This window comes from Micromonospora sp. NPDC048898, from assembly GCF_043198035.1.
In the GTDB taxonomy this organism is placed as follows: Bacteria; Actinomycetota; Actinomycetes; order Mycobacteriales; family Micromonosporaceae; genus Micromonospora.
On sequence record NZ_JBICUF010000023.1, the window covers coordinates 1 to 56,975 of the forward strand.

At 69.6% G+C, this 56,975-nt stretch carries 53 protein-coding genes, 4 tRNA genes and 1 pseudogene (1 of these 58 running past the window's edge); 13 read left to right on the top strand and 45 right to left on the bottom strand.

All coding sequences use genetic code 11. The features are described 5' to 3' along the window. Nucleotides 1–126: 126 nt before the first annotated feature. The 21 genes from nusG to ACGFIQ_RS33450 all read right to left on the bottom strand — a co-directional run bounded on the left by nusG (nt 127) and on the right by ACGFIQ_RS33450 (nt 17,979). Complete coding sequence (gene nusG, locus ACGFIQ_RS33350; protein WP_393249855.1) at nt 127–849, bottom strand: transcription termination/antitermination protein NusG; 723 nt, start codon at nt 847–849, stop codon at nt 127–129. Nucleotides 850–888: 39 nt separating this feature from the next. Beyond that, nucleotides 889–1,281, bottom strand: a complete 393-nt coding sequence (secE, locus tag ACGFIQ_RS33355) for a preprotein translocase subunit SecE (RefSeq protein ID WP_357559036.1) — start codon at nt 1,279–1,281, stop codon at nt 889–891. 214 nt (nt 1,282–1,495) lie between these two features. Then, nucleotides 1,496–1,568 (bottom strand) — tRNA-Trp (locus tag ACGFIQ_RS33360). A 129-nt stretch (nt 1,569–1,697) separates the two neighbouring features. Then, entirely contained in the window at nt 1,698–2,090 is a 393-nt protein-coding gene (locus ACGFIQ_RS33365; protein WP_393249857.1) for a MaoC family dehydratase, read from the bottom strand. A gap of 1 nt (nt 2,091) precedes the next feature. Beyond that, the gene (locus ACGFIQ_RS33370) at nt 2,092–2,538 is read right to left on the bottom strand and encodes a MaoC family dehydratase N-terminal domain-containing protein (RefSeq protein WP_393249859.1); all 447 of its coding nucleotides are present in this window, start codon (nt 2,536–2,538) and stop codon (nt 2,092–2,094) included. A 125-nt stretch (nt 2,539–2,663) separates the two neighbouring features. Continuing rightward, entirely contained in the window at nt 2,664–2,831 is a 168-nt protein-coding gene (gene rpmG, locus ACGFIQ_RS33375) for a 50S ribosomal protein L33 (RefSeq protein ID WP_007073056.1), read from the bottom strand. A 134-nt stretch (nt 2,832–2,965) separates the two neighbouring features. Next, nucleotides 2,966–3,038: transfer RNA gene (locus ACGFIQ_RS33380), tRNA-Met, on the bottom strand. Between the two features lie 24 nt (nt 3,039–3,062). After that, nucleotides 3,063–3,135, bottom strand: a tRNA-Thr gene (locus ACGFIQ_RS33385). A gap of 93 nt (nt 3,136–3,228) precedes the next feature. Next, nucleotides 3,229–5,754, bottom strand: a complete 2,526-nt coding sequence (locus ACGFIQ_RS33390; RefSeq protein WP_393249861.1) for a putative bifunctional diguanylate cyclase/phosphodiesterase — start codon at nt 5,752–5,754, stop codon at nt 3,229–3,231. A gap of 637 nt (nt 5,755–6,391) precedes the next feature. Next, nucleotides 6,392–7,582 carry an epoxide hydrolase family protein gene (locus tag ACGFIQ_RS33395; protein WP_393249863.1) on the bottom strand — a complete coding sequence of 397 codons (1,191 nt, stop codon included), beginning with the start codon at nt 7,580–7,582 and terminating at the stop codon, nt 6,392–6,394. Between the two features lie 601 nt (nt 7,583–8,183). Beyond that, nucleotides 8,184–8,633 (bottom strand): hypothetical protein, encoded by a 450-nt coding sequence (locus tag ACGFIQ_RS33400; RefSeq protein ID WP_393249865.1) that lies wholly within the window; start codon nt 8,631–8,633, stop codon nt 8,184–8,186. Between the two features lie 959 nt (nt 8,634–9,592). Then, nucleotides 9,593–9,964: a hypothetical protein gene (locus ACGFIQ_RS33405; protein ID WP_393249867.1), complete on the bottom strand. Its 372-nt coding sequence runs from the start codon at nt 9,962–9,964 to the stop codon at nt 9,593–9,595. After that, a complete protein-coding gene (locus tag ACGFIQ_RS33410) occupies nt 9,951–11,345 on the bottom strand; it encodes a hypothetical protein (protein WP_393249869.1) in 1,395 nt (464 codons plus the stop codon). Before ACGFIQ_RS33410 ends, ACGFIQ_RS33405 begins: the two co-directional genes overlap by 14 nt. Before the next feature lie 113 nt (nt 11,346–11,458). Continuing rightward, nucleotides 11,459–12,895, bottom strand: coding sequence for a tyrosine-type recombinase/integrase (locus tag ACGFIQ_RS33415; RefSeq protein ID WP_393249871.1), 1,437 nt, complete (start codon nt 12,893–12,895; stop codon nt 11,459–11,461). Continuing rightward, nucleotides 12,892–13,077 carry an AlpA family transcriptional regulator gene (locus tag ACGFIQ_RS33420; protein ID WP_141911181.1) on the bottom strand — a complete coding sequence of 62 codons (186 nt, stop codon included), beginning with the start codon at nt 13,075–13,077 and terminating at the stop codon, nt 12,892–12,894. The genes ACGFIQ_RS33415 and ACGFIQ_RS33420 overlap by 4 nt, the downstream gene beginning before the upstream one ends. After that, nucleotides 13,074–14,828 carry a replication initiator gene (locus ACGFIQ_RS33425; protein WP_393249873.1) on the bottom strand — a complete coding sequence of 585 codons (1,755 nt, stop codon included), beginning with the start codon at nt 14,826–14,828 and terminating at the stop codon, nt 13,074–13,076. Before ACGFIQ_RS33425 ends, ACGFIQ_RS33420 begins: the two co-directional genes overlap by 4 nt. Beyond that, complete coding sequence (locus ACGFIQ_RS33430) at nt 14,825–15,361, bottom strand: DUF2637 domain-containing protein (RefSeq protein ID WP_393249875.1); 537 nt, start codon at nt 15,359–15,361, stop codon at nt 14,825–14,827. Before ACGFIQ_RS33430 ends, ACGFIQ_RS33425 begins: the two co-directional genes overlap by 4 nt. Beyond that, on the bottom strand, nt 15,358–15,546 hold the full coding sequence (locus tag ACGFIQ_RS33435; RefSeq protein WP_393249877.1) for a hypothetical protein: 189 nt from the start codon (nt 15,544–15,546) through the stop codon (nt 15,358–15,360). The genes ACGFIQ_RS33430 and ACGFIQ_RS33435 overlap by 4 nt, the downstream gene beginning before the upstream one ends. 3 nt (nt 15,547–15,549) lie before the next feature. Continuing rightward, on the bottom strand, nt 15,550–15,816 hold the full coding sequence (locus ACGFIQ_RS33440; RefSeq protein WP_393249879.1) for a hypothetical protein: 267 nt from the start codon (nt 15,814–15,816) through the stop codon (nt 15,550–15,552). Then, entirely contained in the window at nt 15,813–17,408 is a 1,596-nt protein-coding gene (locus ACGFIQ_RS33445) for an FtsK/SpoIIIE domain-containing protein (protein ID WP_393249881.1), read from the bottom strand. Before ACGFIQ_RS33445 ends, ACGFIQ_RS33440 begins: the two co-directional genes overlap by 4 nt. 175 nt (nt 17,409–17,583) lie before the next feature. Continuing rightward, the gene (locus ACGFIQ_RS33450) at nt 17,584–17,979 is read right to left on the bottom strand and encodes a transcriptional regulator (RefSeq protein ID WP_091402451.1); all 396 of its coding nucleotides are present in this window, start codon (nt 17,977–17,979) and stop codon (nt 17,584–17,586) included. Nucleotides 17,980–18,462: 483 nt separating this feature from the next. Here ACGFIQ_RS33450 and ACGFIQ_RS33455 point away from each other — a divergent pair, with 483 nt between their 5' ends. Continuing rightward, complete coding sequence (locus ACGFIQ_RS33455) at nt 18,463–18,906, top strand: hypothetical protein (protein WP_393249883.1); 444 nt, start codon at nt 18,463–18,465, stop codon at nt 18,904–18,906. On the opposite strand, the gene ACGFIQ_RS33460 is transcribed toward ACGFIQ_RS33455, so the two are convergent. From ACGFIQ_RS33460 to ACGFIQ_RS33475, 4 genes are all read right to left on the bottom strand, one after another. Next, nucleotides 18,896–19,672 carry a glycosyltransferase family 2 protein gene (locus ACGFIQ_RS33460; protein WP_393249885.1) on the bottom strand — a complete coding sequence of 259 codons (777 nt, stop codon included), beginning with the start codon at nt 19,670–19,672 and terminating at the stop codon, nt 18,896–18,898. The two genes, ACGFIQ_RS33455 and ACGFIQ_RS33460, sit on opposite strands and share 11 nt — an antisense overlap. Next, nucleotides 19,660–20,481, bottom strand: coding sequence for a GntR family transcriptional regulator (locus tag ACGFIQ_RS33465; protein WP_393249887.1), 822 nt, complete (start codon nt 20,479–20,481; stop codon nt 19,660–19,662). The genes ACGFIQ_RS33460 and ACGFIQ_RS33465 overlap by 13 nt, the downstream gene beginning before the upstream one ends. Before the next feature lie 149 nt (nt 20,482–20,630). After that, nucleotides 20,631–20,876, bottom strand: a complete 246-nt coding sequence (locus ACGFIQ_RS33470) for a precorrin-4 C11-methyltransferase (RefSeq protein ID WP_393249889.1) — start codon at nt 20,874–20,876, stop codon at nt 20,631–20,633. Nucleotides 20,877–20,967: 91 nt separating this feature from the next. Continuing rightward, nucleotides 20,968–21,312 carry a hypothetical protein gene (locus tag ACGFIQ_RS33475; protein WP_393249891.1) on the bottom strand — a complete coding sequence of 115 codons (345 nt, stop codon included), beginning with the start codon at nt 21,310–21,312 and terminating at the stop codon, nt 20,968–20,970. A gap of 543 nt (nt 21,313–21,855) precedes the next feature. Here ACGFIQ_RS33475 and ACGFIQ_RS33480 point away from each other — a divergent pair. Next, nucleotides 21,856–22,278: a GntR family transcriptional regulator gene (locus ACGFIQ_RS33480; protein ID WP_393249893.1), complete on the top strand. Its 423-nt coding sequence runs from the start codon at nt 21,856–21,858 to the stop codon at nt 22,276–22,278. A gap of 424 nt (nt 22,279–22,702) precedes the next feature. Here ACGFIQ_RS33480 and ACGFIQ_RS33485 read toward each other — a convergent pair whose 3' ends face one another. Then, nucleotides 22,703–24,640 (bottom strand): ATP-binding protein, encoded by a 1,938-nt coding sequence (locus tag ACGFIQ_RS33485; RefSeq protein WP_393249895.1) that lies wholly within the window; start codon nt 24,638–24,640, stop codon nt 22,703–22,705. Between the two features lie 415 nt (nt 24,641–25,055). Between ACGFIQ_RS33485 and ACGFIQ_RS33490 the strand changes: the two genes are divergently transcribed. Then, nucleotides 25,056–26,717, top strand: coding sequence for an integrase (locus tag ACGFIQ_RS33490; protein ID WP_393249897.1), 1,662 nt, complete (start codon nt 25,056–25,058; stop codon nt 26,715–26,717). A gap of 686 nt (nt 26,718–27,403) precedes the next feature. Here the strand turns inward: ACGFIQ_RS33490 and ACGFIQ_RS33495 are convergent. Next, a tRNA-Tyr gene (locus ACGFIQ_RS33495) sits at nt 27,404–27,487 on the bottom strand. Between the two features lie 147 nt (nt 27,488–27,634). Between ACGFIQ_RS33495 and ACGFIQ_RS33500 the strand changes: the two genes are divergently transcribed. Next, nucleotides 27,635–28,129, top strand: coding sequence for a YajQ family cyclic di-GMP-binding protein (locus ACGFIQ_RS33500; RefSeq protein ID WP_357559014.1), 495 nt, complete (start codon nt 27,635–27,637; stop codon nt 28,127–28,129). 180 nt (nt 28,130–28,309) lie between these two features. On the opposite strand, the gene ACGFIQ_RS33505 is transcribed toward ACGFIQ_RS33500, so the two are convergent. From ACGFIQ_RS33505 to ACGFIQ_RS33540, 8 genes are all read right to left on the bottom strand, one after another. After that, nucleotides 28,310–29,569, bottom strand: a complete 1,260-nt coding sequence (locus ACGFIQ_RS33505; protein WP_393249899.1) for an MFS transporter — start codon at nt 29,567–29,569, stop codon at nt 28,310–28,312. Nucleotides 29,570–29,688: 119 nt separating this feature from the next. Then, nucleotides 29,689–30,564: a zinc metalloprotease HtpX gene (gene htpX / locus ACGFIQ_RS33510; RefSeq protein WP_393249901.1), complete on the bottom strand. Its 876-nt coding sequence runs from the start codon at nt 30,562–30,564 to the stop codon at nt 29,689–29,691. 112 nt (nt 30,565–30,676) lie between these two features. Next, entirely contained in the window at nt 30,677–32,170 is a 1,494-nt protein-coding gene (locus tag ACGFIQ_RS33515) for an NADH-quinone oxidoreductase subunit N (protein ID WP_393249903.1), read from the bottom strand. After that, on the bottom strand, nt 32,167–33,675 hold the full coding sequence (locus tag ACGFIQ_RS33520; RefSeq protein ID WP_393249905.1) for a NuoM family protein: 1,509 nt from the start codon (nt 33,673–33,675) through the stop codon (nt 32,167–32,169). Before ACGFIQ_RS33520 ends, ACGFIQ_RS33515 begins: the two co-directional genes overlap by 4 nt. Nucleotides 33,676–33,789: 114 nt before the next feature. Further along, nucleotides 33,790–35,721, bottom strand: a complete 1,932-nt coding sequence (locus tag ACGFIQ_RS33525; RefSeq protein ID WP_393249907.1) for an NADH-quinone oxidoreductase subunit L — start codon at nt 35,719–35,721, stop codon at nt 33,790–33,792. Next, nucleotides 35,718–36,080, bottom strand: coding sequence for an NADH-quinone oxidoreductase subunit NuoK (gene nuoK, locus ACGFIQ_RS33530; protein ID WP_393249909.1), 363 nt, complete (start codon nt 36,078–36,080; stop codon nt 35,718–35,720). Before nuoK ends, ACGFIQ_RS33525 begins: the two co-directional genes overlap by 4 nt. Further along, on the bottom strand, nt 36,077–36,640 hold the full coding sequence (locus ACGFIQ_RS33535) for an NADH-quinone oxidoreductase subunit J (RefSeq protein ID WP_393249911.1): 564 nt from the start codon (nt 36,638–36,640) through the stop codon (nt 36,077–36,079). The genes nuoK and ACGFIQ_RS33535 overlap by 4 nt, the downstream gene beginning before the upstream one ends. Nucleotides 36,641–36,665: 25 nt before the next feature. Beyond that, a complete protein-coding gene (locus tag ACGFIQ_RS33540) occupies nt 36,666–37,274 on the bottom strand; it encodes a NuoI/complex I 23 kDa subunit family protein (protein WP_393249913.1) in 609 nt (202 codons plus the stop codon). 105 nt (nt 37,275–37,379) lie between these two features. Between ACGFIQ_RS33540 and ACGFIQ_RS33545 the strand changes: the two genes are divergently transcribed. Further along, nucleotides 37,380–37,955 carry a Uma2 family endonuclease gene (locus ACGFIQ_RS33545; protein WP_393249915.1) on the top strand — a complete coding sequence of 192 codons (576 nt, stop codon included), beginning with the start codon at nt 37,380–37,382 and terminating at the stop codon, nt 37,953–37,955. On the opposite strand, the gene ACGFIQ_RS33550 is transcribed toward ACGFIQ_RS33545, so the two are convergent. Beyond that, complete coding sequence (locus tag ACGFIQ_RS33550; protein WP_393249917.1) at nt 37,936–38,364, bottom strand: ester cyclase; 429 nt, start codon at nt 38,362–38,364, stop codon at nt 37,936–37,938. The genes ACGFIQ_RS33545 and ACGFIQ_RS33550 overlap by 20 nt on opposite strands. A 79-nt stretch (nt 38,365–38,443) precedes the next feature. Between ACGFIQ_RS33550 and ACGFIQ_RS33555 the strand changes: the two genes are divergently transcribed. Next, nucleotides 38,444–39,463 carry a glutathione S-transferase family protein gene (locus ACGFIQ_RS33555; RefSeq protein WP_393249919.1) on the top strand — a complete coding sequence of 340 codons (1,020 nt, stop codon included), beginning with the start codon at nt 38,444–38,446 and terminating at the stop codon, nt 39,461–39,463. Nucleotides 39,464–39,659: 196 nt separating this feature from the next. On the opposite strand, the gene ACGFIQ_RS33560 is transcribed toward ACGFIQ_RS33555, so the two are convergent. Continuing rightward, the gene (locus ACGFIQ_RS33560; RefSeq protein WP_393249921.1) at nt 39,660–40,622 is read right to left on the bottom strand and encodes an NADH-quinone oxidoreductase subunit H; all 963 of its coding nucleotides are present in this window, start codon (nt 40,620–40,622) and stop codon (nt 39,660–39,662) included. A gap of 215 nt (nt 40,623–40,837) precedes the next feature. Next, nucleotides 40,838–41,461, bottom strand: a pseudogene (locus tag ACGFIQ_RS33565) (NADH-quinone oxidoreductase subunit C); the annotation flags it as partial. 229 nt (nt 41,462–41,690) lie between these two features. Between ACGFIQ_RS33565 and ACGFIQ_RS33570 the strand changes: the two are divergent. Beyond that, nucleotides 41,691–42,737 (top strand): glucose 1-dehydrogenase, encoded by a 1,047-nt coding sequence (locus ACGFIQ_RS33570; protein WP_393249923.1) that lies wholly within the window; start codon nt 41,691–41,693, stop codon nt 42,735–42,737. Between the two features lie 16 nt (nt 42,738–42,753). Here the strand turns inward: ACGFIQ_RS33570 and ACGFIQ_RS33575 are convergent, their stop codons facing one another. Then, entirely contained in the window at nt 42,754–44,070 is a 1,317-nt protein-coding gene (locus ACGFIQ_RS33575; RefSeq protein WP_393249925.1) for a DUF2252 domain-containing protein, read from the bottom strand. Nucleotides 44,071–44,385: 315 nt separating this feature from the next. Next, the gene (locus ACGFIQ_RS33580; protein WP_357559000.1) at nt 44,386–44,967 is read right to left on the bottom strand and encodes an NADH-quinone oxidoreductase subunit B family protein; all 582 of its coding nucleotides are present in this window, start codon (nt 44,965–44,967) and stop codon (nt 44,386–44,388) included. Nucleotides 44,968–45,163: 196 nt separating this feature from the next. On the opposite strand from ACGFIQ_RS33580, the gene ACGFIQ_RS33585 reads away from it, so the two are divergent. Next, entirely contained in the window at nt 45,164–45,724 is a 561-nt protein-coding gene (locus tag ACGFIQ_RS33585; protein ID WP_393249927.1) for an RNA polymerase sigma factor, read from the top strand. Then, the gene (locus ACGFIQ_RS33590; protein WP_393249929.1) at nt 45,717–46,925 is read left to right on the top strand and encodes a hypothetical protein; all 1,209 of its coding nucleotides are present in this window, start codon (nt 45,717–45,719) and stop codon (nt 46,923–46,925) included. Before ACGFIQ_RS33585 ends, ACGFIQ_RS33590 begins: the two co-directional genes overlap by 8 nt. Nucleotides 46,926–47,176: 251 nt before the next feature. On the opposite strand, the gene ACGFIQ_RS33595 is transcribed toward ACGFIQ_RS33590, so the two are convergent. Together ACGFIQ_RS33595 and ACGFIQ_RS33600 are read right to left on the bottom strand one after the other, a co-directional pair. After that, entirely contained in the window at nt 47,177–48,649 is a 1,473-nt protein-coding gene (locus ACGFIQ_RS33595) for a pyridoxal phosphate-dependent decarboxylase family protein (RefSeq protein WP_393249931.1), read from the bottom strand. Nucleotides 48,650–48,676: 27 nt separating this feature from the next. Beyond that, on the bottom strand, nt 48,677–50,065 hold the full coding sequence (locus tag ACGFIQ_RS33600) for an MFS transporter (RefSeq protein ID WP_393249933.1): 1,389 nt from the start codon (nt 50,063–50,065) through the stop codon (nt 48,677–48,679). Nucleotides 50,066–50,250: 185 nt separating this feature from the next. Here ACGFIQ_RS33600 and ACGFIQ_RS33605 point away from each other — a divergent pair, with 185 nt between their 5' ends. Together ACGFIQ_RS33605 and ACGFIQ_RS33610 are read left to right on the top strand one after the other, a co-directional pair. Next, on the top strand, nt 50,251–50,814 hold the full coding sequence (locus ACGFIQ_RS33605; RefSeq protein ID WP_393249935.1) for an RNA polymerase sigma factor: 564 nt from the start codon (nt 50,251–50,253) through the stop codon (nt 50,812–50,814). Next, on the top strand, nt 50,807–52,027 hold the full coding sequence (locus tag ACGFIQ_RS33610; protein ID WP_393249937.1) for a hypothetical protein: 1,221 nt from the start codon (nt 50,807–50,809) through the stop codon (nt 52,025–52,027). The genes ACGFIQ_RS33605 and ACGFIQ_RS33610 overlap by 8 nt, the downstream gene beginning before the upstream one ends. Before the next feature lie 45 nt (nt 52,028–52,072). On the opposite strand, the gene ACGFIQ_RS33615 is transcribed toward ACGFIQ_RS33610, so the two are convergent. Further along, on the bottom strand, nt 52,073–52,387 hold the full coding sequence (locus tag ACGFIQ_RS33615) for an MGMT family protein (protein WP_393249939.1): 315 nt from the start codon (nt 52,385–52,387) through the stop codon (nt 52,073–52,075). A gap of 13 nt (nt 52,388–52,400) precedes the next feature. Between ACGFIQ_RS33615 and proB the strand changes: the two genes are divergently transcribed. Together proB and ACGFIQ_RS33625 are read left to right on the top strand one after the other, a co-directional pair. Then, nucleotides 52,401–53,558: a glutamate 5-kinase gene (proB, locus tag ACGFIQ_RS33620; protein ID WP_393249941.1), complete on the top strand. Its 1,158-nt coding sequence runs from the start codon at nt 52,401–52,403 to the stop codon at nt 53,556–53,558. Nucleotides 53,559–53,654: 96 nt separating this feature from the next. Next, complete coding sequence (locus ACGFIQ_RS33625) at nt 53,655–54,896, top strand: glutamate-5-semialdehyde dehydrogenase (protein ID WP_393249984.1); 1,242 nt, start codon at nt 53,655–53,657, stop codon at nt 54,894–54,896. A gap of 20 nt (nt 54,897–54,916) precedes the next feature. Here the strand turns inward: ACGFIQ_RS33625 and ACGFIQ_RS33630 are convergent, their stop codons facing one another. Then, nucleotides 54,917–55,744 (bottom strand): prenyltransferase/squalene oxidase repeat-containing protein, encoded by an 828-nt coding sequence (locus ACGFIQ_RS33630; RefSeq protein ID WP_393249986.1) that lies wholly within the window; start codon nt 55,742–55,744, stop codon nt 54,917–54,919. Between the two features lie 214 nt (nt 55,745–55,958). Further along, nucleotides 55,959–56,975, bottom strand: the 3' portion of a protein-coding gene (gene moeZ, locus ACGFIQ_RS33635) for an adenylyltransferase/sulfurtransferase MoeZ (RefSeq protein ID WP_393249943.1). Its footprint extends 165 nt past the window's final position; the window shows 1,017 of its 1,182 coding nt (coding positions 166–1,182); the start codon falls outside the window, past its right edge — the gene reads right to left on this strand; the stop codon is at nt 55,959–55,961.

The window sequence follows — 56,975 nt, forward strand, 5'->3', positions numbered from 1 at the left end:
GCCGGCGGGTCCCCCCCGGCCACAAAGTCCCTTGCCCCGCCGCCCCCCCCCCGCCGGGCGGGGGGGCGGGGGGGGTGTTCACCCCGGGGGGGGGGGGGGGGGCCGGCCCCCCCCCCCCACGACCAGTCAGATCTTGGCGACCTGGTTGAAGTTGAGCTCCACCGGGGTCTCGCGACCGAAGATCGACACCAGCACCTTGAGCTTCTGCTGGTCGGCGTTGATCTCGCTGATCGTGGCCGGCAGCGACGCGAAGGCGCCGTCGGTGACGGTGACGGAGTCGCCCACCTCGAAGTCGAGGACCTTGATCTCCGGCTTCGACTTCTTCTGCTCGGTCTCGATGGCCGGCGCCAGCCACTTCAGCACCTCGTCGAGGGAGAGCGGGGCGGGCCGGTCGGCCCGGTCGGTCGCGCCGACGAAGCCGGTCACGCCCGGGGTGTTACGCACACACGAGTAGGACTCGGCGGTCAGCTCCATCCGGACCAGGATGTAGCCCGGGAAGACCTTGGCCTGGATCTGGGAACGCTTACCGTTCTTGACCTCGACCTCTTCCCGGGTCGGCACCTCGACCTGGTAGATGAAGTCCTCCATGTCGAGGCTCGTGATCCGGGTCTCGAGGTTGGTCTTGACCTTGTTCTCGTAGCCGGCGTACGAGTGCACCACATACCAGTCACCCGGCGCGTAGCGCAGCTTCTGCCTCAGCTCGGCGACCGGGTCGTACTCCTCGTCCGGCGCGGGCTCAGTCGTTGGGAACTCCGGCTCGCTGGCGGCCTCAACCGACTCGTCACCAGCCGCCGTCGCGACCGTGGACTGCTCGTCCACGGGTCCGGCGGTCTCGTCGTACTCAGGCACGCTCGCTCACTTCCGTCACTATCGGCTGGAGGCAGCCGGTCAGTCCGAGTTGCCGAAGACAAACAGCACGACCTTGGCGAAGCCGAGGTCCAGCAGGCCAACGATCGTCAGCATCACCGCGACGAACGTCACCACCACGGCGGTGTAGGTCAGCAACTCCTTACGCGTCGGCCAGATGACCTTACGCAGTTCGGCTACGACCTCGCGGAAAAACCGGGCGATGCGGCCGAACACGCCCACCCGACCGGTCTCCGACCGGGTGGTGGGCCGGCTGTCCGCCGACTCCGCCCGGGCGCGGGACCGCGTGGCGGTGCCTCCCCGGGAGACCGGCTCGTCCGCGCTGGAGGCGTCGTCGTCGGCAACCTCGTCGACGACCTCGTCGTCCAGACGATCGTCGCCGGCGTCCTCGCCGTGCCGCTTGTTGTCGGCCACTTCGCCCTCCGTCGCGGAATCTCGGGTCGCACGCCGAGTGGCGTACGCGGCGCTGGTCACGCCGGCCGGGCCCAACCGTCCCGCGACGGGCCGCGGCCGGTGGATCATCCGGAGGGCCCCGATTGCCTCGGAACCACCCCGCCGATGCCACCACCACGGGCCGGACGCCGCCAAGCTGGCGGCGCGACCCACGGGAACGGTCAGGCCTGAGGCGCAGGGGTGACAGGACTTGAACCTGCAGCCTGCGGTTTTGGAGACCGCTGCTCTGCCAATTGAGCTACACCCCTGTGCGGCAACACTCGCCCCACGCGGTCACAGACGACCGAGCAGGGGTCACTTGCCCCACGGCGGACCAGTGTACGGGTAGCCGCCCGACTTTCCCAACCGGTCTCTCCGCCTCGCGTGGCGGGCCTGCCTCAGCGCGTCGTCCGGATGGTCGCGCGGGCCTGCGAGAGCACCTTCTCGCCCCCGCAGGTCGCCGTCACGTCGAGTCGGGTGAGCCCCTCCTCGGTCACCTCACGGACCCGCGCGGTGACCTCGATCTCGGCGCCCTGGTCATCGTCCGGGACGACCACCGGTCGGGTGAACCGCACGCCGTACTCGACCACCGCGTCCGGCGACCCGGCCCACTCGGTGACCGCCCTGCCGACCAGCGCCATGGTGAACATGCCGTGGGCGATCACCCCGGGCAGCCCCACGCCGGTGGCGAACCTGTCGCTCCAGTGGATCGGGTTGAAGTCACCCGACGCGCCGGCGTAGCGGACCAGGTCCGCGCGGGTCACCTGGAACGTCTTGGCGGACAACTCCATCTCAGGCCTCCCCGCGTACGACGATCTTCGACCAGACGGCGACCACCGGTTCCCCGGCGACGGTGTGGACGTCGGTGCGCGTGGTCAGGAAGCCGTGCCCACCCCGGTTGCTGACGTCCTCGATGGTGTTGACGCAGACCAACTCGTCGCCGGCGACCACCGGCCGGGTGTACGCGAACCGCTGGTCACCGTGCACCACGCGGCTGTAGTCCACACCCAGGGCCGGGTCCTCGACGATCTGGCGGCTCGCGGCCATCGTGACGACCACCGGGAAGGTCGGCGGAGCCACCACGTCCGGGTGGCCGAGCGCCTGCGCGGCCTGGGGGTCGTGGTGGGCCGGGTCGGTGGCGCCGATGGCGGTGGCGAACTCGCGGATCTTTTCTCGGCCCACCTGGTAGGGGGCGGTCGGCGGGTAGGTCCGGCCGACGAAGGAAGGGTCCAGGGACATGCCGCGAACCTACACGGAACGCACAATCGCCGACCTGGTCGGCAGGCTGCGGCGGAGCCGCGCCAAACCGGTCAGATCGGCGATCGAAAAGCTGGGACAGCGGCCGGCACGAGGCCGGCCACGGGTCAGCGGGTCTCGCGGTGGACCGTGTGCCGACCGTCGCGCGGGCAGAACTTCTTCAGCTCGATGCGGTCGGGGTCGTTGCGCCGGTTCTTGCGCGTGATGTAGTTGCGCTCCTTGCACTCCACACACGCCAAAGTGATCTTCGGCCGGACATCGGTAGCCTTCGCCACGGCGGAGTGCCTTCCTCGCTAACGGAAACAACTACGACGCGCCAGCCTAGACGCTGACAGCGCGGACATGCAAAGCGGGCGCCAGAAGCGCCCATTTCCCTACGACCACCGGCGACGAGCCCGGAAGACGAGAGTAGCGGTGGCCGGACTTGAACCGGCGACACAGCGATTATGAGCCGCTTGCTCTACCATCTGAGCTACACCGCTGCGATGGGTCCAGCTGAACCCTCGAGCCCCCTTACGGAATCGAACCGTAGACCTTCTCCTTACCATGGAGACGCTCTGCCGACTGAGCTAAGGGGGCCTGCGCGATCTCCCCGTGGGGCGCGCAGAAGTAAGAGTACACGGCCCGGCTCGACAGGTGAAATCGGATCCCCGGTGATCGTCTACGCCCTGCTCAGGGCACGACGCGAAGGCGCGGCAGCTCCCCGTTGGAGATCGATTCCGGCTCGACCTGGGCGCCGAACCAGGTGGCCAGCCGCTCGTACGGCAGCGGCCGGCTGAACAGGAAACCCTGCCCGATCTCACAGCCGATGTCCTGGAGAAGCTCCAGGGTCAACTCGCTCTCCACGCCCTCGGCCACCACCGCCAGGCCGAACTGCTGGGACAGGGTCACCACGGCGTTGACGATGGCCAGGTCCCCCGGGTCGGTCGCCATACCCTGCACGAAGGAACGGTCGACCTTCACCTCGTGCACCGGCAGCCGACGCAGATGCGCCAGCGACGAGTCGCCCGTGCCGAAGTCGTCCACCGACAGCCGGACACCCAGGTCACGCAACCGTCGCAGGGTCGGAATGGGCCGGTCGGTGCCGTCCAGCACCCCCGCCTCGGTGATCTCCAGGGTCAGTCGCTGCGCCGGCACCCCGTACTCGGTCAGCAACTCCTGGACCCGATCCGGAAAGTGCTGGTCGGTGAGCGTCCGGGCCGAGATGTTGACCGCGATGGGCAGCGGTTGATCGGCAAGCGCCCAGTCCCGGCTGCGGCGTAGCCCCTCGCGGAGCACCACCTCGGTGAGCCGGCTCAGCTGGCCGGTGTGCTCGGCCACCGCCACGAAGTCCTCCGGAGCGACAGTGCCGTGCGTCGGGTCCACCCACCGGGCCAGGCACTCGACACCGACCAGGCGCCGGTCCCGCAGAGTCACCTTGGGCTGGAAGTAGACCTCCAACTCGCCCTGGTCCAGGGCGTGGCGCAGATCGCCGGCCAGGCCCAGCCGGCGCAACGACCGGGACTCCAGGGCGGGGTTGAACAGCTGCACGCTGCCCGGCACCGACTTGGCCGCCGTCGCGGCGAGGTCGACCCTGAGCAGCAGGGTCGCCGCGTCACTGCCGTGGTCGGGGTGCACGGCCACCCCGACGGCAGTGTTCACGTCGAGGGTCAGCGCGTCGAAGACCATCTCGTCACGGATCTGGTCGCGCAGTTGGGCGGCCAACTCGAGCGCCGCCTCCGCGCTCTCCAACCGCAGCGTCACCAGGAACTCGTCCCCACCGGCACGGCCCACCAGAGCCGACGACGGCGCGCTGGCCCGCAGCCGGCTGGCGACCTCGGCGAGGACCTTGTCCCCCGCCGCGTGACCGAGGGACTCGTTGACCTGACGCAACCCGTCGACGTCGAAGAGCAGCAGTGCCACCACCTCGCCGGGGGCGGCGATCGTGAAGGACTCGGCGAGCGCGCCGGTGATCCGCCGACGGTTGGGCAGCCTGGTCAGCGCGTCGTGGTAGGCGTCGTGCCGAAGCCGGTCGACCAACCGCGAATTTTCCAGGGCGACGGCGGCGTGCGCCGCCACGGTCTCGAAGATGGGGAGGTCGGCCGGGGCGAAGTGGCCCACGTCGCTGAGCCGGTTGGCCACCTCCAACGTGCCGATCACCGCCTGCCCCGAACGCAGGGGCACCGCGATGACGTCCTTGACCTTGGAGTCGGCGAGCGCGGACCGCAGCGTCGGGTCACCACCGAAGGCCCGACCGAGCGCGACCGTGCGACCCGACTCACGGGTCTTCTCCCGGATCACCGCCGGGGTCGGGGCGACGTCGAGCAGACCTCGGTCGTCCAGCCGCGCGGTAAGCAGGACCTCCGGGTGCCGACCCTGGGCGGGAAGCCACAGCGTGGCGTATTCCGCCTGCATGAGGGAACGGAGCCGGCCGAGCAGCGCGTCCGTCAGGTTGCCGTCCTGACCCGCCTCGCTCATCGCCCGGGTCAGCTCGTACATGTCGCCCAGGGTGCGGTGTTGCCGAATGAACTGCGAGTAGGAGCGGTAGAGCAGAACGCCGGCCACCGCCAGGGCCAGCAGAAGAAGGATCGACCAGAGGGTCGTCGCCAGGGCGATGAGGATGATCATCCCGACCGCGACGTTCAGTGCTGTGGTCAGCAGAACCTGGATGGCCGTGCTCGTCGTCTCCCGAGTGCCCTGCCAGCCCTGCAGGAGAGTGATCACGCCAACCACGGCCACCAGGCTGATCAGCGCATTGGCGGCGACCGCGGCGAAGACCGCGCTCCACGTGGCCGGGCCCACCCCCTCGTGCGGAGGCATGGCGGCCAGCACCAGCCCGGCGACGGAGAATCCGGCTGCTGCCCGGGCGACGTTGAACCAGAACTTCGGCGGTGCGTAACCGCGGTGAATCTGGGTGAAGAGCTCGGCTGCCGTAGCGACGACGACCATGAGCAGCGGCGACAGCCAAAACAGGGCGAGCACGAGCGGAATCTCAAGGAGGGTCACCACCACCGCTTGACGGCGGACGACGAAGCTGAGCGTTGGTATCCCGGCAGCAACCATCACCACCAGCAACACAACAGCTGTCGGCCAATCCTCGAAACGGATCGGCACCGTTAACGCGAGAACCAGCGTCCCCACCAGGGCAATCCCGGCGAGGGGTGCCGTGATCAGCCAGGCGTGCTCGGTCGTACGACGTCGGACAGCCTTAGGTGACACCGCACCACCCTGTCATCGGACACGTCGCCGCCGCACCGGGGTCACCGAGCGACGCTTGACGCTCCACTCGAAACCGAAACGCTGTGGCCGGCGGGGGCACCCCACTCGATCAGGGTGGACTGGAAACCACTGCCGAGTTGAGCGCCTAGGACACCAACGGCCAGCGCGGCGAGGACAATCGACGCCGTGCGCAGCCGGCCAAACTTTCGACCAGACATTTGGAACTCCTGTCGGCAGGGGGCGGTGCGGGGATGGAGATTCCACGATGGTGCCACAGCGACGTCCGCCAGGAAAGTTCCCTGCCCGCGATCAGGCCAACCGACCCGCGAGCCAACCCGCTTGGCCGGGCAGGCACAACGTCCGGCCAGACCATCTGCTGATCAGCCCACGGTGGCATGCCCAAGAAACGACCTAGCAGGGGAAAGCTCGCCTACTAGACGTAACAGTTGATTTGAACTGCGCCCCTCCGTCCCGGGTACGCACACTACTCGCCGCTACCTCGCGGCAACAGGTCACTGTCATCTATCTGGTGACCGACCGCCAGGGTCGCCGTGGCGCTGATCCGCGCCGGTTCGCGAGATCCCGAAGTCCGGCCGGAGGATCACCACCACACCGTCGACCCGGTGCCGCCCCAGGATTACCGCAACGGCCGGAACACCGCCCGCACCTCCGCGGAGAACAACTCCGGCTCCTCCCACGCGGCGAAGTGGCCGCCGCGGTCGGCCTCGTTGAAGTACGCGACGCCGGGGTAGACCGTCTCGACCCAACTGCGCGGGGCAGCCCAGATCTCGCCGGGGAACGTCGTGAAGCCGACCGGAACCGAGACCGGCGGAGGAGTCTGGCCGGCCGCGGCGGCCGCGGCCAGGAACCGTTGGAACTCCCAGTACCACCGCGCGGACGAGGCGCCGGTGCCGGTCAGCCAGTACAACGTGACGTTGTCGACGATCGAGTCCCGGGTCAGCCCGCCCACGGGCTCGCCGTCGACGAGCGCCCGGGAGATCTTGTAGTAGCTGTCGGTGTCGTGGTCGAACATCCAGGCCGCCAGCCCGACGGGTGAGTCCAGCAGGGAGTAGCCGATCGTCTGTGGCCGGGTGGACTGCTCCAGGAAGTAGCCGAAGCCATCCATCGTGAACAGGTCGAGCGCTTCGCGCGCGGCGCGTTCCTGCGCAGAATCCGCCGGTAGCTGGTCCTTGATACCGATCGCACCGGCCAGCAGGTTGACGTGGATGCCGAGCAGCCCCTGCGGTGCCTGGCGGCCCATGGCGTCCGTGACGGCGGCACCCACGTCGCCTCCCTGTGCGACGTAGCGCGGGTAGCCGAGGCGACGCATCAGCTCCGCCCACGCTCGTGCGATCCGGCCGTTCTCCCAGCCGAGCTCGGCCGGTTCGCCCGAGAAGCCGTAGCCAGGCAGTGACGGTAGGACAAGATGGAAGGCGTCCGCCGCCCGTCCGCCGTGCGCGCTCGGGTCGGTGAGCGGGCCGATGACCCCGAGCAACTCCACCACCGAGCCTGGCCAGCCATGCGTCATGATCAGCGGCAGGGCGTCCTCGTGCCGCGACCGTACGTGGATGAAGTGGATCTCGACGCCGTCGATGTAGGTGGTGTACTGCGGCAGGGCGTTCAGCTTCGTTTCGCAGGCGCGCCAGTCGTAATCCGTCGCCCAGTAGCGGGCCAACGCCTGGACCGTCGCCAGCTGCACACCCTGGGACCGATCGGTGGCCAATTCCCGGCTCGGCCAGCGGGTGGCCGCGATCCGACGACGCAGGTCGTCGATCGCCTCTTCGGGCGTGTCGAGCCGGAAGGGACGGATCTCGTTGTCGTCGGACATGTTCTCCACCTACCGGGTCGGGACGACCGGTGCCGCGGCGCCGGCGGGACTGGCACGCACCCAGTCTCACAACGGCCCGACGGCGAGGGGGCCGAAACGAGAATTCGGACCGCGGTCTTGCGCTTCTGGAACGGGCAGGTTCGCAGGTGCTCACCTCTGCGATCATGTCCGGTTGTTCGAGCCAGGATCGCGTGGTGACTTTCATGCTGCCCGCTGACGTCACCGCATTCAGCGAAGTCGTCGCGCAGCCGATCGCGGGTCTTGCGACATGGGAGACGCACGATCGGACCGAAGGCATCGTGCCGCACGACTCGTTGCAGGTGGCGATGAACCACGATGGCGTGCAGGCGTTCCTGCGTCTCCTCCGGCGCGACGGCGGGACGGATGCGCCGGTATCGGGTCGGGGCCGGCAGCGAAGACATGGGCGTTGCACAGTCCCGAACGGGTCCTCCGAAACGGCGGGCTGCTCCCCGGCGGGACGCCGACATTCAGCCAGAGCGAGGGCGAGCGGCCCACCGCGCAGACCCCGGAATCTCCCGAATTTGCCTCCAGGATCAGGCGGCGCCAGCCCGGCATCGGCTGAGCCGGCCGGAGACAACTGCTACGTCGCGTCAGGATCTTCCAGGTGCGACGTGTCGCCGGGGTCGACCACCATGTCTCCCAGGAAATGTGCCCCACAGCTATCGCAGAAGGCTCCCTCCGCTGCGCCGTCAACCACCAGCTGGCCGTCCGTACCTGGGTAGCCGAGATACCACTGGCCACGCAGCTTGACCATCAGCTTCGGCCACCGCGGCTCGCAGGAGCACACGGTGTTCTTGGGCTCGTGCGCCCACTCGAACGGGGGCGGCGTGCCTGGCTCGATGACGAAGTTGCCGGGATAGGTCGCAGCGCACTCGGCACACCGAGCTGACAGCTCGAATAGCCTGGTCATCGGACTGCCATGCTCGGATGGTTGGCACGGCATGACATGACCGTTCATCTCCGTGACCAGAGCTGGCCACTGGGGTCGACAGCGGCACGCGGGCTTCTGGGCCCTGAACAGCTTGATCACGTACGCTCCCGCACTCTCATGTTGAGGCGAGGAGCCTGGCGGGTGGTTCGGCCTTCGGGGCTCCGCCCCGAAGCCCTTCCGCGGAGATCGGTGACGGACGGTCTGCTCGGTCGGGCAGACGCGCCAGGTTGTGCCACATGATGGGCCCCATCCGTTGGGCCAGTAACCGGGGCACGTAGCGGACACGAGAGGCGACGCGGCCAGCGGAACGGCAGGCGTTTCGCTCATCACGATCGTCGAGCATGGTCTCCAAGTTGACGGTGCCATGACCCGTGCGGGAAGCCGGCGCTCAAGCCGCTCTGCGACGGCACCCGCCAGGCGATCAAACTCCGGGCCGGCACCACCCGCGGGGGCTGACCCCACGTCACGGCGTCCCCCACGTCACCGCGTCCCCCACGTCACCGCGTCGCGCGGCGAGAGCACGCGGACGGGCCGCACCAGAGGGCACGCCCCCTTTGCTCTGCACCCGCCCGTGCACCACGCACGGTCCGTAACTGGCGCGCAGGCGGGTGCAGAGCGAAGGGTGGACCGGGCGCGGCACGCCCACCCAACAGCCGACGCTCAACAGCGATCGGTCCGCCCCGCCGGCACCACCCCGCCTGGGCGTGATCCGTCGGCTTCCCGAGGCGACAAACCCCTCGGCGCAGACACCGACGACGAAGGCCCCTGACTCGCGTTTCCGCGGTTCAAGGGCCTTGTCGTTGCCTGGTGGCGGGTAGAGGATTCGAACCTCTGAAGCTTTCGCGACGGATTTACAGGGCGTCCGCAAGCCGAGGCGCCCGACCCGTCTGACCTGCTGCTTAATCACGCCAATGCAATCTCGACGCCTCGCTGCCCACTATCCGCCCACGCCCATCGGCATCCGTGAAGGGCTGCCGAGGGCTTGGAGGCTTGCGCGTCAGTCCAGCGTCTGATGACCACCCACGGCCGCCGGCCTGCCAGAGACATGGTGAGTGCTCTCAGTCCTCGTCGTCCTCGTCGACCGCGCAGAACTGCTGAAGTCCGATACGAGCGAGTAAAACCGCCAAGATGTACCGGCTGACCGGCAGGTCATTCTCGTTGGCGAGTGCCTCGAAGATGGCCAGGGCCTCCGCAGTGCGGTCACCCGTCGGTGCTCCAACAAGGACGCTGACCGCCGTGTGTGCGCATACCACTCGGCGCAACCTGCCCAGCTGGTTCGCAAACCAGTCTTTGCCGAACTTCCGCTGCCGATCGTCGTCGGAAGGACCAAGACCGCGACCCTCCTTGAGGAGTTGGGCACCGATCTCAGCGTAGAGTTCGTCGTCGCTGCGGGTTAGGTATTCGGCGAGAGCTTCGTCAACTGACGGCATTAGGTGTCCTTAGCTGAGGTTGAATTTGGTACGCAAGCATCAGCCCTAGCATCTGGCGTACCGTACTAGTGGTTTCCGGCCGAAGTCGCAATGCGCTCGTTATCGACTTCTGAAGTCGGTAGAACTTCAGCGGCCGTCGCGGATCGATTATCTCGTCAGCCAGTTTGGTTTCTATACCAATGGCAATGAGAACACCGTGCACATCGCCACGTGCCAGGCGATCGAACAACTCCTGGGCTCGCTCGCGGCTCTCGAAATGCTGTTTCGCGAAGCCCGGGAGGTCGCGAGGCGACGAACTGTGAAATGCATCCAGATCCGTAATCATTTTTAGGTACTCAAAGCCCTGGGACTCAGTGATCGTGTCGGGATGAGTGAAGGAAATTCGCCACCAGTCGTCGTCCAACGGGTGATCGAAGTCAGCAGCCATCTCCACGGCGACGCGGAAGCTTAGGGCCATCCCGACCGCGGCCTGCCTGATGGCGGGTGGGACATGGCGCCCGATTTGCTCTTCACGAGTCAACGCCGGCGGGTGCGAACGGGCAAGCCGGACATAGAATGCACGCTCCTCGCAGCCCAAAGCCCAAATGGTGATGACTGCGCCGAGGTGGATCATCTGCCGTGTTCGGACTGGCTCACCCCACGCGAGGGCTTGGAAAGCGAGATCGTCGGCAGCCAGTTCGACGCTGACGTTGTCGGAGTAGAGGCTGTGGTCATCCCTCGTCCGGTCTAACCGTGGATGATCGAGAACGAAGTGAGCCATCTCGTGAGCAATGGCAAACCTAAGAGCAACATAGGCTAGATATTCGCGATAGTCCTTGCCCTCCACGTTGAGACGTAGCGGGATCCTGGTCACCGAATCCCAAGTGCGCCGATGCAACATGAAGTACCGGAGCGTAGCGGCGAACATCGCGATTTCCACATCGTCGCCACTTCGCAAGTGTGACGCTTTTCTTATCAACGACAGCAAGCCCTTGCCCTGAAAGCGTGACATCGGGTAGGCGATATATTCAGCGAAAGCGGTGAGCGTCCCAAAGAAGTCGTCCTGGATCTGAATAAGAGCAGACCCGTCATCAAACCACCAGGTTTCAGCCTCGCTTGGAACGGTCACCGAAGTACCGATCCAAAAACGGTTTAGCCTTTCACGGTCGAAACCCATTCCCGCAAAGCTCTCAGTGAGATCATCTGCGATGAGGTTGCAAACCGTCGTCATGACATCCGGATCGTCGAAGTCCCGCAGTTTTTTGCGGATGTCCTTGAGGGCGGCGACCACCAGCGGCTGATCCTGCTCGCGAGCGTTAGCGATACGGGCGCGCAGTTGCTCCATCCGATCGGGGGCGTCAGCGCTGTACTTCCGGTAGGCATCGGTCTCTCGCGAGCGCATATGGGGACCCTGCCAACGGTGCCCTGTAGCGATAATCGGTCGTTCGGATCGAGCCACTGTCCGGAAAGAGACAGCTAACCCCGCCCGACCACTGCGTTCAATGAACGCACAGCTCACCGTAGTGCCTGGCCGATCTTGTCGTTCATGGTGTCGTCGCCGCCGTCGATGCAGTTGGCGTAGACGCGGAGCAGGACGGCGACGCCGTGACCTAGGCGCCGCGCGACCTCGGTGGGCGGGACGCCGGCATTCAGCCAGAGCGAGGCTGCCGCGTGCCTCAGGTCGTAGGGCCGGCGGACGAGAGGCGAGCCGACCTGAGCGTCGGTCAGTGCCCGCTCCCGGGCGAGCTTCCACCACCGGTCGTAGACCGACTCCGACAGCGGCCCACCGTGCACGCCCCGGAAGAACCGGCCGTCCGGGCCAACCCCGTGATTCTCTACGTGCGCGCACAGCAGCTCGACGAGCCGGGGCGGGATCGGGACCGTACGAGTCTCGGCCCTCCCCCGGTGCTTCAGTCCCCGCCGCTCGTGGGAGCCACCGTCATCGGTCCAGTGCGACCCGGCGCGCGGCGAGGTGCCGGCGAGCACCAAGCGGCCCCAGCGATATTCGATCTTCTCGTGCTCGCAGGACCGGGAAGGCTTGACCGCCGCCAGGTCGTCGAAGTCGGTCCCGCAGTCGGCGCACCGGCCGGCAAGGTCGCAGTCCTCCCGCCGTAGGTCCGCGGCTTCCGAGGGACGCATCCCCGCGTAGTAGAGACAGCCGAAGAACGCGGTGACCTTGTCGGCCCGTTTGCCGAGAGACTTCACCGCCTCCAGCAACGTGGCGACCTGGGCCGGGTTCGCCACCACCCGCCGGTCGATGGACTGTGCGACCTCGGGAGCGGTCCACTGGACCCGGTCGACCGGGTTGGAGGCAATCAGCTCCAGCTCGACGGCGTACCCGAGCACGTTGTAGAAGGTGGCCCGCTTGCGCTGGACGGTGGAGGCAGCCGCGGGCTTGCCGTCGAGGCGTACGCAGAGGCTGTCGAGGACGCGGCGGACCATCGCGGGCGAGTCCAGCTCGACGACCGGGAGTGACGCGGTTTCCAGCCAGGCCAGCGCCGCTGCGTGTTCGGGCGGGATCTCGTCGGACCAGCGGCGCGGGTTGAGGCCATAGAGGTACAGCGCCTCACGGAGCAGGGCGTCAGTCGGTCGGCCCCGCTTCGCTGGCCGAGTCAGGGTCACCGTGATCGAGGTCAGTGCTTCGACGATCGAGCGGCGGGTCTTGGCCGCCGCCCGGGGCCACTTCATCTCGACGTACGCGCGGCTGTGCGCGTACCAGGTGGTGGGGTTCTTGGTTCTGGCCTCGGAGACCGGGCGGCCGGTGGCCGGGTCGAAGGGCTCCCCCGCGTTGGCCGCCTGGACCAGCTCGGCGCGGAACGAGTGCGCCAGGGCTTTGGTACGGAACATGTCCTCGAAGCGCTGGCCGCTCACCGCCCAGCGGACCCGCCACGGCCGAGCCTTCCGGTCGGCGCGCTTGGCGATCTCCCAGATCTGGACCTCGTAGCTCTTCACGCGGCGTCCTGCTCCAGGTCACCGAGCCACCGACCGAGCGCTGACCGGCGGACCCTCAGCTGCCCATTCGGGAGCTTGATCACCCGTGGTCCCTTGCCGGTCTGCCGCCAGTAGAACCAGGTCGAGCGCGGTACGCGCAGTTCGGCGAGCACTTCCGGCACGGTCAACAACTCCTCGGTCACTGCGGTTCCTCCCCGTCGTGCTGTGCGCTGTGCTGGGTTGCCGAAAGATCTGGAGACTCCTGCGCGGCCCGGTCCTTGGCGGCGAGCAGTTCGGATCGCCAGCGGGCGCGTTCGCTGATCGAGCGCATGAGTCGGTGGGTCATCGGGCCGACGTCCGGGTCATCCGGTCGGGCCAACTCCCAGGCGTGCCGGACTCGTTCGGTGGTGGCGCCCTGGTCGTCGGCGAGCTGGGTGCCGTCGGTGGTGACGCCGAGCAATGCCCGGACCCAGGCCCGCGCGTCGTGCTTGTGGTCGGCGAGGGTCTTGCCAGACCAGTCGCGGGAGATGAGGATGCGCCGGCCGCCGATGCCGAGGGTGTCGCGCTGGTGGACCTTGCCCTTGCAGCGGCCGGGCTTGAGCTTGGCGTGTGCCTTCTTGGGCTGGACGCCGTAGAGCAGCCAGTTGGCGCAACGGTGGGTGCAGGGGGTGAGCTGGAGCTGCTGCCAGAGCCGGTCGAGGTGCTTGCGTTGTGGGTTGGTAGTTGCCTTGTGGCAGTCGCCGGTGTGCTTGGTGATGTATTTCGTGACGTACCGGATGGTCCGTTCGGCGTCCTCGGTGCCGGGCATGACGCCGCGGGCGTCGACCTGGGCGCCGAAACGGACGACGTGCACTGGTTCCGCGTCCGGGTGGTCGTCGATGGCGTCGAGGGCTTCCGTCCAGGTGGTCAGTGGCTCGCGGGTGTCCGGGTCGACCCATGCCGCCGCCTGTTCGTCCCAGATCGGGAGTCGGTCGAAGGTGTAGCGCTGGACGTCGACCGAGGGCCACCACACCTGGTGGTAGGTGGCTGCCGCCACGGTGCGGAGCACGTCCCGAGAGATGGTGCCCCGGATGGCGAAGTGAGCGTGCGGGGCGAGTCGGCGTTGCGGCTCGACGCAGCCGGCGTACTGGACGTTCCAGCCCTCGCAGCGACGCAGGTTCTGCCAGAACCGGTCGAGCAGCCGGGGGAAGTGCACGGCGTCCCAGGCTGCGCGGCGGTAGTCGTACCTGGCCGGGTTGACGGGGGTGCCGTCTGGGCGGACCGGGCCGTACGAGTCGAGGGTGAGAGTCAGCCACATCGACGGTTGGTAGGTGGAGCCGTCCGGGGCGGTGTAGGTCTTGCCGACGGTGCGCCGCTCGATCTTGCGCCGGGGCAGCTCGGGAGCGTCCTGGCGCCGCTTGGTGGAGCGCTTGCGCCTTGGGCCGGGTTCGTCGTCCTGGTCCTCGTCGTCGTTGGCGTGCGGTGGTCCGACGCGCCCGCGTAGGCCCTCAGCGGCGATGGCTTCCTCTACCTCGTGGATCGCCTCGTCGAGGTCGGTCACCTGGTCCCACTGTGCTGCGCGTACGGCCTCGTCGCGGGAGAACTCCAGGTGTGCGCGGAACAGGATCAGTGACTTCTGCGCCTCGGTGGCGGGTTCCGGGCCGGGTAGCGGTTCGTCGTCGCGGTGCCAGCCCTCGCGGATCTGGGCTTGCCGTAGCCTGCGGTTCTTCTTGGCGCACGGCGGGCACTTGTCCTCCCGGGTCGCGCCGCAGGGTAGGTCGATGACCTCGGTCAGGCCGGTGTCGAGGTCGGTTCGGCGCATGGCGAGCGGGCGGACGCAGACGCCGTACTCGATGGCGATGTCCTTGAGGACATCGATCGAGCGGGGTAGTGCCATACGGGCCGCCCGCGACCCCGGCCGAGGAGCAACCGGGGTCGGGGCGGGTTCGAGACCGGGCAGGGTCGGAGCCGTCATCGGATGATCCCGACGACCTGGGGCCGATTGTGCTGGACGACCCCGACCGGAGGCAGCACCGCAGGTGATGCCGGCGGCATCACCGGAGCCGGCGGCGCGGGCTCGACCGGCTGTGGCTCGTCGTACCAATCGCCCTGCGGTTGATCGGGCTCGGGAGCCGGCGGGGTGGTGGGTTCGCTGGACAGGACGACCTTCACCAGGGCGAGGAAGGCCAGCGACGGTACGGCCGCGACGATCCAGCCCCAGACGGAGGGTTCGGCTTCGGCGACCTGGGCGGCGAGGGAGAGCAGCGCGAACGCGATCAGGAGCACGCCGACCAGGCCGACGGGTCGACCGGTGCGGCGGCGGGCGCGGATCTCCAGGCCGAGGTAGATGGCCATCAGCTCGACGGCCACGGCGTTGGCCCAGCCGATCCAGTCAGGCTGACCATGGGCAACGGTCAGGTCGTGCACGTGCGTGAAGGCGGCGGCGCCAGCCATGGTGCCGATGGCGAGCAGGATCAGCACCCGTACGCCGGATTCAACGCGGATCATCGGCCGCCGCCGTTGTCGCGGATGGTCAGGGTGATGGAGATCTGTTGGCCGTTGAGGTCGCGGCGGCGGTTGACCATGTGCGCCAGGCCGTGCAGGGCAGCGGCGAGGCGGTCCGGGGAGCCGTTGAGTTCGATGTGCAGCGGCTTGAGGCGGTGGGTGCCGAGGAAGAAACTCTTGAGGGACATCGGTTACCTCCGGGCCGGGGCGACGCGGGTACGGATGTGCTCGGGTGGCTCGCCGAGGGAGGCCACCGCTTCGGAGAGGCAGCGCCACAGCGCCCACGCCTCGTCGGGGGTCAGGTACATGCGGCGCCGGCCGCCGCCGACGGCGAGATAGACCGGGTACGCATCGGGCCGGGCGGGGTCGACGCGGACGGACACGGCCGTGCTGGTGGCGCCGTCGGTGCCGGGTGCGCGCAGCCGGTAGAAGGTCCGGCCGGCGGTCGGGGCGGTCACCGCGGCTCACCCCCGTCGGTGTCCCGGTCGAGGATGTTCAGCAGAGAGTCCGGCAGCAGTGGTCCGCGACGCTGCCGGGGCAGGGGCGGGCGGGCCGGTTCGGTGGCGGTTTCCCGGCCGACCTGGGCGAGGATGTCCGCCGCGTCGGCCGGCGCCGGGTACTCGGCGGCCAGTTCCCGGATGTGGTCGTCGGAGATGTAGGAGAAGCGGACCCGGGCTGGCTCGGGGGTGCCGTCGAGGATTACGTAGCCGACGCCCTTGGCCCAGCGGGGCATCTGGTCGGCGAGGGCACCCCGGTTGCGGGCACCGTCGCCCAACACGAGGTCGACCTGAGCGGCCTCGGTCAGGCCGAGCGCGATCCGGGTCGGGAACAGGTCCCGGAACGGCAGCACCTCCTTGCGGGGGTCCTGCAACGCGGCCACCACCAGGACGCCGACGCCGGCACCCTGCGACAGCAGCAGCCCGAGCGACCCGGCGATGCGCTTGCGCAGGTCGACGTCTTGGAGGTACGCGGTCAGTGCCGCCATCTCGTCGATGATGACCACGACCAGGGGGTCAGCCAGGGTCGGCGTGTGCACGCGCACCGCGCCGGCAAGCCGGGTCTGCCGCTCCCGCATCACCGTCACGGCCTCGTCAAGCAGATCGGCCATGGCCTCGAACGACTTGCAGGCGAACCGGGCGAACAACGGCCGACCCATCGCGAACTCCATGCCGCCCTTGGGATCGATCACCCAGAGCCGGACCAGCCCGGAGGAGATCCCCCCGGCCAGGACTCGGACCAGCGACCACAGCACCGAGCCCTTCCCGGAGCGGGTGGCGCCGCCGATCAGGACGTGCGTGGCGAGCAGGTGCAGGCACCAGTGCCGCAGGTCCTCCCGCCGCGCCAGGGGTAGAGCGGTGAAGTCGGGCACCGACGGGACGTCGAACGGGTCGACCAGGGTGCGCAGCGCATCCGTGCGGACCACCACCAGATAGACCACCGACGGCCGGTCCCGGAACCGCAGCCGATCCACCGCGCTCAGCACCAGCGCCCAGTAGCCCGACCGGATCGGCGGGTCATCGGGGCGCTCGGAGTAGACCCGGGCGTGCCGCCGGCCGAAGGCGTACGCCAGGTTTGCCGTCGCTTTCTGGAACTCCTCCGGTGTCTGGCCGCGGACCATGCGGATGGTCAGCACGTCGAGCGCCTGATCCGAGCGGACCCGCAGCAGCTCCGGCAGGACCGTGCGATGGTCGTACACCTTGGCCAGGCCGCAGAGGGTCATGGCCTCACGCCAGGCCCGTCGGTAGACGAAGAGCTGACGGAACCGGCCGAGGACCGGGCCGGCGCACCAGGTCCACCAGGACGACTCGTGCCGCCACCGCCACAGCGCCGACACGGCAGCGGCCAAGACCACGGGCACGACCACGCCGGCCCGGCCGAACTCTCGGTAGAGGCTCACCCCGGCCACGACCAGGCCGACGGCGACCGGGTGGCGAAGACACCACCACAGCCCCCGCCACAACCACCGCAGCACCAGGCCGACCGCGATCAGCCAGACCGGCAGCTCCAGGCGACGCGGCCGGATCACCATCAGGTCCCCGGCGGTGGTCATCACGACCTCGCCCCGCGGCCGGCGCATCATCGGGCACCCGCCACTGTGGGCCGCCGCAGGACGGCAGGCATACGCTTGGACATGTCACTACCTCTCTCGACAGAGCAGGGGAAAGAGACAGAGGGCGGGGCTGCCGTCCGCCAAGACCTGACAGCCCCGCCCCCACCAGATGCGGCTACTGCGCCGCCTTCGTCGCCACGCCCGCCGGGGCACGCATTCCGGTCGCCCGCAGCGAATACGCCATCCGACCGTTGTTGCCCACGTACGGCGTGACGGTCATGCCGTCGAACTCCACCGCCTCGAACAGGCCACCCGTCGGCGGCACCGGCTGGTAGTCCGCGGAGATCTTCACCGTCGTTTCCCGCGACCGCTTCCCCAGCTCCGGATCCAGGTCCATCACCCGGACCTGCCACACCCGCTGGCCGGTCAACTTGTCCTTCGCCGGACTACGCCGGCCGGTCTTCTCGTCGTAGTCCTCGACCTCGCCCAGCGACTCGGGCACCAACGCGCACCCCGCCGGGAACACGTCCTCACACCGCACCGCGAACCTCGTACCGCCGCGCAGAGCCATCGCTCAACCTCCAACTTGTTAACTTGTCTGCCAAGTTGCGTCCAAGGTAGACGGCACTTGGCAGACAAGTCAACAAGCAGTCGGCAGTGGGACCATTAGTCATACTTTGCGCGTTTTAATCCAGTCGCCCACACGGCGCAGCACTTTGGCACGATGCCAATTCGAATCGTGCCATTTGGAAAATTGCCTATTGGCACGATTCGAATTGGCAAATTGCCAATTGAAGTTCGGCAGGTTTTACTCTTGTGCCCGCCGCTCAATTCGCTAGCATTCTGATTAGCCCAGACAGCATGCATCCGAGGACCAGATTGGACTACAAGTGGCGGAGATTAACTTCACGTTGAAGCTGCCGGAGCAGATCGCAGTGCAGGTCATAGTGGTGATTCTCGTGGTGGTGGTCGGACTCATCGGGGTGATGCAAGTGCCGTAAGCAAGGGAGCCCTCGGCGAGTAGGGCGCCTTCCCCCTGGGTAACGTGGTCCACATGGCACGTGACCAGCAAGGCGGCGGCGTTGACGAGAAGCACTCAAAGGTCGCCGGCCTGGATGATAAGACGGTCGAAGCGCTGGGCGAACTGAGCAAGGCGCTTGAGACGATCCATCGGGTTCGAGGGCACTTGTACTCGGCACACCAACTTGTGGGGGGCGCGGACCTTACCCTCGATCGGGTTGTGCGGTTACTCCGGGAATCGGGCCACGAAGAAGTAGCCGACCGGGTCGAGTATGAATTGTTGGGGCGCAACGTATTACCGGGCCGCTGGACCTTCCAGATCATGGAGGAGTTCGACGACGGCTACTACGCCGCGTTCCAGGAAATCGAGCGGGACGCACGGGAGAAGCTAGCCGGCGGTCGGCGACACATCTTCGAGGCGGAGATGAAGGAGCGGCGGCGTACCCACGGGATGCCGGGGCACGAGGCTACGCCGTAGCGCTACCAGCGAAGCCGTTCGCGATCATCGAGGCCAGGGCGTTCGCTCGGGCCTCGATGATCCTCATCCGTGCCTGGTACTCAGCCGGTTCCCGGTGGGCGGCCTGGCTGGTGACCTGGCCGGGCCACTTGCGGTAGAGCAGGCCGTACTCCCGGGTGAAGTAGCCCGCGGTGACGGCGTTGGCGGCGAGCAGGAGGCCGGTGTCCTCGGAGGCCGGCAGCGCCATCCAGCCGCCCAAGGCGAACACAAGATCTCGCCGCAGGCACAAGGTTGCTGGGTGCACCGATGCCCGGTAGTCGTTGGCCTTCCAGAACGCCAGGACCGCACCGCGGTCGATGAGCCCGCCGGCCGGGTCCTTGTCCCATCCGGCGGTCGACCCGTCGGGCAGCAGGTCGAGTACCCGCGAGGTGGTCCAGCCGATCTGGGGGTGCGCGTCGAATGCGGCGATGTCCCGGGCGAGGGCGCCGGGGGTCAACTGGTCGTCGGCGTCCAGGACCTTGATGAGTTGCCCGGATACTCGGGAAAGCGCGAGGGTACGGGCAACACCAGGCCCACCGGGACGGCCGGTGCCCGAACTGATCCGACGATCGTCAGGCAGCGCGTCAACCAGGGCGCCGGTCTGCCCGTCCTCCTGGACGAGCCATTCCCAGTCCCAGCCGTCAGGCATCTCTTGCTTGGCCAACGACTCGTAGGCGCCAGCCAGGTGCTCGATGCTGGGCGCGTGGACCGGGGTGATGACCGAGACGAGCTGCGTCAAGTTTTCCACCGCTGGAGTTTGTGGGAGTAGACAAGCTCGGTGCGATCGCCCGGCATCACCACGTCGGCGACCTCAACCACGCGACCCGTGGTGTCGGTCGAGGTCTTCCGCACGGTGAGCACGGAGACGCCCGGGTCGATGTCCAGCAACTCGGCCTCATCGGGCGACGGCGGGCGCGCGCGGATCTCGTCGTCGATCCTGTCCAACTCGATGCCGAGCGTGTAGAGCTGATGCTGTGTGCCGCCCGGCCACGGTTCCTTGCCCGCGTCGAGCAGGTCCGGGTTCGCGGCCACCAGGTCGTAAGGCAGATAGGAGTACGACACCGTCAGCGGCGCGTTCTCGTGCCGCGACGACGTCCAGTAGACCCGGCGCAGCAGCGGAGTACCCGTCTCGACCTGCAAGGCCGCCGCCATCTCCGCATCCGCCTCCACCCGCGAATACTCGGCGTGGAACTTAAGATCATCGACGGTCAGGCCGGTGTCGTGCTCGGTGGCGCCGGTCTTCAGCCGCTCGCCCTCGTCGAGCAGGACGCGATCCTTCTCCCACTGATACCGCTCGGTGTTGCGACGGCGTACCCGCTGGCGGGGTGCCCGCACGTAGGTGCCGCGCCCCTGCTCCGCGCGAACCAGGCCCCATTCCCGGAGCTGCCGGATGGCGTTGCGGACACTTGTGCGCGACAGGCCCGAGATGTCGGCCAACTCGGTTTCGCTGGGCATCAGGGTGCCGGGGGCCAGTTCACCGCTAACGATCTTTGCCCGCAACTCTTCCGCGAGTTGCAGGTAGCGAGGGCGCCAGTCCCGGCCTTGCACACCGGTCACCGTACCCCCTAGACGTTCCAACGTCTGCCAGGTGGTCCCGCCGGCCGGCCGCTCCGGAACCGGCGGCACAGCTACCGCTGCGCGCGGCGACCGCCCAGGACGAGGGCCAGGGGTACGCGGAACGGCTACGCCCCGACGGCTGTTGGCGTTCACCGTCTCCCTCCTCCCCGCTTATCCCCAAGAGCGGCAGTCAGCATTTCCAGGCGCGCATGCGTCAACTCGTCGATGAGCCGATCCACCTGCGTCGGTGACAGGAGTACGGTCTGCGTCGCCCCGTTCCGGGTCGCGTCGAGCTTCACGGCCAGGTCGCGGCGGGCGAACCGGTCAACGAGGAGTTGGACGGTCACCCAGCCGGTCTGCTCTCGCCCGATCGTGGCGAGGAAGCCGCGGTGCATCGGGTCGTTCGTTCCGCAGCCCCGGCACCAGGCCGGGCACAGGACTGGCGGAGCCGATGACATCGACCGACTGCCCGGGATCGGCACGCCCTCACTCATCGCCGGCCCTCTGCTGCGCGAGTACCTGCTTCACCAGGCCGCTCAGTTGCTCGGCCAGATCGACCGCCTGCGACAACGACAACTCAGCCCAGGCGTTCCCGCCCCGGCACGTCACGTGAACACCGACCATGGCATCCCCCAGAGCCTCAGCACTGATGAGGTACGAGGCGACGAGCCCACCGGCCCGACTCTCGCCGACCCTCTGCATCGAGCTGCGATGGCGGCGGGCCATGTGCGACATCACCGGCGGCACCAGGTAGCCGCAGCGATCCGGGGCACACCAGTCCGGGTGGCTCGTAACGGCGGCCGGCTTGTTTGTTCGACTCATCGCGGCCACCGCCCGCCGTTGCCTCGGTAGAGCTGGGCTCGCGTCATCAGGGGTGCGGGGCGGAGCGTATGCAGTTCGCAGCTGGCACCCGTCGGCCACCTCGGCAAGGAGGTTGTCAAAGCCGCGCGAGGACTCGGCGGAACGTTGCTGGTAACACCCCGGGCAGATGGGCGTCTCCGAGACCACCAGGACGAGAACCAACGGTACCGACGATGAGAGCCGGACATCGCACCTCCACAGGTAGGCGGGGGCCGGTGGCCAGCCGCGGGGGAATGCGGCCGGCCACCGGCCCGGATGAAGGCACGGCGCACCGTCCGACGCCGGACGGGGTCGGGTATCGCCGAGCCAACTTGTACGCGCGGCTACCGCAACCGGTCCGACAGGACGCCGCGCTTCAGGTGCGGCCAGGGCCGGCGCGAGGCCACCCCTGACACGAGCCATCACCCCAGCCGCACACCAGGAAACGTATCTACAAGTGGACGAGTTGTCTAGACGTCGATTCGTGTCACTTGGTTGGCACTTGGTAAGACAAGTGCCAGGTACGGTGAGCAGGTGCCCACCCCGCACTACGGACAGCCTCGCTACCGCGCCATCGCTGAAGAGTTAAGAGAGCGCATCGAGAGCGGCGTCATTGCGCCCGGCGCCCTCCTGCCGGCGGAGAGCGCACTCACCGCCGAGTTCCAGGCAGCGCGCGGCACGGTTCGTCAGGCGATAGCCGCGTTGCGCGAGACAGGCTTGGTGGCTACCGAACACGGCCGAGGAACCTACGCAACCCTCCGCCAGCACGAGCGTGGGCTAGACGAGGGTTCCAAGACGGAAACGCAACAGCGCCAAGTCGCCGCCGACGCAGAGCTTGCAGCCCTTTTCGCTGTCGAGGTGGGTGCAGCCCTGGTGGAACAACAAAGCCTCACTCGGACAAACGGAGCCGTCGGAACAGTCGTTAGAACCTACCGACTGCTTCAGACAGAGGAATAGGGCAGTTCACACCTTCGACTGAGAGCGGCCCTGAAGGGGCCGCACGCGCCGTCGCACGTACGCGTCGACGCCTCACCGTCGTTCTGCGCCGGACATGCAGCACTTCCGTCGGCTGGCGCGAAGAGCGGAACGCCCAGGGCCGCCAACGAGCGGCGAAATTCATGGAAGTATGGCTGGTTGCCGCCCAGAGCGCGGCGGCAGTCGCATCGCCGCGCTGCAGCGCGAGTCACGGCCCCAATTTGCCGGCAGTCGGGCCTGCCGGGGGTGTACGTGCCGATCCGCCAGGGCCTCGTCGCTTGGCGATTCATCCTGGTCGCTCGAGCGAGTCATCGGGATGATCTTGACGGCGTTGACCTGCCTGCGGGGCGGGCGAATCGATAATAACCATCTCAGGCCGCCCAGCCCCCTTGCTGCCTGATCTCGTCTACTCGTCTAGCTGAAAGGCGGATTCCGGCAGGTACTCCGCATGCTTTTGGCGGAGCAGTTCAATGCCATGATCAGTCGAACTATTTAGAACGAGTCGATCCCTGATGAAGTACAGGGCGCGTCGCCGCTCATCGATTAGCCTTCCCCAGTCTTTGATCCATATCCGCAAATCAAGCTCATCGTCGTCGTGGATGAGGCCTGGCGGCTGCCCCTTCTTCTTAGCGAGTCGCGAAACTTCCGGGCTAATGCCGTTCGCCATCAGGACAAAGTCCCACTTGGTCTCCGCTCCCCGAAACTGAGGATCGTTCGCTACGGCTATGCCATATTGTTCGATCTGAGTCTTCTCTTTGTGGCCTATTCTTACCGATGGCCGCTTAAGTTCGACCACCAAGTGATGCTGTCGCTGCGAGTCTTCAATGGTCTTGGTCAGCATGAGATCGACGATCGCAGTCTTCTTGCCTTCGACCGGAACGTGAGCAAGGTTCAGCGTGTCTCGGCCCAGAGACTCCAAGTGTCGCCTCAGAACCTGCTGTATGCCTTCGTCGTCGACTGCGACCGCGAAATGATCCCCGAAAATCCATGACTCGGCCGCAATAATTCGGTGAAGCTGAGTCCTCTCCAGAACGTCATTCTTCACCCGCTCATCGAACAGTAAGTACTCGATGCTCCGGAGAAAATCGAGCCTGTCAGACACGAGCCTTGCTGCTGATATTATGGCGCTGAAAGACGTGCGGTCGAGTAGCGCAGCAAGGTCCTGAATCTGCTCCTCGTTGAGTTCGATCACATCCCGCAACACTCGCTGAAGAGCAGTAGGCGATTGCTCTAGCGCCTCGCGAATTAGTCGAAGCGATAGTCGCTTGGAGCGACGATCGCCAGCGAGGGCGGGGATGGCTTGCGCTGCCACGACATCAAAAAGGTCTCGCTTGGCACTCTCGACGACATCTTTTGGCTCCCCAGAGAAGGGGTATACAGATTCGCTCTTCCAGCTCTCGACAACCTCGGATATGCGTTCCCGTGCCCGATTCTTGAAGTAATCCCTTATTGCTGACCGTACCTGCGAAAGGATTGGTAGGTACTTCTCGTGACCAGTATCCGCCAGGAGGACGTCGGAGGGATCAAAGCCTGCCCAGCTAACGTATGCCGTAAAGTTGAAGTTGGGTGCGTGTATTCTCGGCGCAAAATCGGCAAGCGGGAATCCCTCGCCGTCGCAGAGCACTAACTCGCGGCCAAACTTCGCACTCCATTCGATGATTTCGAGCGTAGGATTCCCTAAGGCATGGGGCGGATCTAGCACGACTTCCTTTGTGTGTGCTACATCTATGATCGTAGCGGGATCCACAGGCTTGCCGTTGTAAATGATCGTGATCACTCTAAACCGGCGGAGATGTCGGGCGAATTCCTTGGCGATCCGACGTTCTGTTTCCTCGGAGTCAAGGGTTGATAGCGGCCTTCCAGACGCCAGAACCCTTACTCGGGTACCGGTGCGCTCACTGGTCGGTCTTCCATCTGCGATGTTGAACACTTCCGGCCGTGACGCATCAGCGCTAATCGTCGTCTCGAAGCGTCCGTTTACATCGTCTGCAACGGTGCGCCATGAGACGTGCTCGCCAAGGGCGAATGAACGGAATCGGCCTTCACCATCACGTCCATGCATTGGCCTTTTCTTGCCTGGAGAAACCTTCGCAGACGCCTTCCACGATCCCCCGAGCTTACTGAATGCAGTCTTAGATGCAGAGACCGGGATGCCAGAGCCGTTGTCCGAGACAATAACCGCCTCGATACCCTCAAGGTCATTGCGCTCAAAGTCGACGCGAACCTCATCGGCATCCGCATCTAGCGCGTTCCAGATTAGTTCGATGACTGCGGATGCGGGTTGCGTAGGCCGAACGAGCTTCGCGAGATGGTCTCGTTCGACTTCCACCGTGACGTCAACCATCCCGGTAGTCTGCCAGTGTCTAAGATCATCTAGAACCAGCCAGCTCGGCAAAGGAGCCATTTGTCAATCGTCTGACACTTTGCCGCACCTCACCGGCTGTGACCTCGTTGAGGTCCGCTCGTACGACCAGTGGCATCACGTCAAGGGGCTGGCCACGGTCGCCGCCTGGGACAAGGTCGTGATGGCAACGCGCCGTCTGGCACGGTGGACAGTGAGCGCCTCGTCACCGGCGGCCAGCAGCCAGCGGACGCAGGCAGGCAGGCAGGCAGGCAGGCAGGCAGGCAGGCAGGCAGATCACGAGACGCGGCGAGTGCCGTCAAAGAAACAGGGACATCGGCCGCGAACGGCGGATGTCCCTTCATGTCTGCCTAGACTATACACGCCTTCCCGGGCATCTGTGCACTACGGTGCCCTCGTGAACCGGACGACACCCACGGATGAGTACGACCGTCACGTTCTGGCACGGATGACAGACTTCTTCACACTCGATGGCCTCCCATGGCCGCGTCGCCTCTGGGACATCGGATCATTGCTTGCGCTCGAAGAACTCCACGAGGCCGGCGCATGGGAGCGACAGCATGTCCTGTCGACAGCCGCCGTCGACTGGCAACGCGGCGAGCTGTCTCGCATCATCGGTCCTGATGTTGGGCTCGGTGCCAAGGATCTTCGCCGAGAGGTGACAGTACTGCTTAAATCGCCCTTACCGGACCCCAGTCCTGCACGGCGACGACTGCTCGAACTCATCCATCATGCACGCCCAGGCTATATGGGGCGGTGGGCATCGGCTGCTGCGCTGCCAGAGGCCGATCGCCCGCGACCTGAGCGCCTCGCGCGCATGGTCGCCTCCCACCTACTTGACCTGGGCTACGACGCGACCTACTTGCTCGACTGGGCGGAAGGCCTGTCACGCAGGGACGCCTCGGCGACGGACGTCCTTGACGCTGCCGTAGCGCTGGATGAAGCACCGACAAAAGACTTTGCTGTGCTGGCCGCCTTCGCGAGTAGCCCTGAGCAAACAATCGCGCAGAAGCAATCAGCCTGGCTAGGAGCAAGGGAGGTAAGCGCCTGGTTGACCGCCCGCGGCCACTCACCAGCGGGACTCCGGGGCGGTGGCGGCTTCCTGTTTTGCGTCGTCGCTCGCGACCCGTACGGTGCCGCCGCTCGGGTGCGTCTCCTGCTTGATCGACTTGTGGCGAGATCATCCTACCTGCGCAGCGCCCGGGACGGCATTAAACCTCACGAACGAATGTGGGTCGACGGGCATCCGACACCCGTCCCAATTGCTTCCCCGGCGCGCGGGGCCGATCTGGTCTCCCTTGTGAAGGAGGAACACCTTTACCAGGTCGACGGTACCCGTAGCTTGATAGATGATGCCCTGGAGCTGGCCGCGCCGATCAACCGCGGCGCTGTCGGCCCGGCGGTCGCTGGTGCCTGGGCAGCAGTTGAGTCGCTGCTCTCGCACCCAGACGATCCCCGGCCGGAGGGGGCCGGCAAGGCGGTCGCAGCGGACCGACTTGCCGCGATCATCGCCTGCGCTTGGCCACGAGCCGAACTGACTGCTCTAGCGCACCACCATCGTCCCGTTCCACTCGACGCGCTCGCGCAGGAGATCAAGAGCTGTACCACTAATCGAGACCGCTCCCATCTGGTGGCAGCTGCTCTCGCCGGCGGTCACAGTCTGGTCTTCGCCAAGAAAAAGGCGCAGGCAGCACGCGTCGACTCGGACAGGGCTGCGATGGAGCGTATGCGAGCCGTCCTGGCTGAACCCCGCAGGTCACTCGCGGAGGCCACGAAGACCTTCACGATTGCAATGCGCAGATTGTATCGAATGCGCAATATCGTCTTGCACGGCGGATCCACGCAGAGCGTGGCGATGGACGCGGCATTGCGCATTGCAGCCCCGCTGCTTGGCGCTGGCCTTGATCGATTGACGCATGGGCTGTTGACCGAGGACATTGAGCCACTCGCCCTGGCGGCTCGCGCTGAGATAGCCCTACAACTCGTCGGCGGCGAGACCGGCCTGTCAGTGGTCGACCTATTAGGACCAAGGCCTAGCCCTGCGCGGACATCTCCATAAACCAAGGAGCCCCCGGCCGAGGCTGGGGGCTCCGAGTCCCGGCTAAGGTATGCGGGGACCCTGGTTACGTCTACATTCTACACGACCCCAGCCGGGCAACGCAGCTGAGCTTTGTGAGCGTGATCTCTCGCTCCCACCTGCCGTCCGTACGTGGGCACACGTCGCCCATGTGCTGCCGATTTTCTCTGTTCTGGATCAAGGCGCCGCGCTCCGCGCGGCGCGGGCGGCAAGCCGGCCGGCGGCAAGCCGCCCCGGCCGCCTGCGGCGCCGGGGCGGAGAGCCACCGACTGCCGCCGGACCCCCGCCCCCGAACTCATTGATCCAGACGCAGTACGACCACGGTCAGGCCGCACGGAAGCCGGCAGGTCGACCTGATCGAGGGCCAGGGCTTCCGACTGCCGCGCCAGTCCAACCCCGGGACTGGCTTGCCCCCGGCCCAACTCCCGCAGCCAGCAGAGCCCGACAGGCAGCCCCCAGCTGGTAGCTCCAGGCGCGGCCCATGTCAAGCCGGTAACTCACCAGGCCATGAGCGTTCGCAGCCCCAGCGGACCCCTGAGAGGCAAGATCGACCTGCCCACCATCTGCCCACAACCAGTCGTCAACGGCTGGACTCAGCCGGACTCGGCTAGATCAACGACAACGGCCCCTGATCAGCATCTCTGCTGGTCAGGGGCCGCTTCTGCACCTGGTGGCGGGTAGAGGATTCGAACCTCTGAAGCTTTCGCGACGGATTTACAGTCCGCTCCCATTGGCCGCTCGGGCAACCCGCCAGGGCACCCCACCGCGTCGCAACGCGGCGGCGGAAGCAAGGATAGCGGCTCCCCCCGGTGCCGGCGCAACCGGGTACGGTCAGGGGGTCGTGCCGCTGGTCGGCGGCCGACGGCAGGCCCAGACCGCCGGACAGCAGGAGCAGAAACATGGCAGCGAACCCGTCGTTCGACATCGTGAGCAAGGTTGACCGTCAAGAGGTCGACAACGCCCTCCGGCAGGCGGTCAAGGAGCTCGCGACTCGGTTCGACTTCCGCGGCACCGGGGCGGAGATCTCCTGGTCCGGAGAGGAGGCGATCGGCCTTCAGGCGGAGACCGAGGAGCGCGTACGCGCCGCACTGGACGTGTTCAAGGAGAAGCTCGTCAAGCGGAACATCTCACTGAAGGCACTGGACGCTGGCGAACCGCGCCCGTCCGGCAAGATTTTCAAGATTGACTGCAAGGTTGTCCAGGGTATCGAGCCCGACAAGGCCAAGGCCATCAGCAAGAAGATCCGCGACGAGGGCCCCAAGGGCGTGCAGGCGCAGATCCAGGGCGACCAGTTGCGGGTCACCGGCAAGAAGCGGGACGACCTTCAGGCGGTCATCTCGCTACTCAAGGGCGAGGACTTCGGCGTCGCCCTGCAGTTCGACAACTACCGGTAGGGGCTGCGGGCCGCGCACGGGTTGAGATCCACTCGGGTTCCTTGATGTCGGGGCATCTGCACGCCCGCGACAGCCCGACTTCAAGGAACCCGAGTGGATCATGCCCGATCGGACCAAGCCCGACCCCGCGGGGCAAGCCCGACCGGAGGGCAAGCCGACCGCGCAGGCCAGCCGGACAGGTCAGGCGGGGACGAGGTCTTCGGCGCGTACCGCTGTGGTTTCGGCGCGGGCGATGGGCCCGGCGGGTAGGGCCGCGACCGCGGCCCCGACGGCGATCGCCGCCCCGGCGAACAGGAACGCCCACCGGACGCCGCCGGCGTGGTCCACGATCAGGCCGGCCACCGCGCCGCCGGCGGCGCTCGCCGCTACCGCGACGGTGACCACCCAGGTGTACGCCTCGTTCAGCATGCCGGTGGGGGCGATCCGGCCGACCAGGGTGTTCTCCAGGGTCAGCGCGGGCGCGATGGTGGCTCCGCCGACGACCAGGGCGACGCCCAGCGCCAGCGGGGTGGGCATCACCGCGAACACGGCGAAGGTGCCGGCGAGCGCGCCGAGCAGCAGGGCGAACTGTCGGGTCATGTTCGTGGCTGGCTTGCGGACGCCGAACCAGAACCCGCCGATGGCGCTGCCGATGCCCCAGACTGCCAGGAGGAGGCCGGCCAGGCTTTCCGGGTCGTCGGTGGTGTGGCCGCTCGCGAACGCCGGGACTGTCACCCCGGCGGCGCCGAAGGCGATGCCCAGGCCGGCCACGCAGACCAGCAGGGCCGGGAAGCCGGCGACCCGCAGGGGGCCGAGACCTCGAGCGTGGTGTTCGCGCGGGTGTGGACGCCAGCCGCGCATCACCCGGCCGAGGGCGACTGCGGTGGTGCCGGCCAGGGTGACGACCGCCGCGCCGATCAGCGCGGCTGCCGCGTCGGCCACCAGCACGAAACCGGCGACGAGCAGTGGGCCGAGCACGAAGACGATCTCGAACAGCGAGGTCTCGGCGGCGAGCGCGGTGTTGCGCAGTGCGTACCGGCCGGAGGCGGGGTCGGTCAACTCGTTCCAGGCGCCACGGATGGCGGCGGTGAGCGGCGGGTAGGTGGCGCCCGCCACGCCTGCGGTGAGGTAGATGACGGGGAGAGCGTCGTCGCCCGAGCGGCTGGCCAGCAGCAGGCCGATGAGCGCCAGCGGGTGGGCCACGGCGGTGACCAGCAGGACGGGGGTCGGGCCGACCCGGTCGGCGATCCGCCCGGCCACCGGGCTGAGGGCGGCGCCGGCGACGGCGTAGGTGCCGCCGGCGATGGCGGCCAGTGCGTAACGCCCGGTCACCTGCTCGACCACCAGGAGCAGCGCCAGCGGGGTCATGCCGATGCCGAGCCGCCCGATGATGCCGGTGATCAGCAGCATGGGCGCGCCAGGGATCCGCCAGACACCCAGGTACTGACGCAGCGCGGTCACCGTGAACCTCCCGAGGATGTAATGAGCGTAAGCCGTTATGACCCTAACGCCACCGTCCAGTCGATAAACAAAGCTCCGCCCGTACCACGCGGGTACGGGCGGAGCGGTGATTCAGCGGATCAGCGTTGGAACTGCACCGGCCCCGAGTTGCGGGCCATCTGCTCCAGCCGGGCGACGCGGTCCTCCATCTTCGGGTGGGTGGAGAAGAGCGCGGCCACGCCGCCGCCCCGGAACGGGTTGGCGATCATGAGGTGGGCGGTGCTGGTGAGCTGGCCCTGAGCCGGCAGCGGCCGACGGCTGGCCACCGCGTCGATCTTGCGGAGCGCGCTCGCCAGGGCCAGCGGGTCACGGCTCAACTCGGCACCCGAGGCGTCCGCCTGGAACTCGCGGCTCCGGCTGATCGCCAACTGGATCACCGTGGCCGCGATCGGGCCGAGGATCAGGGTGAGCAGCAGCACGGCCGGGTTCGGCCGGTCCTCGTCGTCCCCACCGCCCAGCGGGATGAAGAACGCGAGGTTCGCCAGGAGGGTGATGATGCTGGCCAGACCGGCCGCCACGCTGGAGATCAGGATGTCCCGGTTGTAGACGTGCGACAGCTCGTGCCCGATCACCCCGCGCAACTCGCGGTAGTCGAGGATCTCGGTGATGCCCTGCGTGACGCAGACCGCCGCGTGCTGCGGGTTACGACCCGTGGCGAACGCGTTGGGCTGGGCGGTCGGACTCACGTACAGCCGCGGCATCGGCTGCCGGGCGTCGGTCGCCAACTCCCGCACCATCCGGTACAGCTCGGGGAACTGTGCCTCGGTGACCGGTTGCGCACCCATCGAGCGCAGTGCGAGCTTGTCGGAGTAAAAGTAGGTGACGCCGTTCATGACAAGTGCGATGAGGACGGCGATGACCAGGCCGCCACTGCCACCGAACCCGTAGCCCACCGCGAGAATCAGCGCGGAGAGCAGGCCGAGCAGTGCGGCGGTCTTCAGACGGTTGTGGTGCACGATGTCTCCTTCGGTGCACGGATCGCCGGGATCCGCTGACCGGTGCAACAACCCGGTACCCGCCAACCATCCGTCTCAACGCTGAGAGTTCACTGAGACTGGAATTCGCAGGTCAGCGCCCGGCCAGGTCGAGCACCAACTGCGGGGCGAGGCCGAGGGCCACGGCGGCCACCGTCGCCACCGCCAGCACCACGGCCACCACACCCACCAGGGGTACGGCAGCGTCACCGGCTGAGGCCGCGGCCAGGTTCGGCGTCGTCACCGGTGCCCAGAGCGCGGCGGTCACTCGCAGGTAGTACGCCAGCCCGATCACCGCGTTCAGCGCCACCACAAGCGCCAGCCAGGCCGCCCCGCCGTCCAGCAACGCCCGCACCACCGTCACCTTGGCGAACAGGCCGGCCAGCCCCGGCGGCAGACCGGCCAGGCCCACCAACGCGAGACCGAGCGCCGCGGCCCGCCACGGGTGCCGGCGGGCCGCCCCGCGCAGGTCGTCAAGCGTGCCGCCGTCCGCACCGGCCGGGCGTAGCGCGGTCACCCCGGCGAACGCGGCCAACTCCAACACCACGAAGAAGACGGCGTACGCCACGGCGGCGGCGTACGCGGCGGCGCGTGCCTCGTCGGTGCGGCCGGCGGCCAGCGCCAACGCGCCAAGCGGGGCGAGGATGTAGCCGGCCTGCGCGACGGACGACCAGGCCAGCAGCCGGACGGTCCGCCGTTGGCGCAGCGCGACCAGGTTGCCGACGGTCATGGTGAGCACCGCCAGCAGGGCGAGCACCGGGCCGGTCTGCTCGGCTGGCAGCGCCCGCTGCACCACGGCGAGCAGCGCGACCAGGCCACCCAGTTTCGACGCCGTGGACAGGTACGCGGCCACCGGCAGCGGCGCCCCGTCGTAGGTGGCCGGCGCCCAGGCGTGGAACGGCACCGCCGCCACCTTGAAGGCCAACCCGACAAGCAGCAGCGCCACCGCGGCGGTGGTCAGCGGCAGGTCCCGCACTTCCGACCGTTCGGCGAGCAGTGCGCCGAGCCGGTCCAGGTGCAGCCCGCCGGTCACCGCGTACAGCAGCGCCGCGCCGAGCAGCGTGATGGTGGTCGCCACCACGCTGACCACGAAGAAGGTAAGTGCCGCCTCGGCGCTGGCGAGGCTGCCGCGACGCAGGCCGACGAGCACGTACAGCGGCAGGGTCAGCGTCTCCAGGGCGACGATCAGCGTGATCAGGTCGCCGGCCGCGCCGAGCACCACGCCACCGGTCATCGAGCAGGCCAACAGGAAGCAGTACTCCCCCACCGGCGACCGCCCCGCCCGCAGCGCCGGGCCGGACAGCCCGAGCACACCCAGGGTGAGCAGCGCCACCACCGCGCCGACGAGCGCGGCCCGGCCGCCGAAGATCCAGGAGCAGTCCGCGCCGACACAGAACGTCCGCCGCTCCCCGGCCGCGCCGACCAGGACGGCACCGACGGCGGTGCCGAGCGCGCCAAGCGCGGCCACCGCGATGGTGGCCCGGGGCCGGGCCACGAGCAGATCGGTGATGAGCACGAGTACGGCGGTGCCGGCGGCCAGGTAGGCCGGCAGCAGCGCGACGCTGTCCACGCTCTGCACGACGTTCATGGTTTGACCACCCCGATCAGGGCGTCGACGGGGGCCTCGGCGACACCGAGGACCAGCGCCGGCGCCAGCCCGATGGCCAACGCGAGCAGCACCAGCGGCACCCAGGCGGTCAGCTCCGCACCGGCCAGGCCAGGGCCGACCCGACCGACGGCGGCACTCGGCCGCTGGTGGGTGACCTGGCGCAGCAGGCGCAGGAAGTACGCGGCGGTGAGCGCGCCGCCGACCGCCGCCAGCACCCCGAGGGTGGTCCAGAGCGGGCCACCCACCTGCACGGCGGCGATCACCGCGAACGCCTCGCCCCAGAAGCCGGCCAGCCCGGGCAGACCGAGCGACGCGACCGCCGCGAACGCGAGCAGACCCGCCAAGCGGGGCGCGGTCTCCCGCAGGCCGGACAACTCGGCGAGGCTGCCCGTGCCGGTACGGTCCTTCACCGCACCGGCCAGGAAGAACAGCAGAGCGGTGATCACCCCGTGCGCGATGTTGCCGATCAACGCCGCCTGGATGCCCACGGTGGTCAGCGTGGCGACGCCCAGCAGCACGAAGCCCATGTGTCCCACGCTGGAGTACGCGATCAGCCGCTTCACGTCGCCCTGCGCCAGGCAGACCAACGATCCGACCAGGATCGCGGCGACGGCGAGCACGCCGAGCACCGGCGCCGCCCAGCGGGCACCCTCAGGTGCCACCCCCACCGCCACCCGGATCAGCCCGTACGTGCCCATCTTCAGCAGCACCCCGGCCAGCACGACACTGCCCACCGTGGGAGCCTGGGTGTGCGCGTCAGGCAGCCAGGAGTGCAACGGCCACAGCGGGCTCTTCACCGCGAACGCCACCGCGAGCAGGGTGAACGCCGCCAACTGGGTGCCCCTGGACATCCCCGCGCCGCCGGTCAACGCCACCACGTCGGCGGTGCCGGTGGCCGCGACCACCACATACACGCCGACCAGCAGCAACACCGAGCCGAACAGGGTGTAGAGCGCGAACTTACGGGCCGCCCGACGCCGGTCCGCGCCGCCCCAGCCGGCGATGATCGCGTACATCGGCAGCAGGACGACCTCGAAGAAGAGGAAGAACAGCACCAGATCCAGGGCGAGGAAGGTGCCCAGGATGCCCACCTCGACCACCAACAGCAGCGCCACCAACGCCCGGCCGCTGCCGCCGTCGGGCACCCGCCACATCGTGTACGCGCAACAGAGCAACGTGAGCAGCGCGGTCAACACCACGAGCGGCCAGGAGATGCCGTCGACACCGAGGTGGAAGCGCAGCTCCAGACCGGGCACCCAGGGCAGGTCCAGTTGGTGCCACGGACGCACCGCCGGGGCGTCCGCCGACCAGGCGAACCAGCCCCGCCGATCGAAAACCAACGGCACCGCGGCCAGCAGGGTCAGTGCCGCCGCCACGGTGCCGACCAGCCGGGCCGCCCGATCCCGGGGTGTCGCCGCCACCGCGACCGCACCCAGCGCCGGCACCGCCAGCACGGCAACCAGCAACACCTGCCCAACGCTCACTGGGCCACCTTCGATCGCGACTGCGGGGCTCGCAAACCCGGCTCACTCCTCGCGCTCACAGAGCCACCTTCGATCGCGACTGCGGGGCTCGCAAACCCGGCTCACTCCTCACGCTCACTGGACCACGCCGATCACGGCGGCGGCCAGCCCGATCAGCAGGGCGCCGGCCAGCACACCGGCGGCGGCCCGGGGCAGCGCCGCCCGGTGCAGCGCGGCCAGCCCCGCACCCAGGCCGGTCGCGGCGCGTCCGCTGCCCTCGACGGCACCGTCCACCACCACCTCGTCACCGGCGCGTACGACACGGGCCAGCGCGCGGACGGGGCGTACCACAAGGGTGTGCTGGACGTCGTCGAACCGGAACGCGCGGGCGAAGACCGGGCGCAGCGGACCGAGCGCGGCCGCCGGGTCGGCGGCCGGGTCCCGACGCCAGCCCAGCGTGACCAGCCCCGCGCCGACCAGCAGCAACGCCAGCGGCAGCAGCACAGCTGGCCCCACGTGGACCAGACCGTCCTCGGAGCCGGCCACCGGGACTGTCGGAAACCGCAGGCGATCGGCGAACGCCCCGACGAACCCGGCCAGACCGAGCAGCGCGGCCGGCACGGTCAGCAGCAGCACCGGCCAGCGCAGCACCGCGGGCGGGTCGTGCGGCCGGACCAGTGGCAGGCGTGGAGCACCGAAGAAGGCGCGCAGGAGCAGCCGGCCGGCGTACCAGGCGGTGATCGCCACGCCGACCAACCCGGCGACCCAGACGATCCAGCCCACCCACGACGGTGCCGGGCCGGTGCCCTCCAACGCGGCGGCCTCGGCCACCGTGAGGACGCCGTCCTTGCTCCAGAAGCCGGCGAGCGGCGGCACCCCGGCCAGCGCACCCAGGCCCACCACGGTGCACCAGAACGTCACAGGCATGCTGCGCCGCAGCCCGCCCATCTCCGACATCAGGGTGGTGCCCACGGCGTGGATCACCGCGCCGGCGGCGAGGAACAGCAACGCCTTGAACGCGGCGTGGGTGAGCAGGTGGAACAGCGCCGCCGACGGCGAGCCGACCGCCAGCGCGCCGGTCATGTAGCCCAGCTGGGACACCGTCGACCAGGCCAGCACCCGCTTGATGTCGTCCTGCGCGGTGGCGGCGAGCGCGCCGAGCAGCAGCGTGATCGCGCCGAGCACCCCGAGCACGGTCAGCGTCACCGGCGCGGCCGTGAACAGCGGGTAGAGGCGGGCCACGGCGTACACCCCGGCGGCGACCATCGTCGCGGCGTGGATCAGCGCGGAGATCGGCGTCGGGCCGGCCATCGCGTCCGGCAGCCAGGTGTGCAGCGGGAACTGCGCGCTCTTACCGGCCACCCCGGCGAGCAACAGCAGGCCGGCGGCGGTCAACGTCGCGGTGGAGTGGTCGTGGGCGAGCACGTCGGCGATCCGGAAACTGCCCGTCGACACGCCCAGCAGCGCGATGCCGAGCAGGAACCCGACGTCACCGACCCGGGTCACCAGGAACGCCTTCATCGCGGCAGCCGGCGCGCCGGGCAGTCGGCGGTCGTGGGCGATGAGCAGGTACGAGCAGAGGCCCATCACCTCCCAGCCGACCAACAGCATGAGCAGGTCACCGGCGACCACCACCAGCAGCATGGCACCGGTGAAGAGGCTGATCTGCGCGGCGTACGGCGGGTAGCGGTGGTCGACGTCGACATCGTCGTGCGGACCGCGCCGCAGGTAGCCGATCGAGTAGACCTGCACCGCCAGGGCGACAGCCGTGACCGCCACCGCGACAAGCGCGGCGGCACCGTCCAGCCGGACGCCGAGCGTCACCGCCAACCCGCCGACGTCGACCCAGGTGCTCGACCTCTCGGTCGGCCCGTCGACAGTGACCAGCAGCGCGACGGCCAACACCAGCGCGACGGCCGCACCGGTGACGCCGAGCGTCGTGGCGATCGTCCGGGCCCGGTCGCCGCCGGTCGCGCCGGTACGCCTAGGCGCCGGCGGCAGCAGCAGGCCGGCCAGGCCGGCGACCAACGGTACGGCGGGCAGCAGCGCCCCGAGCAGCCCGGTCACCGGCCAGCCTCCGTGTTCTGGGCGGTCGGCTCGCGCCCGCCGACGGGGTGCGCCGGCTCGGTCAGCGGCACGTCGTCCACCGCGACGGTGGCCCGCAGCCGGTAGAGCTGGAGGACGATCGCCAGCCCCACCCCGATCTCGGCGGCGGCGAGGACGATCACGAACAGCGCGAAGACCTGCCCCGAGTGCGGCAGCACGGCGCGGGCGGTGGTGTCCGCGGTGACCAGGATCAGGTTGACCGCGTTGAGCATCAACTCGACGGACATCAGCACCAGCACGGCGTTGCGCCGGCGCAGCACGCCGTACACGCCGAGGCCGAACAGCAGCGCGGCGGTGACGTACGGGATGACCGGCCTCACCGGCGGCCCCCGGCGCTGACGTCGACCCCGGGCCGATCGGTGGTGGGAGCCGCGCCGGGGCCAGCTCGGCCGATGTCCGGCCGGGACAGCACGATCGCACCCACCAGGGCGGACAGCAGCAGCACCGAGAGCACCTCGAACGGCAGCACCCAGGACTGGAAGATCTGCTCACCCAGCCGCTCGGCGGTGCCCGCGTCCGGCAGCGCGACGGTGCTCCAGCGGTACGCGTCGACGAGCAGGACGGTCAGCCCCAGCCCGACACCGCCACCGATCAGGGCGGCCGGCCAGCCCGGCCGGTCCAGGTCGTCGGAGGCACCGATCGGGGCCCGGGTCAGCATCACCGCGAACAGCAGCAGGACCACCACCGCGCCCACGTAGATCAGCACCTGCACCCAGGCCACCAACTCGGCGCTGAGCACCAGGAAGTCACCGGCCAGCGCGCCCAGGCACACCACCAGGTAGAGACCCGCCCGGACCAGGTGCTTCGTGGTCACCACCAGCACGCCAGCACCGACCGCCACCGCGCCGAGGGCGAGCAGCAGCACATCCGCGCCGGTCACCGGGCGGCCTCTCCGGCTCGGGCGGTCACGACGTGGGGTCCTGGTCGGCGTCGGGGCGTACCGATGGAGGAGCCGGACGCGCGGCGGCGGCCTTGCGGGCGGCGGCGGTCTCCTCCTTGGCCGGCTCCCCGTTCGGGTCGTGCGCGGGTGGCGCCGGGACGGTGGCCATCCACTGGCCGAGGTGGTCCTTGTCGTGCAGCAGGTCCTTGATGTCGTACTCGGCGTACTCGAACTCGGGAGACCAGTAGAGCGCGTCGAACGGGCAGACCTCGATGCAGATGCCGCAGTACATGCAGAGGGAGAAGTCGATGTCGAACTTGTCGAGCACGTTGCGCTGCCGGGGGCGGGCGGCGCCGGGCACCACCACCTCCTCCTTGTGCGAGTCGATGTAGATGCACCAGTCCGGACACTCCCGGGCACAGAGCATGCAGACCGTGCAGTTCTCCTCCGACAGCGCGATCACGCCACGCGAGCGGGGCGGCAGGTCAGGGGCCACGTCCGGGTACTGCTGGGTGGTGGAGCGGCTGGTCATCGTCTTGAGGGTGACCGCCAGCCCCTTTACCAGGCCGGCACCGGGCAGGCCGCGCGCGCTGGTCGCGCCGGGCGGGTCGCCGTGCTCGCTGGGGTCGGTCATGTCGACCATCCTGCCCTGTGGCCCCGGCGCGCGCGACCACCACCCACAGGTCGACGGCAGTACCGTGGTCGCGGGGAGAACGAACGCACCTGGAAGGACCCGTCGATGACCGCCGCGCAGCACGACGACGTTCCGCCGCCGGGCGAGTGGACGACCGACGCCTTGGACGCCCTGCCCGACGACGGCCGCCCTCGCCCCGAGATCCTGGACGGAAACCTGCTCATGTCGCCCTCCCCCACGCGACTCCACCAGTCCATCGCGCTCCTGCTGGGCTCAGCCATGCTGGAGAGCTGCCCGAGCGACCTCGACGTCACGCAGGGCGTCGAGGTGCGCATCTCGCGGAAGCGGTCCTTCATCCCCGATCTGCTGGTCACCTACCTCGACGCCACCCAGGGGAATCCGTCGCACTATCTACCGAACCAGGTTCTGTTGGTAGTTGAGATCGTCTCGGAGGGATCCCGCAGCATCGATCGAGTGCTCAAGCCCGCTCTCTACGCCGAGGCGGACATCCCCTATTTCTGGCGCATAGAGACCGAGTCCGGCATCGTCGTGCACAGCCACAAGCTCGACCCGATGAAGCAGGTCTACGTCGAGCAGGCCCGACTCACCGATGGCATCCTCGTGCCGGAGCCGTGGGAGATGGACATCCCGCTGGAACGGATCACGCCCCGGGTCCGCTGACGATTGTCGGGGGGAGCATCTCGACGCCGAGCTGTTGCAGCAACTGGAACAGCTCGTTACAGCTCCACACCTCGACGATCCGGCCCGTCGGGGCGAAGCGGAGGAACGTCGCACCGGAGTAGCTGACCACCTGCCCGGTCGGCGGCACCGGCCCGAACTGCCCGGCGTGCGTGCCGGCGGCCCGCCAGTGCACGGCCACCCGCTCCCCGGCCGCCACCACGTCCACGATCTTGTAGCGCAGGTCCGGGAAGGCCGCCCGTCGCTCCCGGTGCCAGGCCAGCGTCGCCTCCGGGCCGGTGCCGCCCAGCCCCGGGCACTCCGCGGCGATCAACTCGTACGCGGACTCCTCCCGGCGGGCGTTCCACACGTCGGTGACGAACCGCCGTGCCGCCGCCTCCACATCCGTCATGCCGGCAGGGTATCCGGCGGCGCTGAGCAGTAGATCCGCAAGGATGGGGTAGAGACACTGACCGGACCGGGAGGGTGACGTGGGCGAGGAAACGGGCGGGAAGTACGTCGAGCCGGGCAGCGAGTTCACTCGCGACCAGCGGTACATCGCCACGCGGATCACCGAGGACGGGCGCGACGGGTACCCGGTGGAGCCGGGCCGGTACCGGCTGGCGGTCAGTCGCGCCTGCCCGTGGGCCAACCGCCTGATCATCGTGCGCCGACTGCTCGGTCTGGAGGACGCCATCTCGATGGCGGTGGCCGGGCCGACCCACGACGCCCGGAGCTGGACCTTCGACCTCGACCCGGACGGCCGGGACCCGGTGCTCGGCATCGAGCGCATCCAGGAGGCGTACTTCAAGCGCTTCCCCGGCTACGAGCGCGGCATCACCGTCCCGGCGATCGTCGACGTGCCGACCGGGCAGGTGGTGACCAACGACTACGCGCAGATGAGTCTGGACCTGTCCACGCAGTGGGGCGCGTACCACCGCGACGGCGCCCCGCAGCTCTACCCCGAGCACCTGCGGGAGCAGATCGACGAGGTCAACGACGCGGTCTTCCGGGACGTCAACAACGGCGTCTACCGGTGCGGGTTCGCCGGCAGCCAGGAGGCGTACGACAAGGCGTACCGCCGGCTCTTCGACCGGCTGGACTGGTTGACCGAGCGGCTGACCGACCAGCGTTACCTGGTCGGCGACACCATCACCGAAGCCGACGTGCGGCTGTTCACCACGCTGGTCCGCTTCGACCCGGTCTACCACGGCCACTTCAAGTGCAACCGGCAGAAGCTCAGTGAGATGCCGGTGCTGTGGGCGTACGCCCGGGACCTGTTCCAGACCCCCGGCTTCGGCGACACCATCGACTTCGACCACATCAAGCGGCACTACTACGAGGTGCACCGCGACATCAACCCGACCGGGATCGTGCCGCTCGGCCCAGACCTGTCCAACTGGGTCACCCCACACGGCAGGGAAGCGCTTGGTGGCCGCCCCTTCGGCGAAGGCACCCCACCCCCGCCCCCCGCCGAGCCAGTAGACCCCGCGCACACTCCGCTGCGCTGATCGGGCCGCCCTCGCCCAGCCCGTCGATCATGGAGTTGTGGTGGGTGACAAACGGTGTTGTCCGCTACATTCCGGGCACCACAACTCCATGATCGACGCGAGGCAGGCGGGGCGGGCGAAGCAGGCGGGGCGGGCGAAGCAGGCGGGGCGGGCGGGGCGGGCGAGGCGGGCGAGGCGGGCGGGGCGGGCGGGGCTGCTACAGGGCTACTCGGACTGCTGCGGTGAGGACCAGCTGCGCCAGGGAGGCGGGCACCAGCACCAGCCAGCAGAGGCGCTGGAGTTGGTCCTCGCGGAGCCGGGGGTAGGACACCCGCAGCCAGATGATCACGAAGGACACCGCGAAGATCTTGAGCAGCGTCCAGAGCCAGCCCAGCTGATCGTCGGCGAACGGGCCCTGCCACCCACCGAGGAACAGCACAGTGGTCAGCGCGGCGATCACCACGATGCCGACGTACTCGGCGAGCAGGAAGAACGCGAAGCGCAGACCCGTGTATTCGGTCATGTAGCCGAAGACCAGCTCCGAGTCGGCCACCGGCATGTCGAACGGCGGCCGGCGGATCTCGGCCAGCCCGGCGACGAAGAAGACGACCATCGCGGGTGCCTGCCAGAGCAGCCACCACGGCTGCCACGCCTCGACGATGCCGGAGAGGCTGAGCGTGCCCGCCGCCATCGCCACCGACGCGGCGGCCAGCACCAGCGGCAGCTCGTAACCGAGCAACTGGGCGGCACCCCGTAGCCCGCCCAGCAGGCTGTACTTGTTGGCCGACGCCCACGCCGACATCAGCACCGCCACCACCCCGACGCCGACCACGGCCAACACGAAGAAGAGGCCGATGTCCAACGGTTGCCCGACCAGGTCGTTCGGACCGAGCGGAATGACCAGCAGCACCAGCAGGTAGGGCACCAGGGCCACCGCCGGCGCCAGCCGGAACACCGCCCGGTCCGCCTCGCGCGGCGTGATGTCCTCCTTCTGCACGAACTTGACCCCGTCGGCCACCAGCTGCGCCCAGCCGTGGAAGCCGCCCGCGTACATCGGGCCGAGCCGGCCCTGCATGTGCGCCATCACCTTGTGCTCGGCCTGGCCGACAAGCAACGGCAGGGTGAGGAACGCGACAAGGACGCCACCCACCCGCAGCACCAGCTCCACCCAGAGCGGCATCAGGCCGTACCCCCGTCGTCGTCGGTGCGGCCGTCCCGGGCCGGCGGGTCCGCGACCGGACCCGCCCCCGCCCGGTCCGCCGAGCCCGCCGCGTCACCAGGCGCGGGCCGCGCCGGCGCAGCCGGGCCGTTGTCACCCACGGCAGACCGGGGAGTACGCGCCGGACGGGTCCCCGGGGCGGGCCGCGCCGGACGTTCACCGGCCGGTCGGGCCGGGGTGCCGCCGCGCGGGCCCTCCCCCACGCCGCCGGCACCGGCCGGGGTGGGCGTGGTCCCCCACTCGCCCGGAGCGGGAACGCCCGGCGGGCGGATCGGTCGGCGTCCGCCACCGGCCTCGGACTCACCCGGCTCCTTCGCGCCCGGCCAGGGCTTCGCCACCCGGGAGGCGAGCACGAACTCCTTGCGCAGCGGGTGGCCCTCGAACTCGGGCGGCAGCAACAGCGGCAGCAGCTCCCCGTGGCCGGCGAAGTCGATGCCGAACATCTCGTGTGTCTCCCGCTCGTGCCAGGCGGCACCCGGGTAGACGTCGATCACCGAGGCGACGGTGGGAGTGCCGCGTGGCAGCCTGGTCCGCAGCAGCACACCGTGCCGCAGTCGCGTCGACCAGAGGTGCGCCACCACGTCGAAGCCGTCGGTCAACTCGTCGACCGCGGAGAGCCAGTCGAAGAAGTCGCAGGCCAGCTCGGTGTCGTCGCGGGCGGCGCGGACGGCGGTCAGCCAACTCTCCGGCGGCACGTCGACGGTGGCGCGGGCGAACCGTTGCCCGCCGGAGACCGACGGGGTCACCGCGACCGGCGCGAGCAGCGCGACCAGCCGAGCGCCGACCTCTTCGGGAGTCATGCCGCTGATCTTAGGGCCTGTTTCACGAGAACTGGCCGGCCTGCGGCGCGCCCGGGCGACGACCGGCGGCGTTGCGGTTTGCCGGATCGCCGCCCGGACTCCGCCTCGGCTCGACCGCCCTGATGAAAGGGGCCCTGGTGCCGGCCGGGCCCGCGCCTGGCCGCCGCCGACGCCAGATGATCTGCTGGCTTTGGGCGCGGCGCGGCCCCTGGAGGGGAAAGATGAGGGCGTGCGCGCTGTGACTGTGAAACCCGGGGTCGCCAATTCGCTGAGCCTCGTCGAGGATCAGCCGGAGCCACCTGCCGAGGAGGGCTCGGTCCTGGTCGAGGCGCTGGCCGTCGGCATCTGCGGCACGGACCACGAGATCATCGCTGGAGACTACGGCGAGGCGCCGCCGGGTGCGGACCGCCTGGTCATCGGGCACGAGTCGCTGGGCCGGGTGATCGAGGACGCCAGCGGCACCCTGCAACCCGGTGACCTGGTGGCCGGGATCGTCCGGCATCCCGACCCGGTCCCCTGCCCCAACTGCGCGGTCGGCGAGTGGGACATGTGTCGCAACGGTCAGTACACCGAGCACGGCATCAAGGCGCTACCCGGGTTCGCCCGGGACCGCTGGCGGATCGAGCCCCAGTTCGCGGTCAAGCTCGACCCGGTGCTGGCCCAGGTCGGTGTGCTGTTGGAGCCGACGAGTGTGGTGGCGAAGGCCTGGGACCACATCGAGCGGATCGGGCACCGGGCCGAGTGGCAGCCGCAGACCGTCCTGGTGACCGGGGCCGGGCCGATCGGGCTGCTGGCCGCGTTGCTCGGCACCCAGCGGGGGCTCACCGTGCACGTGCTGGACCGGGCCACCGACGGGCCGAAGCCGGAGCTGGTCGCCGGGCTCGGTGCCACCTACCACGCGGTGCCGGTCAACGACCTGCCCTTCGAGCCGGACGTGGTGATCGAGTGCACGGGTGCGCCCACCGTGGTCCTCGACGTCATGTGCAAGGCGGCCCCGACCGGGATCGTCTGCCTGGCCGGGGTGTCCAGCGGTGGCCGGAGCATCGACTTCGACGCCGGTGCGCTCAACCGGGCGCTGGTGTTGGAGAACAACGTGGTGTTCGGCTCGGTGAACGCCAACCGGCGGCACTGGAACATGGCCGCGCAGGCGCTCGCCCGCGCGGACCAGGTCTGGTTGGAGTCGTTGATCACCCGGCGGGTGCCGGTGAACCGGTACGCCGACGCGTACACCGCCGGGCCGGACGACATCAAGGTGGTGCTGGAGTTCGCGTCCTGAGTGGCGCCCCGCCCGATCAGATGCCGGGCAGCCGGCCGTTGCGGAACAGGTCGACGAAGAGCTGGTGGTCCTGCCGGGCGCGCACCCCGTACGCGTGCGCGAAGTCCACCAGGTGGGCGACGAAGCCCGGCTCGTCGTCGTCCACCGCGGCCACGATCGCCTCCTCGGTGGAGTAGTCCACCAGGTCGTGACTGGACTCGTCGTCGGCGACCGAGTGCATCCGGGCCACCGCCCGGCCCAGGTCGACGAGCACTCCGGACAACTCCTCCGGCTCGTTCACGTCCGACCAGTCCAGGTCCGCGGCGTAGGGGGAGACCTCGGCGACGAGCTGACCGGTCCCGTCCAGCTCGGTGAAACCCAGCCACGGGTCGGCGTGCGCCTGCAACGCCCGCTGCGACTCGGCGGTCCGGTGCCCCTGGTGCTGGAAGTAGCCGCGAACCGACTCGTCGGTGACGTACCGTGCCACGGCCGGCACCTGCGCCTGCTTCATGTAGATGACGACGTCGTTCTCCAGGGCCTGGGTGTGCCCCTCCAGCAACAGGTTGTACGACGGCAGCCCGGCCGAGCCGATGCCCACACCCTTGCGCAACACGACGTCCTTGATCCGCGCCGCCACCGGCCGGAGCTGCGTCGAGGCGGCCGGCAGGGTGCCCAGGTAGTCCTGGAAGGCGGCGCGTACCCGGTCCCGGGTGGTGTCGTCGATCTCGAAGACCCCGTCACCGATGGAGAACCGCCGCTCGTAGTTGTCGATGGTGGTCTGCGCGGCCAGCAGGTCGACGCGGGTGTTGAGCCGGGCCTGCTGGAGCACCCGGCGCAGTACGCCGTCGGCGTTCTCCAGGGTGATCGAGCCGATCGCGTCGTCGCCGCCGGCGGCGATGGCCCGCAGCTCGGTCAGGTACGACCGGGCGAAGCCGGCGACCAGGTCCCCGATCGCCGTGTCGGAGAGGGCCTTGCCGTAGCCGAGCAACGCCACGCTGGCCGCGAGCCGACGCAGGTCCCAGGTGAACGGCCCGACGTACGCCTCGTCGAAGTCGTTGACGTTGAACACGAGTTGCCCGGACGCGTTCATGTAGGTGCCGAAGTTCTCCGCGTGCAGGTCACCGTGGATCCACACCCGGCTGGTCCGCTCGTCGAGGAACCGGTCGTCGGCGAAGTCGCCGAGTTGGTCGGCGTAGAACAGGGCGGCGCTGCCCCGGTAGAAGGCGAACGGCGAGGCCGCCATCTTGCGGAACTTCCGGCGGAAGGCGGCCGGGTCGATCGCCATGGACGCACCGAACTCCTCGGTGAGCACGTCGACGATGTGGGCGGACCGCTGATCCACTGAGCTGCTCATGATGCGCAGGCTAGCCCTGCCCGGCCACCCCGTACGTCGGACGACCGCTTTGCCCCCGCGGCCGACGGGTTGACCCGAGCGGCGACGGGGTAACGCGTCGCAGATTTTGGATCAAGGCGAATTGACTGTCGTGCGAGGGCAACCAAACCGCGGGTTCGCTGACGTCTATCTGGTGACCGGCGCGTTCCGCGCCCACTGCCAGCACGGGAGGACCAACCTTTGGGTTCGGACAGATCACGCTGGTCGCGCGACCAACAGGTGACGAGCGCGCGGCCGACCTCCGCCCGGATTCTCCCGGGTGGCGGTCGGTCGCCGTCAGGTCGCGGTGGGTGGGCGTACCGGTGGGGCGGTGAGGGAGTCGACGGAGCGCGGGGCGGCAGCCTCGCGGGGCGGGGCGTCCAGCGGGGCGGCCAGCAGATCCCGTTGCGGCACACCGCCGAGGCCGGACTGCTCGGCGGCGATCTTTTCCTGCAGACGCAGGATGCCGTGCAGCAGGGCCTCCGGCCGGGGTGGGCAGCCGGGCACGTAGACGTCGACCGGGATGAGCTGGTCGACGCCCTTGGTCACCGAGTACGAGTCCCAGTAGGGGCCGCCGCAGTTGGAGCAGGCGCCGAACGAGATGACGTACTTCGGCTCGGGCATCTGGTCGTAGAGCCGCTTGATCGCCGGAGCCATCTTGTCGGTCACCGTGCCGGACACCACCATCAGGTCGGCCTGGCGGGGGCCGTGGGCGAACGGGATCACGCCGAGCCGGATGAAGTCGTGCCGACCCATGCTGGTGGCGATGAACTCGATCGCGCAGCAGGCCAGGCCGAAGTTGAACACCCAGAGCGAGTAGCGGCGGCCCCAGTTCAGCACGAACCGGATCGGCTCACCGAGCACTCCCGGTAGCTGCACGAGCGCCCCCTCTCCTCATCGACAGTGAATCACAGGCGACGTCCTCGCGGTCCGGCGGTGACCAGCCCGGGCGCGCGGCCCGATGTCCCGGACCAGACAACGAATCGACGCCAACCGACGTGCAACCCGCCGTCACACCCACAGGTGTGACTGGTGCTGGCGAACGCACCGCTGGTGGCCACCACGGGGAGGACGAGTGCTTGTGACGAGAGACGTGCGGGTGGGTGGACGCCCACCGGACCCAGCGGAAAGCACAACCTCCACGCCGGCAGAGCTGGTCTTCGACGACTTCTACCACGCCCACTTCCGGGGACTGGTGGTGCAGCTGACCGCGTACACGGGTGACCGTGGGCAGGCGCAGGACCTGGTTCAGGAGGCGTTCTGCCGGGCGTACGCTCGCTGGGACCGGATCGTCGGATACGAGGACCCCCTGGCCTGGGTACGCAGGGTCGCCTGGAATCTCGGGCACAACCGCTGGCGGCGGCTGCGTACCGCCCAGACGTGGCTGCTGCGGCAGCGGGAGACCCATGTCCCGGAGCCCAGCCCGGACCGGGTGGCTCTCGAATCCGCGCTGGCGACGTTGCCACCGAAGCAGCGGCGGGCAGTCGTTCTGCACTACCTCGCCGATCTGACGGTCGCGGAGATCGCCGCCCAGGAACAGGTCGCCGAGGGGACGGTCAAGTCCTGGCTACACCGGGGCCGGGCCGCACTCGCCACCCAGCTACGCGACACCAACGAGGAGGTGCGGGATGTCTGAGCAGGAGGCCCTTGGCCTGGCCGAAGAGTTCGCCCGCTACCGCCGTACCGTGCTGGACGAGGTCGAGGTGCCCGGGCCCGCCGCCGTCCGGCGGACGGTGCGAGGCCGCGGCCGTCGCCGGTGGGTGGCCACCACCGGGGCGGCGCTCGCGCTGTTCGGCGGGTCGGCCCTCGGGTACGCGACGCTGAACGGGCCCGACCACCGGCCGGGTCCGGTGGAGCCGACGCCGAGCGGCTCGCCGGCACCCACGCCGAGTGGCCCGCAGAACCCGACCCCCAGCCCGTCCGCGCCAAGCGGCAGCCCCACCCCCGGCGTGCCCGACGGCCGATTCAGCAGGTCCCAGTTGCTCGGCGCGTCGGTGACGCTTCCCGCGTGGCGGGCCGGGCGCGGCTGCCCGACGTCGGGGGTACGGATCTCCGGCGAGAATCGCGAGGGCGTCAACTGGCTCGTGGCACTCGACCACGGCGACGTCGACGGGGACGGGGCGGTGGAGACGGTGGCGCTCGTGCAGTGCGCGCTCGGCACCGGTGGCCCGATGCAGGTGGTCGCCTTCGACCGGGACGAAGCGGGAAAGGTCGTGACGCTCGGCCGCGTGGTCGCGACGACCATCGACAAGCCGCAGTGGCTCTTCGCACTCGACGTCGTGGATGACGGCACGGTCCGGGTGCAGGTCGGTGACATCGCCCCCGGGGGTGGCTGGAACGCCAAGTGGTCACAACGGCAGTGGCGCGGCTACCGCTGGAAGGATGCTGCCTTCACCCAGGTCTCCGGGCCGACGAGCTTCGGTCCGAACCCGAATCTGGCGGATGTCGCGGTCACCACCGGCGACCTCGTGCTGAAGGTCGCGGACGACGGTTCCCGGACGGGTACGGCCACGGTGCGGATCCGCAACCGGGGCACGGGGCCGGTCGCCCACGTGGCGCTGCGGTTGGGCGTGCCCGCGGTGGTGCGCGCGGACGTCGACGGGTGGGAGAGGTGCTCGGGCGTCCCGGAGACCATCGACCCGATCGTCTGCGGTCTGGGTCAGCTCGCCGCCGGGGCGGAGATACGGCTGGACCTGGACTTCCATGTGTTCAAAGGGGACACGCTGAGCACGGACAAGGCGGACGTGGAGGTCCAGCCGATGGACAGCGAACGTGACGTCCTGCCGGACGTCAGCAGAGCAGACAACGTGGTGCAGATGAAGATGATCTACGGCTGACGGTCGCCGGTCGCGGGGGGGGGGCCCGGGGGGGGGGCCGCGGGGGGGGGCGGGGCCCCCCGGGGGGGGGGGGGGCCCCCCCCCCCCCCCCACCCCCCTTCGTACNNNTGCCCGAGCCTTTTCACGCCTTGGATCCGGCCCGCCGTCACTACCTCATCATAGACGAGTGGGTCTTTCATACCCGGGGGCCGGCGGGGGGGCGGGGGGGGGGGGCGCCCCCGGGGGGGGCCCCCCCCGCGGCCGGGCTCCGGTCACCAGGTGGGACGTTGCAGCAGCCCGACGAACTCGACGAGCAGCCGCTCCCGCAGCGCCGGCGGAGCGGCGTCCAGCAGCGTGTTCACCAGCGCCATCCGATCCGGCGTCGGCGCGTCCGCAGCACCGAGCCCGAGCCCACCGGCGAGCCCGGTGACCAGTTCCGGCGTGAGCGCGTCCGGCGTCAGCGACGTCGCCAACGCCACCAACTCGGGCGGGAGGGCCACCGGACCGGCCTTACGGGCGGCGGTCACCGCGGCGGCCAGGTCCGGCCCGAACTCGGCCACCCGGGGCGCGACCGAGGCGGTCACCGTGAGGTGCACGCTGGCCGGCAGCCCGGCGTACGACAGTTGGGGTTGGGTGTGCCAGCCCCGCGCGGTCAGTTCGTCGACGAGCACGAACAGGTCGGGGCCGCCCTCGGTGGCGGTGAAGCAGACCACTGTGGACTCGGGTTCGGCCATCAGCCGCAGCCCGTCGACCGCGCGGACCGCGTCGGCCAGGCCGGCGACCGCGTCCCGGGTGCGGGCGGCCAGCCGCAGGTAGCCGTCGTCGCCGAGGTGCCGCACTGTCGCGTACGCGGCGGCGATCGGCCCGCCCGACCGGGTGGACGCGATCACCGGGTTGATCATCGTGTAGCCGGGCCAGTCCGCGAACGCGAAGTACTGCGGGGCGCGCAGTCGGGCGTCGCGGTGCAGCAGCACCGACACCCCCTTCGGCGCGTACGCGTACTTGTGCAGGTCCACGGAGATGGACGTGACCCCGTCGACGGCGAAGTCGAACGCCGGCACCGGCTGGCCGAGGCGGCGCAGGTAGGGCAGGGTCCAGCCGCCGAAGCAGGCGTCCACGTGGCAGCGCACCCCGGCGTCGGCCGCCGCGGCGGCGATCTCGGCGACCGGGTCCACCACGCCGTGCGCGTACGACGGCGCGGAGCACGCGACAAGCACCGTCTCCGGGCGGATCGCGGCGGCCATCGCGGCCGGGTCGGGGCGCAGCGTGTCCGGGGACACCGGCACGACGTCCAGCGCCACCCGCAGGTAGTGCGCCGCCTTGGCGAACGCGGCGTGCGCGGTCGACGGCACCACTATCCGGGGTGCGGTGATCTCCGGGTGCGCGTCCCGGGCCGTCTTGACGGCGAGGATCAGCGACTCGGTGCCGCCGCTGGTGACGCTGCCGACGACGTCCGGGGCGGTGGTGCCCGGGCCGGCGCCGAGCACGCGGCCGGCGGCGCCGACGAGCGCGTTCTCCATGGCCAGCAGCGAGGGGAAGGCTGTCGGGTCCAGCCCGTTGACGTGCGCGCTCTCCCGGTGGGCGGCGGCAGTCAGCTCGTCCAGCCCCGACACCGCCGAGTCGTAGACGTACGCGAACAGTTGCCCCCCGTGGGTCGGCCGGTCACCGGCGCGCAACTGCCGAACCTCGTCAAGCGCAACCTCGGCCGCAACCCCGGAAGGCAGGACCCCGCTCTCGTCGATCATGGAGTTATGGTGCCCTTCTCATGGCGGTCAATGGCTTTCGTCCCCCACCACAACTCCTTGATCGACCCGTCCGTCCTTCGAGGCGGACAGGGTGTCGGGGGTCAGGGTGTAGTGGCGCAGGAGGAGGACGGGTGGGGCTACCAGGAGGGCCGGGATCAGCGTGAAGCCGAGGAGGACACCAAGTCTCGCCGTGTCGGACTGGGCGGCTGCCGAGCCGGTGTCGGAGGAGACGTAGCCGCCGAGTTGGAGCACCAGCCCGTAGATGCCCGGCCCGAGTGCCAGGCCGAGGGTCTCCCCGGCGGTCCACAGGCCGGTGAAGACACCCGCCTGCCGTCGACCGGTGCGCGCCGTGTCGTACGCGATGCAGTCCGGCAGCATCGCCAGCGCGAAGACCTGCTGCCCGGCGTACCCGACGCCGATCACCGCCACCACCAGGTAGACCGCGACCGGGGGCAGCACCGGCGCGGCGACCAGGGCCAGCGCCCCGGCGGCGAGGAGCAGCGAGCCGATCACCAGCGCGGTCCGCTTGCCCAGCCGGGCACCGACCCGGGTCCAGAGCGGCATCACCAGCAGCGCCGGCCCGACGAAGCAGACGAAGAGCAGGGTCGGCCCGCTCTGCTCGTCGCGCAGGATCTGCGCCGCGAAGTAGTTGACCCCGGCCAGGATCGTCGCCACCCCGGCGGACTGCACCACGAAGCAGATCAGCAGCGCCCGGAACGGGCGGTTGGCGCCGGCCACGGCGAGTTGGGCGCGCAGGGTCGGCTCGCTGTCGCCCACCGTGCCGGTGGGCGCGGACCGGGTGCCGAGGAACGCGCCGAGGGCACCGAGGGCGATCAGCACCGCCACGAACAGCCCCATCCACCGGTGCCCCGCCACGCCGTCGCCACCGGCGGTCACCACCAGCGGTGCGATCGCGCCGGAGACCAGGATGGCCAGCGCCAGCACCGCGATCCGCCAGGTCATCAACCGGGTGCGCTCGGCGTAGTCGTCGGTCAGCTCCGCGGGCATCGCCACGTACGGCACCTGGAAGAAGGCGAACGCGGTGGCGGTGAGCAGGAAGGCGAACGCCACGTACGCGGCGGCGGCCGACCCGTTGCCGAACGGCGCCGCGAAGATCGACGCGAACAGGACGGCGAGCGCGAGGCCGCCGACGAGCAGGTACGGCCGCCGGGCACCCCAGGACGAGCGGGTGCGGTCGGAGATCCGCCCGGCGACCGGGTTGACCAGCACGTCCCACGCCTTGGGGAGCAGCACCAGCAGGGCGGCCAGCCCGGCGGCCACACCGAGCGTGTCGGTCAGGTAGGGCAGCAGCAGCAGACCGGGCACGGTGCCGAACGCACCGGTGGCCAGGGAGCCGAGCGCATAGCCGGCGTGCACCCGTCGAGGCAGCGAGCCGGCGCCCGGCGGCGTTTTCATGGGGCCGAATATTACTCACGTTGCGATGAGGGTCACATCCCCTCCAGCGGTGATCAACCTGCCCGACCCGTCGCGGACATCCGAACAGTCGGGTTGCCGGCAGCGAGGCCCGCAACCGCCTTCGCAGGCTCGGAGTGTTACCACCGCCGAGGGCAGACCAGCCTGGCGGTGACGGGGGAGGGGCAGTGACGTCAACGATGGGAGCCCGCGCCAATGAGCCACCGGCGGTACGGACGGCCGGTTCGGCGGTCGAGACGACGATCACCTTCGACGACTTCTACCACGCGCACTTCGGCAGCGTGACCGCCCAACTGTCGGCGTACACGGGGGATCTGGGCCACGCCCAGGACCTGGCGCAGGAGGCGTTCTACCGAGCGCTGGCCCGCTGGGACCGCCTGGTCCGCTACGACGACCCGGTGGCCTGGGTCCGCAAGGTCGCCTGGAACCTGGCGCACAGCCGCTGGCGACGCCTGCGTACCGCCCGGAACCACCTGCTGCGACAACGGCGCACCGAGACCGAGGTGGCCGGGCCGACACCCGACCGGGTCGCCATCGACGCGGCGCTGGCGCAACTGCCGCCCAACCATCGCCGCGCGGTCATCCTGCACTACCTGGCCGACCTGTCGGTCAACCAGATCGCCGCGCAGGAGGGGGTGGCCGAGGGCACCGTCAAGTCGTGGTTGCACCGCGGCCGGACCGCCCTGGCCGCGCTGCTCGACGAGAACACCGAGGGGGTACGCGATGTCTGACCTCGATCCGCTGCTGCGCGAGCGGCTCGGCGCGTACCGCAATGACGTGATCAGCCAGGTCGCCGGTCCCGGTCCCGACAAGGCCCGGCAGCTCCTGCGCCGACGCCGACGGATGACGGCGGCGGCCGCCGCCACGGCGGTCGTCCTGGCGGTGACCCCCGTCGTCATCAACGCCGCGCTGCACGCCGACCGCACCCCGCCGGTGCCGGTGGAGTCCATCCCACCGACGGCCCCGCCCACGCCGGCACCGCCGACGCCCACGCCGACCGGGTCGCCGTCGCAGTCGCCGACGCCCAGCGCCACCGCCCCGACCGGCCCGGACGGGCGAATCAGTCGGGCGCAACTACTCGCCACACCTGTCGACCTGCCCAGTTGGCCGGCGGGCATGGCGGAGGGCGGCTGCACCACCTCGAACGTCCGGCTGAAGACCAACACCAAGCAGACCTACGTGTCGGAGCTGGCCGACGACGAGTTCGAGTACGGCGACGTCGACGGCGACGGAGCCGACGAGACCATCGCCGTCGTCGCCTGCCGGTACGGGGAAGCGTCGGCGAAGCAGGTGGTGGCCTTCGAGCGGAACTCCGACGACCGGATCGTGACGGTGGGCCGAGTGGTCCGGACCGACGACGAGTTCACGGACATCCTCGCGGCGGAGATCACCCCGACCGGTTCGGTGCGGGTGACGGTGGCCGACATCGTGCCGTGTTGCGAGGTCCCCACGTATCTGCGGCGGGAACAGGTGCGGACGTACCGGTGGGACGGGCAGCGGTTCGAGCAGACCGACGGCCCCACGACATTCGGCCCCGATCCCCGGCTCACCAACCTGAAGATGAGCATGACCCACGAGCTGGTCGAGGTCCCCGGTACCGACGCAGGGCGTGAACTCACCACCGTCTTCACGGTCACCAACGCCGGGCCGGTCGACGCGCCGCGGGTGTCGTTCCACAACATCGAGCACGGCGGACGGGCGGGAGGAGACTGGACCCGATGCGAACCGGGGCAGCGGTGGGACTCGACCGAACCGGGGTGTCTGCTACCCGGCGTACCGGCTGGTGAGTCGCGCCGCTACACGTTCGTCCAACGGGTACCTGCCCAGCCGGGTGCCGACGCCGACACCGAGAGTTTCTCCGTTGTGCACGGCGACGCCCAGGGCCGCTGGTGGCCCGACCTCAAGCCAGACGACAACGTGGTGCAGTCCCCGATCCGGCTCTGAACAGCGACCACGCCCCGCCGGACGCCGATCACGTTCCGCCGGTGGTCACGGCCGCTCCTGCGGCGACCAACCGGCCGCCGCGATGTCCACGCCCTCGCCGCGCAGAGGCGCCCCCTCGGCGCGCAGTCGGGCCCGCGCCTCCCGCTCGTGCCCCGGCGGCAGCCGGCCGGCGGAGGTCACCACCCGGTGCCAGGGCACCGAGCCGCCATGGCGGGCCATGATGGTGCCCACCAGCCGTGCCGAGGCGCGACCCGAGCGCTCGGCGAGCGCGTCGGCCACCGCGCCGTAGGACATCACCCGGCCCTCCGGGATCCGCTCGACCAGGTCGAGCACCGCCTCGACGTACTCGTCAGGAGTCACAATCCGCCACCATATGGGAAGGCCGCCGGGCGGTGCGGCCGTGACCACGCAGAATGGGCGGGTGCGCGACGCAGTCACGACGGCCCGGCGGGTCGTCGTCAAGATCGGATCCTCCTCGTTGACCACCGCGACCGGCGGGCTGGCGGACGAGCGCGTCGACACGCTCGTCGACACCCTCGGTCGGTTGACAGGCGAGGGACGCGAGGTGGTGTTGGTCTCCTCCGGCGCGATCGCCGCCGGCCTCGCCCCGCTCGGGTTGTCCCGGCGTCCGCGCGACCTGGCCACCCAGCAGGCCGCCGCCAGCGTCGGGCAGGGCCTTCTGATCGGCCGGTACGCGGCCAGCTTCGCCCGGCACGGCCGCACCGTCGGGCAGGTGCTGCTCACCGTCGACGACGTGACCCGACGGGCGCACTACCGCAACGCGTACCGAACGCTGCGCAAGCTGCTCGACCTGGGCGCGGTGCCGATCGTCAACGAGAACGACACGGTCGCCACCCAGGAGATCCGGTTCGGCGACAACGACCGACTGGCCGCCCTGGTGGCGGCACTGGTGCACGCCGACCTGCTGGTGCTCCTCTCCGACGTGGACGCGCTCTGGACCGGCGACCCGGCCAACCCGCACTCGACCCGGATCACGGAGGTCCGCGACGACGCGGACCTCACCGGGATCACCATCGGCGGGGCCGGCCGGTCCGGCGTCGGCACCGGCGGCATGGTGACCAAGGTCGAGGCCGCCCGGATCGCCACCGGCTTCGGCATCCCGGTGGTGCTCACCGCCGCCGACCTGGCCACGCAGGCGCTGGCCGGCGACCCGGTCGGCACCCTGTTCCATCCGCGGCGCCAACGCCCGACGGCCCGGCTGTTCTGGCTGGCGCACGCCACCTCGCCCCGGGGGCGGCTGCACCTCGACCCGGGCGCGGTGGCCGCCGTCGTCGGGCGGCGCAAGTCGCTGCTGCCGGCCGGCATCACCGCCGTCGACGGCACCTTCACGGCGGGCGACCCGGTGGACCTGGTCGACAACGCCGGTGCGTCGGTCGCCCGCGGGCTTGTCAACTACGACGCGGTGGAGTTGCCGGGGCTGCTCGGCCGGTCCACCTCCGAACTCGCCGCGGCCCTGGGCCCGGCGTACGAACGAGAGGTCGTCCACCGCGACGACCTCGTCCTGCTGTGAGGAGCGATCCATGAGTGAGCGCCAGCGAGCGACCCATCAACTCGGGGCAGCGGTGCCCGCGGGCGGCGCGGGGCGCAGCGGAGTGCCGGCATGAGCGTGAGCGTGAGCGAGCAGGCTCGACGGGCCCGGGACGCCGCCGCCGACCTGGCCACCGCCACCCGTACGGTGAAGGACGCCGCGCTGGCGGCGATGGCCGATGCGCTGGTGGCGCGTACCCCGGAGATCCTGGCCGCGAACGAGACGGACCTGGCGGCCGGCCGGGAGGCCGGGCTGAGCGCGGCCGTGCTGGACCGGCTCGCCCTCGACGCGGCTCGGGTGGCCGGCATCGCCGACGCGCTGCGGCAGATGGCCGCGCTGCCCGACCCGGTCGGCGAGGTGGTCCGCGGTTCCACCCTGCCCAACGGGCTGGAGCTGCGCCAGATCCGGGTGCCGTTCGGGGTGGTCGGCATCATCTACGAGGCGCGGCCGAACGTGACTGTGGACGCCGCCGGGATCTGCCTGAAATCCGGCAACGCCGCGCTGCTGCGCGGGTCGTCCTCGGCCGCGCACTCCAACGCCGCGCTTGTCGCGGTGCTGCGCGACGCGATCGCCGGCGCCGGGCTCCCCGCCGACGCGGTACAACTGCTCGACGCCAGCTCCCGCGACTCGGTCAAGGAGCTGATGCGCGCCCGAGGGCTCGTCGACGTGCTCATCCCGCGCGGCGGAGCGTCCCTGATCCGCACCGTGGTCGAGGAGTCGACAGTCCCGGTGATCGAGACCGGGGTGGGCAACTGCCACGTCTACGTGGACGCCGCCGCGGATGTGGCGCAGGCCCTCGCGGTGACGCTGAACGCCAAGACCCAGCGCCTGTCCACCTGCAACACCGCCGAGTCGCTGCTGGTGCACGCGGGCGTCGCCGACGCGTTCCTGCCGCCGATGCTTGCCGCGTTCGCCGAGGCCGGGGTGACCGTGCACGGCTCCCCCGAGGTCGCCGCGTACTCCACCGCCGTGGTCCCGGCCACCGAGGAGGACTTCGCCACCGAATACCTGTCCGCCGACATCTCGGTCGCGGTGGTCGACTCGCTGGACGCGGCAGTCGCGCACATCCGCCGCTTCGGCACCGGACACACCGAGGCCATCCTCACCGACTCCGCGAGCGCGGCCCGCGAATTCGTCGCGCGGGTGGACTCGGCCGCGGTGATGGTGAACGCCTCGACCCGCTTCACCGACGGCGGCGAGTTCGGGTTCGGCGCGGAGATCGGCATCTCCACCCAGAAACTGCACGCCCGAGGCCCGATGGGCCTACCCGAGCTGACCAGCACCAAGTACGTAGTAACCGGAGAAGGCCACCTACGCTGAACCCGCCCCGCGGGGTTTGGTCAGGCTTGTGGGGTGGGGCGGGCGGCGCGGATCACGGACAGCGTGGCGTGTACGTCGAACTGGTGGCCGTCGTCGCTCTCCCAACCACCGTCGCTGCGTTGGGTCTCGGTCAGCCGGCGTAACGCCCGCACCATGATCCAGTCCTGTGGGTCGATGCCGGCGCGGCGCAGAGTGGCCGCCAGCCACGCCACGTTGCCCGGGGACATCTTCGGCATCCGTTCGGCGAGCACCACCTGGATCCGCGCCGACTCCTGGAACATGTCCTGCCGGTGCAGCACCGCCGCGCTCAGCCAACCGGCGGCCAGGAACGACGGCCAACTACCGTCCGGCCGCAGCCGCACGACGAGCGAGTGGGCCGCCGCCTGCACCACCCCGGCGTACGCCCCGCCCACCCGATGGTCGAGTGGACCCGAGGCGCGGGCGTCCAGACCGGCGACGGTGAGCCAGAAACCGGCGTTGGCCGACTGGAGGAAGCCCGCCTCCGGATCGCCGGGCCGGGCCCACTCCGGAGCCGAGTCGGCAAGCGACGCGTCCTCGTCCCAGCCACCGTCGGCCTGCTGCCGGGACGCCAACCAGTCCAGCGCGCGGCGAGCGGCAGGACGGCCGAGCGCGCCCAGGTCGTCCAGCTCGGCGAGCCGGAAGCAGGTGGCATCGATCGAGGCGACTCCGCCGCCCCAGGTGGCCGGCCAGCCGCCGTCGGGTGACTGACCGACCTCGGCGATCTCCAGCAGCTCGACGGGCACGGCCGTGCCGTTGCGGAGCCAGGAGAGGCGGGCGCGCTCCACCGCGTCTCCGTGCGCCACGACGAACCCGATCGCGGCTTCCATGTCGACCACGACGGAGACGCTACCTACGCAGACTCGATGCCGCCTCGGAGAATCGGCCAGCCCGGAATGACTGCGTCGCTCCGGTCAGCGGGCTACTCGGCGTCATCTGCGTCGATTCGTCGGCGGCCCGGGACGGCGGCGCGGACCAATCGAGGCGGCGCGGTGTGCCGGTCCGCCGAGGCGGCGCGCGGTGTGCCGCCCCGGCGGACGTCGGTCAGTACGCGGGCAGCGACGGGTCGATCTGCTTGATCCAGGAGAGCACGCCGCCCTGTACGTGCACGGCATCCTTGAAGCCGGCCGCCTTGAGGGCGGCGAGCGCCTCCGCCGAGCGGACGCCGGACTTGCAGTGCAGCACGATCTGCTTGTCCTGCGGCAGCTTCGCCAGCGCCTCGCCGGAGATGATGTCGCCCTTGGGGATCAGTGTGGAGCCGGGGATGCGGACGATCTCGTACTCGGCCGGCTCCCGGACGTCGACCAGGAAGATGTCCTTGCCGGCGTCCTGCCAATCCTTGAGCTCCAGCGCGGTGATGGTCGAGTCGAGCGTCGCCTCCTGGGCCTCCTCGGAGACCGCGCCGCAGAAGTCCTCGTAGTCTTCCAGCAGGTCGGTGACCGTCGGGTTGTCGCCGCAGAGCACGCAGTTCGGGTCCTTCCGGACCTTGATCTTGCGGTATTCCATCTCCAGGGCGTCGTAGACCATCAGCCGACCGACAAGCGGCTCACCGATGCCGGTCAGCAGCTTGATCGCCTCGTTCACCTGGATGGAGCCGATCGACGCGCAGAGCACGCCGAGCACGCCACCCTCGGCGCAGGAGGGGACCATGCCGGGCGGCGGCGGCTCCGGGTAGAGGCAGCGGTAGCAGGGGCCGTGCTCGGCCCAGAACACCGACGCCTGGCCGTCGAAACGGTAGATCGAGCCCCAGACGTACGGCTTGCCGAGCAGCACCGCCGCGTCGTTGACCATGTAGCGGGTGGCGAAGTTGTCGGTGCCGTCGACGATCAGGTCGTACTGGGCGAAGATCTCCCGGACGTTCTCCCGGTCGAGTGCGGTGTTGTGGATCTCCACCTGGACCAGGGGGTTGATCTCACGGATCGACGCGGCGGCGGACTCGGCCTTGGACCGGCCGATGTCGGACACGCCGTGGATGATCTGACGCTGGAGGTTGGACTCGTCGACGGTGTCGAAGTCGATGATGCCGAGCGTGCCGACGCCGGCCGCGGCAAGGTACATGAG

Excerpts from the sequence above, each read along its gene's own strand:
- ACGFIQ_RS33595 (WP_393249931.1), bottom strand. The coding sequence starts at position 48,649 with ATGATCGACGAGAGCGGGGTCCTGCCTTCCGGGGTTGCGGCCGAGGTT.
- ACGFIQ_RS33550 (WP_393249917.1), bottom strand. The coding sequence starts at position 38,364 with ATGACGGATGTGGAGGCGGCGGCACGGCGGTTCGTCACCGACGTGTGG.
- ACGFIQ_RS33365 (WP_393249857.1), bottom strand. The coding sequence starts at position 2,090 with ATGGAGTTGTCCGCCAAGACGTTCCAGGTGACCCGCGCGGACCTGGTC.
- ACGFIQ_RS33515 (WP_393249903.1), bottom strand. The coding sequence starts at position 32,170 with ATGAACGTCGTGCAGAGCGTGGACAGCGTCGCGCTGCTGCCGGCCTAC.
- ACGFIQ_RS33405 (WP_393249867.1), bottom strand. The coding sequence starts at position 9,964 with ATGCCGTCAGTTGACGAAGCTCTCGCCGAATACCTAACCCGCAGCGAC.
- ACGFIQ_RS33425 (WP_393249873.1), bottom strand. The coding sequence starts at position 14,828 with ATGACGGCTCCGACCCTGCCCGGTCTCGAACCCGCCCCGACCCCGGTT.
- ACGFIQ_RS33540 (WP_393249913.1), bottom strand. The coding sequence starts at position 37,274 with ATGACCGACCCCAGCGAGCACGGCGACCCGCCCGGCGCGACCAGCGCG.
- ACGFIQ_RS33395 (WP_393249863.1), bottom strand. The coding sequence starts at position 7,582 with ATGTCCGACGACAACGAGATCCGTCCCTTCCGGCTCGACACGCCCGAA.
- proB (WP_393249941.1), top strand. The coding sequence starts at position 52,401 with ATGGGAAGGCCGCCGGGCGGTGCGGCCGTGACCACGCAGAATGGGCGG.
- ACGFIQ_RS33575 (WP_393249925.1), bottom strand. The coding sequence starts at position 44,070 with ATGAGCAGCTCAGTGGATCAGCGGTCCGCCCACATCGTCGACGTGCTC.
- ACGFIQ_RS33445 (WP_393249881.1), bottom strand. The coding sequence starts at position 17,408 with ATGACCACCGCCGGGGACCTGATGGTGATCCGGCCGCGTCGCCTGGAG.
- ACGFIQ_RS33450 (WP_091402451.1), bottom strand. The coding sequence starts at position 17,979 with ATGGCTCTGCGCGGCGGTACGAGGTTCGCGGTGCGGTGTGAGGACGTG.
- ACGFIQ_RS33435 (WP_393249877.1), bottom strand. The coding sequence starts at position 15,546 with ATGTCCCTCAAGAGTTTCTTCCTCGGCACCCACCGCCTCAAGCCGCTG.
- ACGFIQ_RS33410 (WP_393249869.1), bottom strand. The coding sequence starts at position 11,345 with ATGCGCTCGCGAGAGACCGATGCCTACCGGAAGTACAGCGCTGACGCC.
- ACGFIQ_RS33485 (WP_393249895.1), bottom strand. The coding sequence starts at position 24,640 with ATGGTTGACGTCACGGTGGAAGTCGAACGAGACCATCTCGCGAAGCTC.
- ACGFIQ_RS33545 (WP_393249915.1), top strand. The coding sequence starts at position 37,380 with ATGACCGCCGCGCAGCACGACGACGTTCCGCCGCCGGGCGAGTGGACG.
- ACGFIQ_RS33590 (WP_393249929.1), top strand. The coding sequence starts at position 45,717 with ATGTCTGAGCAGGAGGCCCTTGGCCTGGCCGAAGAGTTCGCCCGCTAC.
- ACGFIQ_RS33630 (WP_393249986.1), bottom strand. The coding sequence starts at position 55,744 with ATGGAAGCCGCGATCGGGTTCGTCGTGGCGCACGGAGACGCGGTGGAG.
- ACGFIQ_RS33610 (WP_393249937.1), top strand. The coding sequence starts at position 50,807 with ATGTCTGACCTCGATCCGCTGCTGCGCGAGCGGCTCGGCGCGTACCGC.
- ACGFIQ_RS33560 (WP_393249921.1), bottom strand. The coding sequence starts at position 40,622 with ATGCCGCTCTGGGTGGAGCTGGTGCTGCGGGTGGGTGGCGTCCTTGTC.
- ACGFIQ_RS33430 (WP_393249875.1), bottom strand. The coding sequence starts at position 15,361 with ATGATCCGCGTTGAATCCGGCGTACGGGTGCTGATCCTGCTCGCCATC.
- ACGFIQ_RS33455 (WP_393249883.1), top strand. The coding sequence starts at position 18,463 with ATGGCACGTGACCAGCAAGGCGGCGGCGTTGACGAGAAGCACTCAAAG.
- ACGFIQ_RS33500 (WP_357559014.1), top strand. The coding sequence starts at position 27,635 with ATGGCAGCGAACCCGTCGTTCGACATCGTGAGCAAGGTTGACCGTCAA.
- ACGFIQ_RS33470 (WP_393249889.1), bottom strand. The coding sequence starts at position 20,876 with ATGCACCGCGGCTTCCTCGCCACGATCGGGCGAGAGCAGACCGGCTGG.
- ACGFIQ_RS33600 (WP_393249933.1), bottom strand. The coding sequence starts at position 50,065 with ATGAAAACGCCGCCGGGCGCCGGCTCGCTGCCTCGACGGGTGCACGCC.
- ACGFIQ_RS33370 (WP_393249859.1), bottom strand. The coding sequence starts at position 2,538 with ATGTCCCTGGACCCTTCCTTCGTCGGCCGGACCTACCCGCCGACCGCC.